This is a genomic window from Curtobacterium flaccumfaciens, assembly GCF_013359815.1.
Taxonomy (GTDB): Bacteria; Actinomycetota; Actinomycetes; order Actinomycetales; family Microbacteriaceae; genus Curtobacterium; species Curtobacterium flaccumfaciens.
The window spans coordinates 227,896-284,791 of record NZ_JABMCF010000035.1 but is presented as its reverse complement, the minus strand read 5'-3'; the positions used below and the strand labels follow the sequence as shown (position 1 = coordinate 284,791).

The 56,896-nt window shown below is 71.0% G+C and carries 52 protein-coding genes, 1 tRNA gene and 1 riboswitch (2 of these 54 running past the window's edge); of the genes, 25 read left to right on the top strand and 28 right to left on the bottom strand.

Going from position 1 to position 56,896, the window contains the following annotated elements:
• A protein-coding gene (locus tag HP445_RS07485; protein ID WP_128780533.1) for a hypothetical protein crosses the window boundary here: on the bottom strand, positions 1-1,985 show its 5' portion. Its footprint begins 772 nt before the window's first position; 1,985 of the gene's 2,757 nt are visible here — the first part of the coding sequence; its start codon is at positions 1,983-1,985; its stop codon lies off the left edge, out of view.
• Positions 1,986-2,238: 253 nt separating this feature from the next.
• Between HP445_RS07485 and HP445_RS07480 the strand changes: the two genes are divergently transcribed.
• Positions 2,239-2,832 carry a hypothetical protein gene (locus tag HP445_RS07480; protein WP_128780532.1) on the top strand — a complete coding sequence of 198 codons (594 nt, stop codon included), beginning with the start codon at positions 2,239-2,241 and terminating at the stop codon, positions 2,830-2,832.
• 33 nt (positions 2,833-2,865) lie between these two features.
• On the opposite strand, the gene HP445_RS07475 is transcribed toward HP445_RS07480, so the two are convergent.
• The 4 genes from HP445_RS07475 to HP445_RS07460 all read right to left on the bottom strand — a co-directional run bounded on the left by HP445_RS07475 (position 2,866) and on the right by HP445_RS07460 (position 9,931).
• Positions 2,866-3,255, bottom strand: coding sequence for a hypothetical protein (locus tag HP445_RS07475; RefSeq protein WP_128780531.1), 390 nt, complete (start codon positions 3,253-3,255; stop codon positions 2,866-2,868).
• 91 nt (positions 3,256-3,346) lie between these two features.
• Entirely contained in the window at positions 3,347-3,589 is a 243-nt protein-coding gene (locus HP445_RS07470; protein WP_111024129.1) for a hypothetical protein, read from the bottom strand.
• A gap of 538 nt (positions 3,590-4,127) precedes the next feature.
• Positions 4,128-9,542: a DUF6531 domain-containing protein gene (locus HP445_RS07465; protein ID WP_128780529.1), complete on the bottom strand. Its 5,415-nt coding sequence runs from the start codon at positions 9,540-9,542 to the stop codon at positions 4,128-4,130.
• Positions 9,543-9,649: 107 nt separating this feature from the next.
• Positions 9,650-9,931: a hypothetical protein gene (locus HP445_RS07460; protein ID WP_017888088.1), complete on the bottom strand. Its 282-nt coding sequence runs from the start codon at positions 9,929-9,931 to the stop codon at positions 9,650-9,652.
• 207 nt (positions 9,932-10,138) lie between these two features.
• Here HP445_RS07460 and HP445_RS07455 point away from each other — a divergent pair, with 207 nt between their 5' ends.
• From HP445_RS07455 to pstB, 6 genes are all read left to right on the top strand, one after another.
• A complete protein-coding gene (locus HP445_RS07455; RefSeq protein WP_027466626.1) occupies positions 10,139-12,304 on the top strand; it encodes an RNA degradosome polyphosphate kinase in 2,166 nt (721 codons plus the stop codon).
• On the top strand, positions 12,301-13,248 hold the full coding sequence (locus tag HP445_RS18905; RefSeq protein ID WP_071404718.1) for an NUDIX hydrolase: 948 nt from the start codon (positions 12,301-12,303) through the stop codon (positions 13,246-13,248). The genes HP445_RS07455 and HP445_RS18905 overlap by 4 nt, the downstream gene beginning before the upstream one ends.
• A gap of 287 nt (positions 13,249-13,535) precedes the next feature.
• Positions 13,536-14,642 carry a phosphate ABC transporter substrate-binding protein PstS gene (gene pstS, locus HP445_RS07445; protein ID WP_071404717.1) on the top strand — a complete coding sequence of 369 codons (1,107 nt, stop codon included), beginning with the start codon at positions 13,536-13,538 and terminating at the stop codon, positions 14,640-14,642.
• 139 nt (positions 14,643-14,781) lie between these two features.
• Positions 14,782-15,732, top strand: coding sequence for a phosphate ABC transporter permease subunit PstC (pstC, locus tag HP445_RS07440; protein WP_071404716.1), 951 nt, complete (start codon positions 14,782-14,784; stop codon positions 15,730-15,732).
• Between the two features lie 13 nt (positions 15,733-15,745).
• Positions 15,746-16,831, top strand: a complete 1,086-nt coding sequence (gene pstA / locus HP445_RS07435; RefSeq protein ID WP_111024123.1) for a phosphate ABC transporter permease PstA — start codon at positions 15,746-15,748, stop codon at positions 16,829-16,831.
• A gap of 49 nt (positions 16,832-16,880) precedes the next feature.
• Entirely contained in the window at positions 16,881-17,660 is a 780-nt protein-coding gene (pstB, locus tag HP445_RS07430; protein ID WP_027466631.1) for a phosphate ABC transporter ATP-binding protein PstB, read from the top strand.
• Positions 17,661-17,844: 184 nt separating this feature from the next.
• Here the strand turns inward: pstB and HP445_RS07425 are convergent, their stop codons facing one another.
• The 3 genes from HP445_RS07425 to HP445_RS07415 all read right to left on the bottom strand — a co-directional run bounded on the left by HP445_RS07425 (position 17,845) and on the right by HP445_RS07415 (position 20,523).
• Positions 17,845-18,720: an anti-sigma factor gene (locus HP445_RS07425; protein WP_128780528.1), complete on the bottom strand. Its 876-nt coding sequence runs from the start codon at positions 18,718-18,720 to the stop codon at positions 17,845-17,847.
• Positions 18,717-19,316: an ECF RNA polymerase sigma factor SigK gene (gene sigK / locus HP445_RS07420; RefSeq protein ID WP_111039031.1), complete on the bottom strand. Its 600-nt coding sequence runs from the start codon at positions 19,314-19,316 to the stop codon at positions 18,717-18,719. The genes HP445_RS07425 and sigK overlap by 4 nt, the downstream gene beginning before the upstream one ends.
• Before the next feature lie 577 nt (positions 19,317-19,893).
• Positions 19,894-20,523, bottom strand: coding sequence for a hypothetical protein (locus HP445_RS07415; RefSeq protein ID WP_027466634.1), 630 nt, complete (start codon positions 20,521-20,523; stop codon positions 19,894-19,896).
• A 127-nt stretch (positions 20,524-20,650) separates the two neighbouring features.
• On the opposite strand from HP445_RS07415, the gene HP445_RS07410 reads away from it, so the two are divergent.
• The 4 genes from HP445_RS07410 to HP445_RS07395 all read left to right on the top strand — a co-directional run bounded on the left by HP445_RS07410 (position 20,651) and on the right by HP445_RS07395 (position 22,313).
• On the top strand, positions 20,651-20,812 hold the full coding sequence (locus HP445_RS07410; protein WP_164941167.1) for a DUF2207 domain-containing protein: 162 nt from the start codon (positions 20,651-20,653) through the stop codon (positions 20,810-20,812).
• 53 nt (positions 20,813-20,865) lie between these two features.
• Positions 20,866-20,938 (top strand) — tRNA-Lys (locus HP445_RS07405).
• Positions 20,939-20,979: 41 nt separating this feature from the next.
• On the top strand, positions 20,980-21,816 hold the full coding sequence (locus HP445_RS07400) for an SGNH/GDSL hydrolase family protein (protein ID WP_164941166.1): 837 nt from the start codon (positions 20,980-20,982) through the stop codon (positions 21,814-21,816).
• A gap of 176 nt (positions 21,817-21,992) precedes the next feature.
• Entirely contained in the window at positions 21,993-22,313 is a 321-nt protein-coding gene (locus HP445_RS07395) for a hypothetical protein (protein WP_027466636.1), read from the top strand.
• A gap of 88 nt (positions 22,314-22,401) precedes the next feature.
• Here HP445_RS07395 and HP445_RS07390 read toward each other — a convergent pair whose 3' ends face one another.
• Both HP445_RS07390 and HP445_RS07385 read right to left on the bottom strand, forming a co-directional pair.
• Positions 22,402-23,334 carry an aldose 1-epimerase family protein gene (locus tag HP445_RS07390; protein WP_128780526.1) on the bottom strand — a complete coding sequence of 311 codons (933 nt, stop codon included), beginning with the start codon at positions 23,332-23,334 and terminating at the stop codon, positions 22,402-22,404.
• Entirely contained in the window at positions 23,331-24,185 is an 855-nt protein-coding gene (locus HP445_RS07385; protein ID WP_128780525.1) for a DeoR/GlpR family DNA-binding transcription regulator, read from the bottom strand. Before HP445_RS07385 ends, HP445_RS07390 begins: the two co-directional genes overlap by 4 nt.
• Before the next feature lie 64 nt (positions 24,186-24,249).
• Between HP445_RS07385 and galT the strand changes: the two genes are divergently transcribed.
• Positions 24,250-25,347 (top strand): galactose-1-phosphate uridylyltransferase, encoded by a 1,098-nt coding sequence (galT, locus tag HP445_RS07380; RefSeq protein WP_128780524.1) that lies wholly within the window; start codon positions 24,250-24,252, stop codon positions 25,345-25,347.
• Positions 25,344-26,483: a galactokinase gene (galK, locus tag HP445_RS07375; RefSeq protein ID WP_128780523.1), complete on the top strand. Its 1,140-nt coding sequence runs from the start codon at positions 25,344-25,346 to the stop codon at positions 26,481-26,483. Before galT ends, galK begins: the two co-directional genes overlap by 4 nt.
• Before the next feature lie 148 nt (positions 26,484-26,631).
• Here the strand turns inward: galK and HP445_RS07370 are convergent, their stop codons facing one another.
• The 3 genes from HP445_RS07370 to glyA form a co-directional block, all read right to left on the bottom strand.
• Positions 26,632-27,081, bottom strand: a complete 450-nt coding sequence (locus HP445_RS07370; protein ID WP_128780522.1) for a hypothetical protein — start codon at positions 27,079-27,081, stop codon at positions 26,632-26,634.
• A gap of 104 nt (positions 27,082-27,185) precedes the next feature.
• Entirely contained in the window at positions 27,186-28,121 is a 936-nt protein-coding gene (locus HP445_RS07365) for a tetrahydrofolate dehydrogenase/cyclohydrolase catalytic domain-containing protein (protein ID WP_128780521.1), read from the bottom strand.
• Positions 28,118-29,395 carry a serine hydroxymethyltransferase gene (gene glyA / locus HP445_RS07360; protein ID WP_111039038.1) on the bottom strand — a complete coding sequence of 426 codons (1,278 nt, stop codon included), beginning with the start codon at positions 29,393-29,395 and terminating at the stop codon, positions 28,118-28,120. Before glyA ends, HP445_RS07365 begins: the two co-directional genes overlap by 4 nt.
• Positions 29,396-29,491: 96 nt before the next feature.
• Positions 29,492-29,576, bottom strand: a riboswitch (ZMP/ZTP riboswitch).
• 38 nt (positions 29,577-29,614) lie between these two features.
• Between glyA and clpS the strand changes: the two genes are divergently transcribed.
• Both clpS and HP445_RS07350 read left to right on the top strand, forming a co-directional pair.
• Positions 29,615-29,920, top strand: coding sequence for an ATP-dependent Clp protease adapter ClpS (clpS, locus tag HP445_RS07355; protein WP_071404706.1), 306 nt, complete (start codon positions 29,615-29,617; stop codon positions 29,918-29,920).
• Positions 29,917-30,390: a DUF2017 family protein gene (locus HP445_RS07350; RefSeq protein WP_128780520.1), complete on the top strand. Its 474-nt coding sequence runs from the start codon at positions 29,917-29,919 to the stop codon at positions 30,388-30,390. The genes clpS and HP445_RS07350 overlap by 4 nt, the downstream gene beginning before the upstream one ends.
• Positions 30,391-30,432: 42 nt before the next feature.
• Here the strand turns inward: HP445_RS07350 and HP445_RS07345 are convergent, their stop codons facing one another.
• Positions 30,433-31,305 carry an NAD(P)H-binding protein gene (locus HP445_RS07345; protein ID WP_128780519.1) on the bottom strand — a complete coding sequence of 291 codons (873 nt, stop codon included), beginning with the start codon at positions 31,303-31,305 and terminating at the stop codon, positions 30,433-30,435.
• A gap of 75 nt (positions 31,306-31,380) precedes the next feature.
• Between HP445_RS07345 and HP445_RS07340 the strand changes: the two genes are divergently transcribed.
• From HP445_RS07340 to nagA, 6 genes are all read left to right on the top strand, one after another.
• Positions 31,381-31,836, top strand: a complete 456-nt coding sequence (locus HP445_RS07340) for a MarR family winged helix-turn-helix transcriptional regulator (protein WP_111032312.1) — start codon at positions 31,381-31,383, stop codon at positions 31,834-31,836.
• 55 nt (positions 31,837-31,891) lie between these two features.
• Positions 31,892-32,326 (top strand): MarR family winged helix-turn-helix transcriptional regulator, encoded by a 435-nt coding sequence (locus HP445_RS07335; protein WP_206647604.1) that lies wholly within the window; start codon positions 31,892-31,894, stop codon positions 32,324-32,326.
• Positions 32,327-32,435: 109 nt separating this feature from the next.
• The gene (locus HP445_RS07330; RefSeq protein ID WP_206647603.1) at positions 32,436-33,797 is read left to right on the top strand and encodes an MFS transporter; all 1,362 of its coding nucleotides are present in this window, start codon (positions 32,436-32,438) and stop codon (positions 33,795-33,797) included.
• 81 nt (positions 33,798-33,878) lie between these two features.
• Positions 33,879-34,739, top strand: a complete 861-nt coding sequence (gene purU / locus HP445_RS07325) for a formyltetrahydrofolate deformylase (protein WP_110861849.1) — start codon at positions 33,879-33,881, stop codon at positions 34,737-34,739.
• 8 nt (positions 34,740-34,747) lie between these two features.
• Entirely contained in the window at positions 34,748-35,155 is a 408-nt protein-coding gene (locus tag HP445_RS07320; protein ID WP_128780518.1) for a YrdB family protein, read from the top strand.
• Positions 35,152-36,318 (top strand): N-acetylglucosamine-6-phosphate deacetylase, encoded by a 1,167-nt coding sequence (gene nagA / locus HP445_RS07315; protein ID WP_128780517.1) that lies wholly within the window; start codon positions 35,152-35,154, stop codon positions 36,316-36,318. The genes HP445_RS07320 and nagA overlap by 4 nt, the downstream gene beginning before the upstream one ends.
• A 24-nt stretch (positions 36,319-36,342) precedes the next feature.
• On the opposite strand, the gene HP445_RS07310 is transcribed toward nagA, so the two are convergent.
• The 5 genes from HP445_RS07310 to HP445_RS07290 form a co-directional block, all read right to left on the bottom strand.
• The gene (locus HP445_RS07310; protein ID WP_241660402.1) at positions 36,343-36,906 is read right to left on the bottom strand and encodes a hypothetical protein; all 564 of its coding nucleotides are present in this window, start codon (positions 36,904-36,906) and stop codon (positions 36,343-36,345) included.
• Positions 36,890-38,761, bottom strand: coding sequence for an alpha/beta hydrolase (locus tag HP445_RS19140; protein WP_128780516.1), 1,872 nt, complete (start codon positions 38,759-38,761; stop codon positions 36,890-36,892). The genes HP445_RS07310 and HP445_RS19140 overlap by 17 nt, the downstream gene beginning before the upstream one ends.
• A complete protein-coding gene (locus HP445_RS07300; RefSeq protein WP_111029039.1) occupies positions 38,758-39,036 on the bottom strand; it encodes a hypothetical protein in 279 nt (92 codons plus the stop codon). The genes HP445_RS19140 and HP445_RS07300 overlap by 4 nt, the downstream gene beginning before the upstream one ends.
• A 67-nt stretch (positions 39,037-39,103) precedes the next feature.
• On the bottom strand, positions 39,104-41,551 hold the full coding sequence (locus HP445_RS07295) for a GH92 family glycosyl hydrolase (RefSeq protein ID WP_241660401.1): 2,448 nt from the start codon (positions 41,549-41,551) through the stop codon (positions 39,104-39,106).
• 101 nt (positions 41,552-41,652) lie between these two features.
• Positions 41,653-42,543: an SDR family NAD(P)-dependent oxidoreductase gene (locus HP445_RS07290; protein WP_128780515.1), complete on the bottom strand. Its 891-nt coding sequence runs from the start codon at positions 42,541-42,543 to the stop codon at positions 41,653-41,655.
• Positions 42,544-42,620: 77 nt separating this feature from the next.
• Between HP445_RS07290 and HP445_RS07285 the strand changes: the two genes are divergently transcribed.
• Entirely contained in the window at positions 42,621-43,193 is a 573-nt protein-coding gene (locus HP445_RS07285; protein WP_128780514.1) for a TetR/AcrR family transcriptional regulator, read from the top strand.
• Between the two features lie 44 nt (positions 43,194-43,237).
• The gene (locus HP445_RS07280; protein WP_128780513.1) at positions 43,238-44,413 is read left to right on the top strand and encodes a MalY/PatB family protein; all 1,176 of its coding nucleotides are present in this window, start codon (positions 43,238-43,240) and stop codon (positions 44,411-44,413) included.
• A gap of 158 nt (positions 44,414-44,571) precedes the next feature.
• On the opposite strand, the gene nagB is transcribed toward HP445_RS07280, so the two are convergent.
• Positions 44,572-45,357 carry a glucosamine-6-phosphate deaminase gene (gene nagB / locus HP445_RS07275; RefSeq protein ID WP_128780512.1) on the bottom strand — a complete coding sequence of 262 codons (786 nt, stop codon included), beginning with the start codon at positions 45,355-45,357 and terminating at the stop codon, positions 44,572-44,574.
• 59 nt (positions 45,358-45,416) lie between these two features.
• On the opposite strand from nagB, the gene HP445_RS07270 reads away from it, so the two are divergent.
• Complete coding sequence (locus tag HP445_RS07270; RefSeq protein ID WP_017888122.1) at positions 45,417-45,896, top strand: NUDIX hydrolase; 480 nt, start codon at positions 45,417-45,419, stop codon at positions 45,894-45,896.
• Positions 45,897-46,067: 171 nt separating this feature from the next.
• Here the strand turns inward: HP445_RS07270 and HP445_RS07265 are convergent, their stop codons facing one another.
• Genes HP445_RS07265 through HP445_RS07250 form a run of 4 tightly spaced genes read right to left on the bottom strand, consistent with a single transcriptional unit; the run spans position 46,068 to position 50,198 of the window.
• The gene (locus tag HP445_RS07265; RefSeq protein ID WP_071404693.1) at positions 46,068-47,138 is read right to left on the bottom strand and encodes an ABC transporter ATP-binding protein; all 1,071 of its coding nucleotides are present in this window, start codon (positions 47,136-47,138) and stop codon (positions 46,068-46,070) included.
• Positions 47,135-48,049 carry an ABC transporter permease gene (locus tag HP445_RS07260; RefSeq protein ID WP_128780511.1) on the bottom strand — a complete coding sequence of 305 codons (915 nt, stop codon included), beginning with the start codon at positions 48,047-48,049 and terminating at the stop codon, positions 47,135-47,137. The genes HP445_RS07265 and HP445_RS07260 overlap by 4 nt, the downstream gene beginning before the upstream one ends.
• Entirely contained in the window at positions 48,046-49,050 is a 1,005-nt protein-coding gene (locus HP445_RS07255) for an ABC transporter permease (protein ID WP_217499763.1), read from the bottom strand. The genes HP445_RS07260 and HP445_RS07255 overlap by 4 nt, the downstream gene beginning before the upstream one ends.
• 5 nt (positions 49,051-49,055) lie before the next feature.
• Positions 49,056-50,198 (bottom strand): ABC transporter substrate-binding protein, encoded by a 1,143-nt coding sequence (locus HP445_RS07250; protein WP_111029030.1) that lies wholly within the window; start codon positions 50,196-50,198, stop codon positions 49,056-49,058.
• A gap of 184 nt (positions 50,199-50,382) precedes the next feature.
• Between HP445_RS07250 and HP445_RS07245 the strand changes: the two genes are divergently transcribed.
• Positions 50,383-50,820: a YdeI/OmpD-associated family protein gene (locus HP445_RS07245; RefSeq protein WP_128780509.1), complete on the top strand. Its 438-nt coding sequence runs from the start codon at positions 50,383-50,385 to the stop codon at positions 50,818-50,820.
• 163 nt (positions 50,821-50,983) lie between these two features.
• Here the strand turns inward: HP445_RS07245 and HP445_RS07240 are convergent, their stop codons facing one another.
• The 4 genes from HP445_RS07240 to HP445_RS07225 form a co-directional block, all read right to left on the bottom strand.
• Complete coding sequence (locus HP445_RS07240) at positions 50,984-51,847, bottom strand: NAD(P)H-hydrate dehydratase (protein ID WP_128780508.1); 864 nt, start codon at positions 51,845-51,847, stop codon at positions 50,984-50,986.
• A complete protein-coding gene (locus HP445_RS07235; RefSeq protein ID WP_128780507.1) occupies positions 51,837-52,577 on the bottom strand; it encodes a histidine phosphatase family protein in 741 nt (246 codons plus the stop codon). The genes HP445_RS07240 and HP445_RS07235 overlap by 11 nt, the downstream gene beginning before the upstream one ends.
• Positions 52,578-52,696: 119 nt before the next feature.
• Positions 52,697-53,656, bottom strand: a complete 960-nt coding sequence (locus HP445_RS07230) for a hypothetical protein (protein ID WP_128780506.1) — start codon at positions 53,654-53,656, stop codon at positions 52,697-52,699.
• Between the two features lie 306 nt (positions 53,657-53,962).
• Positions 53,963-56,896 carry the 3' portion of an alpha-mannosidase gene (locus HP445_RS07225; protein WP_128780505.1) on the bottom strand. 114 nt of this gene lie beyond the right edge of the window, so 2,934 of the gene's 3,048 nt are visible here — the last part of the coding sequence; the start codon falls outside the window, past its right edge; it ends in the stop codon at positions 53,963-53,965.

The window sequence follows — 56,896 nt, the reverse complement described above, 5'->3', positions numbered from 1 at the left end:
TCGCGCACCGCCCGGCGGACCTCGGCGATGCCGTCGTCGAGCGCGTCGACGTCGTCGGACAGCGTCGTGACCGCGGCACCGATGCCGGTCTCGGAGCGGAGATCGGTCGCCGCGACGACCGCGTCCCACTGCTTCGCCTGGTCCGTGAGGCGTTCGTCCATCGGGGTACTAAAGCGTCCACCGGGCCGCAACGTCGTGCCCTCTTCGGCACCGGGGCACGGCGTGGCGGTCAGGTACCCGCGAAGCGCATCGGCCTGCTCGGCGTCGAGCTGGTCCGTCGCCGCGAGGGCGCAGAGCTGGTCGGCGACCTCGAGGTTCTGCGCCTGCATCGAGGTGCTGAACAGACCGTCGCCGGCGTTGCCCACCAGCCCGCGCGCGGCGACTGCCTGCCGGTTCACGGTCGTGACGGCATCACGCACGGGGCCGAGGTCGTCGGCGGTCTGGTCGCGGAGGTCCTGCAACGCCTGCAGGGTGCGCGCGACCTCGCCGGTGCCGTCGGCGCCGAGGGCCTGTACGGCGGTGTCGATCTCGCCGAGCTTGGCGCGCAGCGCGTCCGACTGCTCGATCGCCGTGTCCGCCAGCTTGGGGTCGAGCTGGTCGGCGAGCTGCTGCCCGGTGCTGACCAGACCGATCAGCGAGGTGCTCACCGCACGCGACGAATCCCAGAGCGCGCAGGTCAACGATCCACGGGCCTCCTGGGGGGCGCACGTCGCTGCGTCCGGCGATGCCGGGCCGACGGCGCCCGCCAGCTGCGCACTCACCTGCTGCTTGCACGCTTCGCTCGCATCGGCGTAGCCGGTGAGCTGCGCCGAGACGCGGAGGAGGTTGCCGTAGACGCTGCCGCCTGCTGACGGGGTCTTCGGCGTCGCCGCACAGCCGTTGCCGTCGAGCACCGTGGTGGGGGCGGTCGCCGAAGTGTCACCGAGCAGGCCATCGAGGCTCGTCGTCGTCTGCTGGAGCTGCTGCAACACCGTCGACTGCGTGGCCTTGACCGTCGCACCGAGGTCGCTGTTGAGCGAGCCGAGCTGTCCGGACAGGGACTGCATCGTGCTGGCCAGGGAGGAGCTGCTCTCCTTGAGGCGCTCGGCCGTGCTGACGCCGAGGGTCTCCGACGTCGTCTCGAGGTTCGACCGGACCTCGGTGATGGTGCCACCGGCACGCGCCAGCACCTCGTTCACCTGCGAGATCAGGTCGATCGTGCGGCGCTGGAGCGCGAGTTCGGAGTCACTGTCGGACCCGAAGGCCGCGTTGACGACGCCCGTGGAGGACAGGTCCGTGGACAGCCCGGGCTGCGCGGCGACGTCGATGGTCGGCGCGGCGAAGTCCTCGACGTCGGCGACGAGGTGCAGCGTGCTGCTCGCGCCGGAGGTCGGCGGGGCGAGCAACCGGCCCCACTGGACGACCGCGTCGCCGTCCTCGTTGGTGCTCACGACGCCGTCGGTCGACGAGCCGGAGTCGGCCGAGTCCGTGACGACGCGGTCGGCGGCGGTCCCCGCCAGCACGGTCGACGCCGCGATGCTGAAGGGCGCGCCCACGAGTGCCGGGGTCGAACGCGACGTGCCGGCGACGTCGTAGGTCAGGTTCTTCGAGGTGACCGTCAGGTTCTCGATCGTCAGGTCGATCGACACCCGACCCGAGTACCCGTCGAGGTCGGCCAGGTCCGTGCCGGTCTTCTTCTTGGTCGAGTACTGCGTCGTGATGCGCAGTGGCAGGTCACTCGCGGCCTTCGCGGGGTCGTGCTCCGTCGTCGCGGACGAGGAGTCCTTGCCTGCGACGGAGATCGCAGTGTCCGAGATCGAGGTGATCGAGCCGTCCGCGGCGAGGCGCGTGTCGACGGTCTGCAGGACCCGCGAGGGGTCGGCAACAGGCTTGTCGTCGGAGGTGCAGCCGGCGAGCACCAGCGCAGCGATCCCCGTGACGGCGACCGTCCCCGCGATCCGTCGTCCGGTCCGTCGTGCTCCGGTGTTCCCGGCACGCTGGTTCATCACGGTCTTCCCCCCAAGAGAATCGTCGAGCACATCGATGCTAGTTGCTGAACGGCGCCAGATCCGGGCTGTTCTCCCCCGGGAGCCACCCCCGTTCGGGCCACAGCTCGCTACTGAAATCCAACATAGAGCATCCGTGAGCGCGCTCGGACCTGTCCACAGGGCACTGATACTCTGCACGCATGATCCAGGGGGACCAGGGCGTCACGCCCTTCCAACGTCGGCGCACGAACGCACGACCGGGGGCGGACCGGTGAACATCAACCTGTCGCCGGTGCTCATCGCGCTGATCGCCATGATCGCAATCCCGGCCGCCGTCAGCGCGCTCGTCCGTCAGAACGACCGGAAGCGGCCACCGTCCACCGTCGTGGGCGACGAGGCGCACGGCGTGCTCTTCACCGTCCGTGCGCGCCGGTTCAGCTACCTGCTGCTCCGGATCATCGGGATCGTCGTCATCGTCGTCGGCGGGTTCTTCTTCCTGGTCACGCTCAGCCTGCTCGACGACCCCGACGCGATCGGCATGCTCATCGCCGGCGTCGGCATGGTGCTGTTCGGGATCCTGTTCGTCTACCTCGGCGTCGGGCAGAAGCGCCGTCGCGTCGAGGCGTACGAATCGCAGCTGGTCGTGACGCCGATGTTCCGTGCCGCGCGGACCGTCGACCCGGCGGCGATCAAGCGCATCCGACCCACCACCAACCGGTTCGGCGGGCTCGACATCAAAGTGAACGGTCAACGCGGCGTGATCAGCGTCCTGTCGATCGACGCTGCCTATCCCGAGCTCTGCGCATGGCTCGAGCAGCGGGCGCCGGCACAGTGGGGTGAGTTCGTCGGGACCTTCGGGCGCTGAGCGGCGCGCTGCTGCTGCGCTGGGCCGACGGACCTACCGTGTTCGCACGGGCTCGAAGCTCTTCACGTACACGGCCTGACGGATCGTGTTCAGGAACTCCCGCATCGTGAAGGAACCCTCGCCGACGTCGAACCGGTAGCGCTCCCCCTCGATGACGCCCCGCGCCAGTTCGTCCTCGTTGTCGCGGTTCACACCCCAGGTCTGAACGAGCGTTCCGCAGTCGGACGTCTCGAACACGACCTGCGACGTCGACGAGCCCACGCCCTTCAGGGAGCGAGACGAGTCCGCACTGCTGTGCGCGGAGCTGACGGTGCAGACGACGTGCACCCGGTGTCCTGCGTCGTAGACCTTCAACGTGATCGGCCCGACGAAGAAGCCCAGCAAGGGAACGAGCACGACGAAGGCGAAGACGATCGAAGCCATGATCTTGTCTCGCCGTACGCGTCTTCGCCGTGCGAGTCGTTCAGCCCCGGAGTCTCTCAACTGCCACCCCGATGTCCGTCGCCCGGTGCGGTCAAACTTCACGTCGCACCGCTTCGGAAAAGGCCAACACCAGCGCCCCCAGCTCGCTCTCGTAGGGCCAGCTGTCGGCAACAAGGCGGGCTGTGCCCTGTATCCCCCTGCGGTACGCCGGATGGTCGGGCCGCTGCTCGAACGCGGCGACGAGAGCGGATCGTACGGCGGCTATCTGCACAGCCGACGCGGCATCCTCGACTGCGCGATCGTCGAGTTGCTTGAGCAATTCCGACAATGTCATGTTCTGCCGACGCCGTGCTTGAACGTGGACATCGTCCGTGTCGCTTGCGCTCGAATGCAATCAGCGCTCCAGAACGGAGCCTCAGCAAGGGCTCCGAGCGCTAAGAGATTCCGACGCTGGTAAATCCCCGCGTAGCGAATCTCGCTAGCGAATGCACTATCAACGTTCACTCCCCGCGCGTCATCCCGTAAAAGTCCGGACCCAATCAGCGAACCTCGAATGCCGAGTGAGATCGTATAAGCGTGACAGATCGTCGTGAAACCGTGCGGTCGCCGCCGAATCTGCCCGACCATTTGCGGCGACTATCACCACGCCTCGGGGTCCACCTGCACCGCCGCGCACGGCCCGATGGATCTCCGCAGTCAGGTCAGCTGCATCTTCCGGGGAAGCACTCCCGAGCGCCTCGGCAACATCGGTGAACCATCGCGCCGTCTGCAGATCGTGAGCGAGGCTCAGTGAGTCCGCTACGCTTCTGCACAACTCGATTATTTCCTGCTCAGATGCACGCTTCAACGAAATCGTCCCTTCCGCTCGAACGTCACGGCGTGAGCGACCAGTAGCCCTTGATGTCGACCGCATCATACGCGCGGGGTACGAAGGTCTGGTTCGTCCCTCCCCGGTAGAAGTCGCCGTTGAGCCCTGTCTGCGGTGCCGTTAGCCCCTTGTACGCGGGCATCTTCTGCGTGAACTCACCTGCGAAGCCCGCGTTCTGAATCGATTCCTTGCCGCCGTTGGCCCAGCGAATCGGCAACGCCTTGTCCTCACGCACCTGAGCGATGCTGCGCGGCAGATCCGACGACCAGAATTCTCCGCTGTGGAAGCCATTGACGTCTCCGGAACGGAACATCGTCGTCCCTTCATGGACGTAGGTCGATCGATAGAGGCCCCACTTGAAGGTGCTCGCGTTCTCGCTCGACAGCCACTTCGGCCGGTACGCCGTGAGACCGCTGGACGCGGCGCCGACAACGGCTTGGCTTCCGGTCGCTTGCAGGAACCCGTTGACGGTGTGCGGCCCTGGAGCCGTCGCGTAGTTCAGGGCCCCAGTGCCGCCGCCTTCGACCGCACCGCTGGCGACACCGGTTGCCGCGCGGGCCGCCAGCCCTGTTCCCATCTTGGCTGCCAGAGCAGCTCCAGTCCCAGCGCCCAGTGCACCCGTGGCGGTCCCGATCAGCGCGTCCTTGCCGACTGTGCCCCAGTCGACCGTGCCCTTCTCCGCCTTCTGCGTCGCCACGGAAATCCCACCACTCATCAATCCGCCCGCCAACGCCATCACTGCGATTCCGGCAGGGCCGCCGACGCCGGTCGCCATGAGTGCGACCCCGGCCACGATCGCCGCCCCCGCGACGACGTACTCCCAGTTGTCGTTCCACCAGTTCCCGACGGCAGCGATCGCCCCCTGGTGCGCATCCCGGTACGCCTGCAAGTCCTTGTCCGTCGCTGGCCGCAACCCGAGCGGGTCGACAGCCTGCAACGGATCGTTGCCCGCGTACGAGTACGGGTTCCCAGACCACGCCGCACCCAGGATCGGAGCGAGCGGATCAACCGACAGGAAGCCCCGCGCCGCAGGGTCGTACACACGGGCCCCGAGCCACTCCAGCCCTGCGACGGACACCCCACCCGAGCCGGTCAGGGACACCCCCGCGGGCAGCCCGACGTCGGTGACGGCAGCGAGCGCAGCCCACGGATCCGCAGCATCGGTCGCGCGAGCACTGCGCCAAGCGGGCTGCGTCACGGCAGCGCCGATCGCGGTGACGCCCCCCGGCAGGTCGAGCAGCGACGTGTCGGCAATGCTGATGAGTGACGGCACGACCGCGGCGGAGTCCCACCACGCGGCGACCCCACCCACTTCGGCGAGCTCACCGAGCGCGTCGACCCAGACGTCGAGCCGACCGGTCTCGGCGTACGAGGCGTCGCGGTCGACGACGGCAGCGAGGTACCCCAGGTCGGACCATGCGTACTCGGTGGTCGAACCGTCGGCGGCGGTCCGCCGGGTGCGGCGGCCGAGACCGTCGTGGACGTACTCGGTGCGGCCGGCCTCGGTGGTCGTCGCGACCAGCTGTCCGGCAGCGTCGTACTCGTGGCGTGTCTCGACACCGCCGACGGTCTCGGCGACGAGTCGCCCACCGTCGTCGTAAGCCCACGTCGAGTCCGCGGCGCGCACGAGCTGCCCGGCGGCGTCGTACTCGTACGGCACCGCCCCGGACGGTCCGTCGACCGCGGTGATCCGCGCGTCGGCATCGCGCTTGATGCGTGTGCTGGTGGCACCGTCGAGCGTGGTCGAGGTGTGCGCGACGAGGGCACCTCCCTGGTACGACCACGACTGCACCAGGTCGCCCGTGGCTGCCTGGACGATACGACCCGAGGCGTCGTAGGAGAACGTTCCGGCAGCGGTGCCGTCACGGTCCACCCCGACGACCCGGCCGACGGCGTCGCGACGGTAGGTGGTGCGGGTGCCGTTCGGGTCGACCCGAGCGGTGCGGTTGCCGTCGGCGTCGTACTCCCACGCGACGGACTGGTCGCCGCGGGCTCGGCGGACGAGCAGGCCACGGCGGTCGTGCTGGAGCTCGTGCTCGATCGTCCGGCCTGCACCACGGGTGTGGTCCGACACGACGACAGTTCGGTGGACGGTGTCGCGGGTGATCTCCGACTGCACCGCACCGTCGACGAGCACGGCCCGCTGGTGGCCGGCTGCGTCGTACGTCCACTCGGTGGTGCGGCCGTCGGGATCCGTCTGGCGGATCTGGCGCCCGGCCGGGTCGTAGGCCGCCGTGGTCGTCCGTCCGAGCGGATCGGTGACGGCGACCACGTGGTCGGCGGCGTCGTACTCCCGTCGAGTGGTCCCGCCGGCAGGGTCGGTGATCGTCACCAGGCGCCCGCGCTCGTCGTACTCGAACGAGGTGACCCCGTCGAGACCGTTGACGACCTGGATCAGCTGCCCGGCGGGGTCGTAGCGGAACCGACGACGGCCGAAGCGTGCGTCGTGGCTGGAGACGAGCCTCCCGGCCAGGTCGTAGCGGAACCGCGCGGTGCCGGAACCCGGAGTCGTCTGCGTGACCACGCGCCCGACGGCGTCGTACGTGATCTCCTCGACCTCGCCGGTGGGCAGGGTCCGGGCCACGACACGGGAGTCCGCGTCGTAGGTGAGCGTCGTCCGCGCCCCCGAGGCGTCGGTGGCTGCGGCGGGACGCCCGCAGGCGTCGTACTCGTACGTGGAGCGCGCGCCCGAGGGGGCGACCAACGCGACGACGCGACCGGCGAGGTCGCGCTCGAGTCGGGTCAGTCCGCCTTCGCCGTCGACGAGTTCGACGGGGCGACCGGCGGCGTCGTAGGTGATGAGTTCGGAACCGGTCTCGTCAGACGTGGACTCGACGGGTCGGCCGTACTCGTCGAACCGGACGGTCGCGGTGTCGAAGGCGTCGCGCAGGGTCGCGACGCCGGTCGCGACGTCGTCCGAGATCTCCCGGCGGACGCCCGTCGGGTCGACGGTCGCCGTCAGCTCGCCGACGACGTCGTACTCGCGACGCCAGGTCGCGCCGGCGGGGTCGGTGATGGCCTGGAGGCGCGACAAGGCGTCGTGCGCGAACGTCCAGACCGCGTCGCCCGGCAATGCGAGCTCCGCCAGGTTCCCCTGGTCGTCGAACGTCCGTGAGACGCGGCGACCCAGCGGGTCGGTCGTGGTCGCGAGCTCGCCGTCCGGGGCGTACTCGAGCGTCGTCCGTGCTCCGAGCGGGTCCGTGATCGCAGCGATCCGCGCTCCGGCGGCGTACTCGAAACGCCAGACGGCTCCGTCGGCGTCACGTCGTTCGACGAGGAGCCCGGCGGCGTCGTAGCGGTACTCGCTCCGTGCGCCGGAGGGGCTGATCGCGGCGACCGGGTGACCGGCGGCGTCGCGCTCGATCCGAGCGGTGTCGGCGACGGCGTTGGTGGTCGAGACGAGCTCACCGAACGCGTCGTAGGAAAGCGTCAGGACCACGCCGGTCGGGTCGACGACGTGGGTGAGGGAGCCGTCCTGCCAGGTCAGCTCCGTCCGACCGCCGACCGGGTCGACGATGACCGACGGGTCGCGGTCGTCGCCCACGTACTCGTAGCTCACGACGGCACCGGCCTCGGTGACGACCGTCGTCACGCGGTCCTGGTCGTCGTACCCGTAGGTCAGGTCGCCGCCGGACGGCGTGACGGTCCGGGTCTTCCGGCCTCGGTCGTCGTACGCGTGGACGGTCACCGATCCGTCGCGCTCGGTCGCCGACACCAGGTTGCCGTGCCGGTCGTAGCTCATCGACTGGCGTCGGTCGTCGGAGTCGATGATCCCGACGAGACGCCCCTTGGCATCGGCGATGTAGGAGTTCGACCGCGAGCCGTCGTGGTCGGACACCACCGTGACTCGGCCGGGCAGGTACGCGAAGCGCACCGTGCGGCCGTGGGGGCTGATCTGTTCGACCACGCGACGTTGTGCGTCGTAGGTGTTGTCGACCTCGACGACACCGGCCGCACTCGTGACCGTCGTGATGAGGTCGTCGTCGTTCCAGCCGTAGGTCCGGGTGCCCACGGCATCGGTGACCGAGACGAGTCGGCCGCGATCGTCGTACCCGTACTCGACCCGGCGGCCGTCAGAGGCTCGGAGCACCGCCACTCGACCGTCGACGTGGTCGACGTCGATCGAGCGACCGCGCTCGTGCACTAGGCGCACGACGACGTCGTCGGCGTCCCGCTCGACGCGGACCGCGGTGCCGGCACCGCCGCGCTGTCCGAGCCACAGCCCGGACAGCGCGAAGTCGATGCGCTCGCGCTGGTTGTCGCGGACGACGAGCCGGTCGCCCTCGGCCGCGAGCCAGCGGTTCTCGCCGACGCCGCGAGCCCACCCCTCGCCGTCGCGCGGGAACCGGACCTGGCGGCCGTCGGCCCCGACGAACGACGCGCCTTCGTCGTCGAGGAGCAGGCGGGTCTCGAGGATCGACGCCCACCCCGGACCGAAGAGCCCGACGTGCTGGTCGAGGGAGTTGTACATGCGGGTCACCTGCAGCGCCGCAGATGCACCGGTGAAAGCGAGGTCGAGCTCCGGCTCGAGGAAGTTGCCCGTCGTGGTGTTCACCGGGTCCATCGAGTAACCGGTCGTTGGTTGGGCGCCGTAGGCCGTCGGCGGCTCGAACTGCAGGTCGGTGCGGGTCTGCGAGACTCCGGCGGCGGCCAGGGCTGCGGCGAGCGCGGCGTCCGAGACGGTGGACACGGTGCCTTCTCCCCCGGCTGCCGCGAAGGCGTCGGCGATCGTGTTCGCCCACTTGACGTCTTGGTCGTTGGCCTCGAGCCACTTGTCGAACGCCGTCACGAGACCGTCGGCGTTGATCTTCCCCCACGAGCACTTCGTCGCGAAGTCGTCGAGATTGCCGCGCAAGCCGGCCGGCTTCCCGGAGAGGGCGCTGTTGAGGGACGTCGACCCGGTTGCGAACGAGCGGAGGTCCTCCGGCTTGGCCGAGGATGTCCCGCCGCCACCGCCGCCACCACCAGGGTTCGGGGTCTGCCGTGTCGTCGACTTCGCACTCGCGGGTTCGAAGGTCGGTGCGTCCTCGTGCTTGACCTCGGGCGGGTTGTCGTTGCCGCTGGCCCAGTCGACCGCGACCTCGATCAGGTTGCGATTCTCATGGTGCTCGTACCAGTCACGGGCGGTCTTGCGACGGGCGTTCTCGCGCTCGGCGGCCGCCTTCATCTGGTCGACCCAGCCCGCCACGGTGCGCAGGTTCTTCGCGATGTCCTCGGCGTCGGCCTTCGCGTTCGACGCGTTGTCGGTGAACAGCTGCGAGAAGTGGCCGCGGAACTCCTGCGACGCGGTGTTGACGTAGGACTGCCGCGAGCCGGCCTGACCCTCGATCGACTCAGCCGCGCCGTTCAGCGCCGTGCTGAGTGCGTCGGCCGTGCCGTTGTCGAACTTGACTGGCTCATTGCCGTGCAGGTCAACCATGGTTCATCCCCCGAAGTCGTGCTGATCGTGCTGGTGAAGCGGCCCCACCGACCGCGAACGCCCGGACCGCCGCGAGTGCGACGGTCCGGGCGGGAACAGGCTGGTGCTTACGCGCCGCCACCTGCGGTGAAGATGTCCTGCGAGATCTTGTCGAGCTGCGTGCGGAGCTGCTCGAGCTCGGTCTTCGCCTTGTCGAGGGCGGCCTTGGTCTCCGGCCAGGTCGACCCACGGAACGTCGCCGCGAGCGGGCCGTCCCACACGTTCGAGTCGGAGAGGATCCGGCCCTGGGCGTCGAGCTGGGAGATCTGGTCGGTGAAACCACCGTTGACGATCGACTGGACCTGACGGATGGCGGTCTTGGCCTGCTCGGTCGAAAGGACACGCGACATGATGAACCTCTTTCATTCGTAGCTGCACCCCCGCGCAGTGGAATCCCCCCGGAGGCTCTGACACGGCCCACCATACCCACACTCCCGGGCAGATGTCACCGTCGGTATTTCGTGACCGTTCCTCCACACACCGACGGTTCACCGGCGGTTTCCACAGCGTCCACCGAGGCCCCTCCGGTGGCAGGGGCCGGGTGGCAGGATGTGGGGATGGACACCGAACCGCAGCTCGACGGCGAATCCGTCGCACCCGACCTTGACGACTTCGACGAAGTCATCGAGATCGAGCACGAGTCACTGCCGACGGACCGCTACTTCGACCGTGAGCTCAGCTGGCTCCGGTTCAACCAGCGCGTGCTCGAGCTGGGTGAAGACCGCACGCAGCCCCTGCTCGAGCGGGCGAACTTCCTGGCGATCTTCGCGTCCAACCTCGACGAGTTCTTCATGGTCCGTGTCGCCGGCCTGAAGCGCCGCATCGACACCGGCATCGCCGTCCCGACCAACGTCGGCCGTGCCCCCAGCGACGTCCTGCGCGACATCGCGAAGAAGGCCCACGAGCTGCAGGACCGGCACGCCCAGGCCTTCATCGGGTCGCTCAAGCCCGACCTCGACGCCGCGGGCATCCACATCGAGCACTGGTCCGACCTCGACGAAGCCGACCGGCAGCGGATGCGGGAGTACTTCAACGAGCAGATCTTCCCGGTGCTCATGCCGCTGGCCGTCGACCCGGCGCACCCGTTCCCTTACATCTCCGGGCTCTCGCTCAACCTGGCGGTGCGGGTCCGCAACCCGAAGTCGCAGCGCCAGGAGTTCGCGCGCCTCAAGGTGCCGCAGAACTTCTCCCGTTTCATCAAGCTCCCCGACGACAACTCCGGCCGGATGCGCTTCATCCCGCTCGAAGACCTCATCGCGAACCACCTCGACGACCTGTTCCCGGGGATGGAGGTCCTCGAGCACCACGTGTTCCGGGTCACCCGCAACGAGGACGTCGAGATCGAGGAGGACGAGGCCGAGAACCTCATCCAGGCCCTCGAGCGCGAGCTCCTGCGCCGCCGGTTCGGTCCGCCGATCCGCCTCGAGATCACCGAGGACATGGACCCGGTGACGCTCGACCTGCTCGTGCGTGAACTCGACATCACCGAGGAAGAGGTCTTCCGGCTGCCGTCGCCGCTCGACCTCGGCGGACTGTTCGAGATCTCCAAGATCAACCGTCCGGACCTGCACTACCCGAAGCACGTGCCGACCACCCCGGTGCAGTTCCAGCCGGGTGAGCCGAACACGAAGCCCGACCTGTTCCGCGCGATCAAGGCGAACGACGTCCTGGTCCACCACCCCTACGAGTCCTTCGCCACGAGCGTGCAGGCGTTCCTCGAGCAGGCCGCGGCCGACCCGAACGTGCTGGCGATCAAGCAGACCCTGTACCGCACCTCCGGCGACAGCCCCATCGTCGAAGCGCTCATCGACGCCGCGGCCGCCGGCAAGCAGGTCCTCGCCCTGGTCGAGATCAAGGCACGCTTCGACGAGCAGAACAACATCACCTGGGCCCGGAAGCTCGAGAAGGCCGGCGTGCACGTCGTCTACGGCCTGGTCGGGCTGAAGACGCACTCGAAGCTGGTGCTCGTCATCCGGCAAGAGGGCGGGACGCTCAAGCACTACAGCCACATCGGCACGGGCAACTACAACCCGAAGACCTCGCGCATCTACGAGGACATGGGGCTCTTCACCTCGGACGACACCGTGGGCAAGGACCTCACCCGCCTGTTCAACGAGCTGTCCGGCTACGCCATCGAGAAGAAGTTCAAGCGCTTGCTCGTGGCACCGCTGCACCTGCGGAAGGGCCTGCTCAAGCGCATCCAGACCGAGGCCGCCAACGCCCGCGCCGGCAAGCCCTCGGGCATCCGGATCAAGGTCAACTCGATGGTCGACGAGCAGATCATCGACGCGCTGTACCTGGCGAGCCAGGCCGGGGTGCCGATCGACGTGTGGGTGCGCGGCATCTGCTCGCTCAAGCCGGGCATGGAAGGCGTCAGCGACACCATCCGCGTGCGGAGCATCGTCGGGCGCTACCTCGAGCACTCCCGCGCGTTCGCGTTCCACAACGACGGCGACCCGGCGGTGTTCATCGGCAGCGCCGACATGATGCACCGCAACCTCGACCGTCGCGTCGAGGCCCTCGTGCGGCTGGTCGCCCCGGACCACATCAACGAGGTGCAGGAGATGTTCGACCTGGCGATGGCCGACACCGCCAGCTCGTGGCACCTGGAGTCCGACGGCGAGTGGACGCGGCACTCCACCGACGATGCGGGCCGTCCGCTCGAGGACGTGCAGAATGTGACCATGCGGAAGATCTCGGCCCGGAAGCGCTCGACTCGGTGAGCGGCGGTCCCTCGGGCCCCGTCGTCGCTGCGGGTGCGGTCGTCTGGCGCGAACAGGACGGCACACCCCTCGTGCTGCTCATCCACCGCGACCACCACAAGGACGTCTCCTTACCCAAGGGCAAGGTGGACCCGGGCGAGGCCGTCCCGACGACCGCCGTGCGCGAGATCGACGAGGAGACCGGGTACCGCGTCCACCTCGGCGCACCACTCGGCACCGCCGAGTACGTGCTGCCGAACGGCCGCGACAAGGTCGTGCACTACTGGGCAGCTCGGGTCTCGGCCAAGGAGTACGCCCGCGCCGGTGCCTTCGTGCCGAACCACGAGGTCGCGGCGCTCGAGTGGGTCACCATCGACGACGCCCGCAACCGCCTGACGTACGAGCGGGACGTCGCGATCCTCGACCGGTTCGCCGAACGCGCCGCCGCCGGACAGCACCGCACGTTCGCCCTGATCACCCTGCGCCACGCGAAGACGGTGCCCGGCTCGGACTGGGACGGCCCCGACGCCACCCGTCCGCTGCTGCCCGTCGGCCGTTCGCAGGCCAAGGCAGCCGCGGCACCGGTCGCGGCGTTCGGCCCGAAGAAGATCGTGAGCAGCACGGCGGCGCGGTGCCTCGCGACCGTCGAGCCGCTCTCCGCCGCGACGAAGCTCGGGGTCTCGAGCACCGCCGACATCAGCCAGGACGCCCACGACCGCGGCGCCGCCGACGTCAAGGGCGTCGTCCGGCGCCGGCTCGACAAGGGCAAGACCGCCGTGTTGTGCTCGCACGGTCCGGTGCTGCCCGACATCATCGCCAGGATCGCCACCGCGACCGCCGACGACTCCGGCCGCTTCGACCTGCGCCGCGCCGCGATGCTGTCGGTCGGGGACTTCTCCGTCATGCACATCGCGGGGGACACCCTCGTCGCGGTCGAGACGCACCGCAACACGATCCCGGCGTAACCGGCCACGCGACGGGGCCGCGCCGCGCCCGGGAACGCGATCCGGGCCTCCCGACCGCTCGTCCGCGACCATGCGTGCGCATCTTCCGAACGAGCGCACAATGCCCCCGATCCTGCTCCCTGCGCGGGAGCGGCGCACGCCGCCCCGACGTCGACAACCCCTCGTTCACCTTCCGTTCACCAGCGGGGGTGATTGCGGTCACCTCGCGTCCCTACAGTCGCTCCCGGGTCGGCACCGGCCCAGGGACCGCAGTGGTCCCACTGCATTCCATTCCCGAAGGGACCCCTGTGAACATCAAGCGAATCGGTTCGATCGCAGCAATCGCGATCGCCGGCGCAGTCGTGCTCTCCTCGTGCGCGGCGAACGAGGACGCGGGCAGCACCGAGTCCTCCTCCACCAGCGGCAGCGACTACTCGAAGCTCTCCGGCACCCTGACCGGCTCCGGCTCGTCGGCACAGCAGACCGCGCAGGCCACCTGGGCCGCCGGTTTCCAGAACGAGGCCTCGGGCGTCACCGTGAACTACACCCCGGACGGCTCCGGCGCAGGCCGCGAGAACTTCATGTCGGGTGCCGCGGACTTCGCCGGCTCCGACGCCGCGCTGAAGGACGAGGAGCTCTCGGGCAAGTTCGAGTCCTGCAAGGCGGACACCAAGGGCATCGACATCCCCGTCTACATCTCCCCGATCGCCATCGCGTACAAGGTCGACGGCGTCAGCGACCTGACGCTCGACGCGAAGACCATCGCGGGCATCTTCTCGGGCAAGATCACCAAGTGGGACGACTCCGAGATCGCCGACCTGAACAAGGACGCGAAGCTGCCGGACGCCGACATCACGGTCGTCCACCGCTCGGACGACTCGGGCACCACGCAGAACTTCTCGGAGTACGTCTCCGCGAACGCTTCTGACGTCTGGACCGAAGAGCCCAGCCAGACCTTCCCGTACTCGGTCGGTGACAGCGCGAAGGGCACCTCCGGTGTCGCCTCCGCGATGGGCAACGCCACCAACGCCATCACCTACATCGACGACTCCGGTGCGGGCGACCTCGACCGCGCGAAGCTGATGGTCGGCGACAAGGCGACCGAGATCTCGGCCGACGGCGCCGCGCAGGTCGTCGCCGACTCGAAGATCGCGACCGGCCGTGAGGACAACGACCTCGCGATCGACATCGACCGCAAGGACACCGCTGACGGCGCCTGGCCGCTGGTCCTCGTCTCCTACGCCATCGCGTGCCAGGAGTACAAGGACGCCGACAAGGCCGAGCTCGTGAAGGGCTACCTCGACTACGTCGTCTCGAGCGCCGCTCAGGACGCCGCTGCCAAGGAGGCCAAGTCGGCCGCCCTCTCCTCCGACCTCGCGTCGAAGGCCAAGGACGCGGTCGCTTCCATCAAGTAAGGCCCCCTGAGCGCCCGGACGCCGGTCCCACCCACTCGACCGGCGTCCGGGCACTCAGCCGTCCAGGACCCCACCCGGACGCGCACCACCACCCCAGAACCCGTCGCCTCCCCCGGCGTTCCTCCGACAGGAGTACCCCATGACGACCGCACCGGCCCAGCCAGGGGCCACCGTCACCCCGACCAAGCCGAAGCCCGTCGTCCGTGTCGGCGACCGCGTCTTCTCCGCCGCCTCGGTCATCGCCGGCGGCCTCATCCTCTTCGTGCTCGTGCTCGTCGCCGCGTTCCTCGTCTGGCAGAGCATCCCGGCCTTCTCCGCCAAGGTCGGCGAGCTGCCGGGCAAGGCCACGAACTTCTGGGACTTCGTCGGCCCCCTGGTCTTCGGCACCGTCTGGTCCGCGCTCATCGCGCTCGTGATCGCCGTGCCGCTGTCCCTCGGGATCGCCCTCTTCATCTCGCACTTCGCGCCGCGTCGACTCGCGCCGGTCCTCGGCTACGTGATCGACCTGCTGGCCGCGGTGCCGTCGGTCGTCTACGGCCTCTGGGGCATCGCCGTGCTGGCGCCCCTGGTGAAGCCGTTCTACGTCTTCCTGAACGAGTACATCGGCTGGTTCCCGCTGTTCTCCGGCCAGGTGTCCGGCACCGGTCGCACGATCCTGACCGCGTCGATCGTCCTCGCCGTCATGGCGATCCCGATCATGACCGCGGTCATGCGTGAGATCTTCCTGCAGGCGCCGACCCTCAACGAGGAAGCGGCACTGGCCCTCGGCGCGACCCGCTGGGAGATGATCCGCCTGTCGGTCCTGCCGTTCGCGAAGTCCGGCATCGTCTCCGCGATCATGCTCGGCCTCGGTCGTGCACTCGGCGAGACGATGGCGATCGCGCTGGTGCTGTCGGTCTCGACGAACGTCACGTTCCAGATGCTGACGTCGCAGAACCCCTCGACGATCGCCGCGAACATCGCCCTGCAGTTCGCCGAGGCATCCGGTACGGCCCTGAACGCGCTCATCGCCTCGGGTCTGATCCTCTTCGTCATCACCCTGGTCATCAACATGCTCGCGCGGTACATCGTCCGCAGCCGAGTCAGCTGAGAGGTCGCACCCGATGTCCCTCGCGCTCCGTCAGACCGGCACCGCCGGCAACGTCTACGCCAACGGCAAGCTGCACGCCTCGGTCCCGTGGCTGCTGCTCGTCGGCAGCTGGGTCGCCCTCGTCCTGGTCTTCGCCCTGCTCAACGCGGGCGGCGCCGTCAAGGACTTCAACGTCGTCGCCGCGATCTTCCTCGGCACGGTCCTGTTCGACGTCCTCATCGTCGTCATCTCGCGCATCGTCGAGGGTGGCCGCAAGGCGGTCGACCGCCTGGTCACCTCGCTCGTCATCACGGCGTTCGTCATCGCGGTCCTGCCGCTGGTGTCGCTGCTCTGGACGGTCATCGCCAAGGGCGTCGCCCGCTTCGACGCGAACTTCTTCTCGTACTCGATGCGCGGGGTCATCTCCGAGGGCGGCGGCGCGGTCCACGCCCTGATCGGCACGCTCGAGATCACGCTGTTCGCGGCGCTCATCTCGGTCCCGATCGGCCTGCTCACCTCGATCTACCTGGTCGAGTACGGTCGCGGCGCACTGGCGAAGGGCATCACGTTCTTCGTCGACGTCATGACGGGCATCCCGTCGATCGTCGCCGGTCTGTTCGCCTACGCGCTCTTCGCGCTGTTCCTCGGCCCGGGTGCCCGCTTCGGCCTGGTCGGCTCCGTCGCCCTGTCGGTGCTGATGATCCCGATCGTCGTGCGCTCCACCGAAGAGGTGCTGAAGATCGTCCCGATGGAACTCCGCGAGGCCTCGTACGCCCTCGGGGTGCCGAAGTACCTCACGATCCTCAAGGTCGTGCTCCCCACCAGCCTCGCCGGCATCACCACCGGCGTGATGCTCTCGATCGCCCGCGTCATCGGTGAGACCGCCCCGCTGCTCGTCACGGCCGGCTTCACCGCGAGCATGAACTACAACCTGTTCCGTGACCCGATGATGACCCTGCCGGTGTACGCGTACACGCAGTACTCGCAGCAGGGCGCCAACCCGGTGCCGTTCGTCGACCGGGCCTGGACCGCGGCTCTGGTGCTCATCCTGATCGTGATGCTGCTCAACCTGCTCGCCCGGTTCATCACCCGTCTCTTCGCCCCCAAGCTCAGCCGCTGACCCTCCGCCCCCGCGGAACCAGCGACACCACCCACCCAGAAGGATCAACGTGTCCAAGCGCATCGAGGTCGACGGCCTCAACGTCTACTACTCGAAGTTCAAGGCGGTCGAGGGTGTCGACATCACCATCGAGCCCCGCACCGTCACGGCCTTCATCGGCCCGTCGGGCTGCGGCAAGTCCACCTTCCTCCGCACCCTGAACCGCATGCACGAGGTCATCCCCGGCGCATGGGTCGAGGGCTCGGTCAAGATCGACGGCGACGACCTGTACGGCGCCGGCGTCGACCCCGTGCTCGTCCGTCGTCAGGTCGGCATGGTCTTCCAGCGTCCGAACCCGTTCCCCACGATGTCGATCCGCGACAACGTGCTGGCGGGCGTGAAGCTCAACAACAAGCGTGTCTCCCGCTCCGAGGCCGACGACATCGTCGAGCGCTCGCTGCAGGGTGCGAACCTGTGGAACGAGGTCAAGGACCGCCTCGACAAGCCCGGCATGGGTCTGTCCGGTGGGCAGCAGCAGCGTCTCTGCATCGCCCGCGCGATCGCGGTCGAGCCGGACGTGCTCCTGATGGACGAGCCCTGCTCGGCCCTCGACCCGATCTCGACCCTCGCCATCGAGGACCTGATCGAGGAGCTCAAGAAGGAGTTCACGATTGTGATCGTGACCCACAACATGCAGCAGGCGTCGCGCGTCAGCGACAAGACGGCGTTCTTCAACATCGCCGGTACCGGCGCCCCCGGCAAGCTCATCGAGTTCGACGACACCGCGACGATGTTCTCGAACCCGTCCGTGCAGGCCACCGAGGACTACGTCTCGGGCCGCTTCGGTTGATCGGCATCCGTCCGTCGCACTGACGGACGGCCTGGAGGCCCGGTGCACGTCCGCCACGGACGCGCACCGGGCCTTCGTGGTTGCGCCGGAAAGCCGTGCGGACGCAGAACGACGAAGCCGCTGTCGTGGGACAGCGGCTTCGTCGTTCTACGTCGGTGACGGTCCAGCAGGACCGCCCGAGGCATCAGGCCCTGGTGGTGGGGACCGCCATGATCGGCGAGGTGGTCGGCTGCTCGGAACCGCCCTCGGGCTCGACCGTCATGCCGATCGTCGCACCCTCGGACATCGCGCCCTTGAGCACGGCGGAGTGCACGCCGTCGGCCGCACCGTCGACCAGGCCGGCCGACTTGATGGTGCCGCCCTGCTCCTCGGAGCCGATGTACCAGAGCTCGTACGTCTTGCCCTTCGGTGCCTGCTCGACACCGTCGAGGATCACCGCGGACTTGCCGAGGTCGTTCGACCACACGACCGTCGCCGAACCGCCGCCCGCGACCTTGGTCGTGGTGCGCTGGAAGTCGGACGCGGCGTAGATGCGGTCGAGGCCGCTCGAGGCCTGCGTGGTGCCGGTGCCGGAGCCGTTCGGGTCGAAGATCGACCCGACGCCGAGTCCGCCGAAGAAGACCGCGGCGACGGCGGCTGCGGCCGTCAGCATGACCGCCGGACGCTGGAACCAGCGGCGGCGAGCCTCGGAGGAAGCCCGGCCACCGGCGGTGGGGCCGTCGGCGACCGAGGCGACGTGCCTGGCGGGCTCGGGACGGGCCTCCTGGACGGAGGTGGTCTCGGCGACCGGGGCCTGGTCGACCGTCGTGTCGGCGAGGGGCGCGGCCTGGGGGGTCGTCGCGATCCGGGCCAGCAGCGACGCCTTGAGCGACGCGGGGGGCTCGATCGGTGCGACGGCGTAGGCGAGCTGCAGCGCGGTCTCGCGCAGGGAGTCGTTCTCGGCCTGCAGCTCGGGGGACGTCCGGAGGGCGTCCTCGAGGAGCGCGCGCTCGTCGTCGGACAGCGCGTCGAGTGCGTGGGAACCCGTCATCAGTGCGGGGTCGTCGTGGCGTTCGGTCATGAGGTCACCCCCATCTCGTCTCGGAGTCGGATCATCCCGTCACGGAGACGGGTCTTGACGGTGCCGATGGGGACACCGAGGTGTTCGGCCATCTCGCTGTGCGAGTAGCCGCCGTAGTACGCGAGTTGCACGGCCTGCCGCTGGAACTCGGTGAGCTTCGCCAGCGCTCGGCCGACGCGCTCGTGCTCGATGCGGATCTCCACGGACTCGGAGACCTGGTCGAAACCGGCCTCGAGGTCGCGGATGCCGATCTTGGTGTCGCGGTCGTGCGACGACTGCGAGGCTCGGACCCGGTCGACCGCTCGGCGGTGGGCCATTGTGAGGACCCAGCTGGCGGCCGTCCCACGCTTCCGGTCGAAGCGGGTGGCCTGCTGCCAGACCTCCAGGAAGACCTCCTGTGTGACCTCTTCCGACTGCGCGCGGTCCCGGAGGAGGCGCGTGATCAGACCGAGGACCCGACCGGAGAGTGCGTCGTAGAGGTCCGCGAAGGCGGCTTGGTCACCGGCGGCGACCTGGGCGAGGAGGTCGTCCGGCGATGCCTGAGCTGGCTCTGACGAGCTCCAGCGTTCGGTGTCGCTATCCACGAGGGCAAGCATTGCAGGTTTCCCTCCTCTCGGTTGCTTTCGTTGACCAGGCGGGTAGCACGAAGCCTCCGCATGGGCGGTCGAGACGAGGGGCCGGCGTGACCCACAGGGAATTGACCGGCGGTGCCGGTCCGGGTCACACCGGGCCTCTCGCTTCGTGACGGGCATTCCGTCCGTCACGCAGATGATTCGGTGCGGTCCCCGCTGTGGATTGGATGGGGGTCGGGATTTCTCGGCGGGATGGGCGCGGCGGGCCTGCACAGGGGTGCGCGCGGGCACGCCCGGGGCCGGTTCTGTCCACCATGAGTGAACAGGGTCGAGTGATCAGCCGACGTCTCGTAGACTGGGTCTCGCCGGGCCGCAGCAAGCCCCGGGCTCCAAAATTCGCCGCTTCGAGCGGCCTCGCGCCGAGAGGCGCTTCTGCGGCCCGGTCTTTTTGTGCCCGGACGCGGTCGCGTCCGGGTTTTCTGCTGCGCGGCCCTTGGCCTGGCGCGTCATCGCGCTGCTGCGCGGTCCTGGCCGTGCGCGGCATCGCGTTGCTGCGCGATCCTGGCCTGGAGGCCCGGTGCGGGTCCGTCCCGCCGCTCGCTCAGTCCAGGCTGTCGCGGCGCCAGAGCGCCGCCGCCTCGGTCAGGTCGGCCGCCAGCTCCGTCAGGCGGAGTGCCCGCGTCGTGAGTTCGCTCGCGCGCTCGGACGCCACCAGGTCGGACTCGTCCGCCACGGCGGTCGCGCCGGCGGCGGTCAGTCGGCAGAACGACGCCCCGCGGTCGAGCGCCACCGCGAGGTCGCCCGTGTACAGGCCGTGCAGGATGCGGTCGGCGAGCGTGAGGATCTCCGCCGGGCCCGTCGGTTCCTCGGCACCCGCGACCGCCTGGTCGATCGTGCCGATCTGCGCCGTGCCCCGCTCGAACAGGTACGCGATCTCCTCCGGGTTCTGCCGGATGACGATGCGCACCAGGTACACCCGCCAGAGCGCCCCCGGCAGGGTGTGCGCACCGACCCGCGCCCACAGCTCCGCGATGGCGTCGATGCCGTGCACGTCGGTGTAGGTGACGAGCCGCTCGACCACGGCCGGGTCCGGGTCCTCGCGCACGCGGTGCAGCAGGGCGTTCGCGGTCTCGTGCGCGACACGGTTCACGAGCGCCGGGTCCTCACCGCCCTGGATGGCGGCGAACTCGGCGTCGGTGAAGTGGACGGGACGGTGGTGATCGCGAGGCACCGCAGCAGTGTAGGCGCGGCCGGTGACACGCCCGCGTCCGGTTCGCCCAGAACGCAACCGCTGCGCCACGCGTACCGTGTTGCGGCAGGGAGGCGCTCCTCCCTGCACGTGAAGGAGAGGATCTTCCATGAACGCCCTGCTCATCATCCTGGCTGTGATCGCAGTCATCCTGCTGTTCGTCGGCGGTTTCGCTGCGAGCCTCAAGTTCCTGCTCTGGGTCGGCATCGTGCTGCTGATCATCGCGGTCATCGCGTGGCTGCTGCGGACGCTCACCGGACGCCGGGGCTGACCCGGTCAGACGGTTCCGTCCCGGAGGCCCTCACCCGCTAGCCTTGCGGGTGAGGGCCTCTAGCTCAGTTGGTAGAGCACCGGACTTTTAATCCGAGGGTCGTGGGTTCGAGCCCCACGGGGCCCACCTCCCAGTCTCGCTCCGCACTCTTGTCTAGAATGCGACGGATGGGCCGACGATCGCAGCGCGAGCGGCCGGGCACCCCCACCGGCCCGGCGACGATGCGCCGACGCCGCCGGAAGCTGGTGCCGGCACTCGCCCTCGGCGCGATGGCACTCGGGGTCTCCGGACTCCTGCTGATCCTGCCGAGCGTCTCGAGTGCCTGCCAGCCGGTGTCCTCGTCGACCTCCGCCTCGGCCGTCGCTGCCCCCGGCGTCTCGGCAGATCGCGTCGCCGCGGCGATCGAGCCCGGGTCACGCGTCCTGATCGTGGGTGACTCGTACACCTCGGGTCGGGGCTCGGCCAGCGGACTCCGCGGTTGGGCGCAGGACCTCAGCGAGGACCGTGGGTGGACGGCCAAGATCGACGGGTACCCGGGCACGGGCTACGTCGACACCGGTCGGACCGGCTCGTCGCACTACACGTACGGGCCACGCCTCGAGCGGCACGCTGCGTTCGACCCCCAGCTCGTGATCGTGCAGGGAAGCCAGAACGATTGGCTCGTCGACTCGGACACCCTCCGCGCCACGGTGGAGCGGACCCTCCGCACGGCGCAGCAGACCTGGCCGGACGCCGTCGTCGTCGCGCTCGGCCCGTCAGCACCGCTCCCCTGGGCGAACTCGACCGTCGGTGTCGCCGCATCGGTCTCCGCGGGTGCCGCCGCCGCCGGTGTCCCGCACATCGACGCCCTCGCCGGCAGGTGGTTCACGTCGAGCAACAGCCCGGGGTACTCCGCCGTCGACGGCGGCCACCCGAACGACGCCGGCTACCAGTACCTGGCGGACCGCGTCAGCGAGTCCCTCGACGCCCTCGGCGCACCCGTCGGCAGCGCCCGCTGCGTCTGAGCGACGCCATCTGCTCCTGAACGGGGTACAACCCGTCCCCAGCCGGCTCATGGGAGATCCCCTGCCCACCACAGCCCGCCCTCAGCGGATTGTTGGGCTGCCGCCGATAGTGTCATTCCCGGATCCGATCACCGGATCCTGCAGCACAGCACCACCACGAACGAACGGGGTACACCGTGATCGAGCCCATCGAAGCCACGCAGACCAGCACCACCGGTGACGCGCGCCGCATCGTCGAGCTCGCAGCAGCGACGAACACGACGATGAGCAACGAGCTCCTGCTCGACACGCTCCGCCGCAACGCACAGGTCACGACCCGCCACATCCGCAAGGACTTCATCGAGGTCGCGACGGCCACCGCCGTGCTCGGCTACGTCTGCCGGCAGCGCAAGGACTTCATCGCGCTCCGTGGCGACGACCCGGCGTGGGCGCACGAGGTCGGCCGGTACGCGACCGAGTCCCTCGCGGTCGAGGCACTCCGGATGCGCCGCGGCTGACGCCCGGCGTCCGACACGAACACAGAAGGCCCCGCCGGACACCCGGCGGGGCCTTCCTCGTGTCGGCGGTGCACGCCGACCGGAGTCCTCAGGACCAGACGCGACGGATCCCCCACGAACCGGTCCAGGTCTCGTCCGGCTCGAGCCAGCGCAGGCCCTCGCCCGAGTTCAGGGCGTTCGCGGGCGCCGTCATCGGTTCGACCGCGACGGCGAGGCCCTTCCCGTCGCCCCGCGGGTACTCGCGCGAGGTGAAGACCTGCACGTAGGGGAACGAGGCGTCCTGCCAGAGCTCCACACCGTCGCCCTCGGGGCCGTGCATCGTCGTGCGGCGGATCCCGTCGGCGTCAGGGGTGACGTCCGTGTAGGCGGTGTCGAGGTCCGAGTCCCCGGCACGTCGCCCCTGGCGCAGGTCGTACGGCGTGCCCTCGACCGGCCCCGAACCGTTCGGGACCTTCTGCTCGTCGACGGTGAAGGCGGTCGCGGCGTCGAGCGTGACGACCAGGTCGTCGGCGGGGGTGTCACCGGCACGCAGGTACGGGTGCGCGCCGACGGCGAAGGGTGTGCGGACGCCCGAGCGGTTCGTGACCTCGTGCGTGACACGGATGCCGTCGTCGACGAGTTCGTGCAGCACGCGCGTCTCGAGGGTGAAGGGCCACCCGTGCTGCGGGTGGATCGTCGCTTCCTGCTGGATCGACGTCTCGGTCTGCGACACCACCCGGTACGGGGCGAACCGGAGCAGTCCGTGCGACGCGTTCCCGTACTTGGGCTCCGAGACGTCGAGCTGCTGCCGCTTCCCGTCGAGCTCCCACACACCACCGGCCACGCGGTTCGGCCAGGGCGCCAGGACGATGCCGTTCGCCCCCGGCGGCTGCTCGGTCACGGGGAACGGCTCGGTGATGTCGAAGCCGGCGACGCGGAGTTCGCGGATGCCCGCGGCGACCTCGGTGACCACGGCTTCGACGACCCCGTCGGGTCCGGCGTGGTGGAGGCGGTACTGGCCACCCGTGGGTGCTGCGGTCATGGGGTGTTCTTCCTTCCGGCTGGTTCGGTGTGCTGCTCGCCGTCGGCGACGATCACCTGGGTCCCGGCCGCCCGGATCGTGGCGACCGCGGCGGCGTCGGCCTCGGCGGTGACGACGACGTCGATGTCCTCGAGCGCGCGGACGACCCCGATGTGGGCCCGGCCGAACTTCGAACCGTCCGCGACCACGACCGTACGCTGGGCCGTCGCCGCGAGCATCCGCTTGGCCTCGGTCTCGGGCAGGTTCACGTTCGTCAGACCGTGGTCGACGTCGAGTCCGGTCCCGCCGAGGAACACGAGGTCCGCGGCGATCATCGGCAGGACCGCCCCGTTGAAGGGGGCGACGAGCGAGTGCTGCAGGGGCCGGAGAGTGCCTCCGGTGACGATCACGGTGAAGCGCGGGACAGCACGCTCGAGCGCGAGCGCCGTGGTGAGGGAGTTCGTGACGACCGTGACGCCGGTGAGCTCGGTGCGCGCCACGAGGGCCTCGGCGACGGCGGCCGGCGTGGTGCCGACGTCGAGGACGACGCACTCCCCCGGGCGGACCAGCGCAGCGGCCGCACGGCCGATGGCGGCCTTGGCCACCTGGTGCTCGACGGCGGTCTCCTCGAAGGGGCGCTCGGTGGACCCGGCCCCGAGGCGGACCGCGCCTCCGTGCACCCGCCGGATCCGGGCCTCCTGGTCGAGGACGGCAAGGTCCTGGCGGACCGTCACCTCGCTGGTGCCGAGGGACGCGGCCAACGCGGCCGTCCGGACCATGCCGGGGGCGCCGTCGACGATCGCGACGATGCGGTCCTGCCGGAGGGGCGCGGGCAGCGCGCCGGCGAGGAAGGAGAGGTCGGCGTCCGTCATGTGCACAGTTTCGCTTGCTTCCGATGTCTTTCGCAACGCTTCGGATGGGCGCTAGGCTGTTCCGGTGATCACCAAGCGCGTGACGAAGCTCGCGGACGGCCGCGACCTCTTCTACTTCGACGACGCCGACTCGACGCTGCCCCAAGAACGCAGCATCGACGAGCGCGTGCTCGACCCGCGGCCCGAGACGGCGCGGATGCGGCAGGACGTCCTGACGGGCGAGTGGGTGTCGATCGCGGCGTCCCGACAGAACCGGGTGTTCCTGCCGCCGGCCGACCAGGACCCGCTCGCGCCCCAGAGCCCGGCCAACCCGTCCGAGATCCCGAGCCGCTACGACGTCGCCGTGTTCGAGAACCGCTCGCCGTCGTTCGGCCCGCTGCTCGAAGCCGACGACGCCCCCGAGTCGCTCGAGTCCCTGAGCGACGTGGGCCTGAACCGCCAGCTCCGCTCGGTCGGCCGGTGCGAGGTCGTGTGCTTCTCGCCCGAGACGTCCGGGTCCTTCGCCTCCATCTCCGAGTCGCGTGCCCGCACCGTCGTCGAGGCCTGGGCCGACCGCACCGCCGCACTCTCCGCGATGCCGGGCATCCAGCAGGTGTTCCCCTTCGAGAACCGGGGCGAGGCGATCGGCGTCACGCTGCACCACCCGCACGGGCAGATCTACTCGTACCCGTACATCACGCCGCGCACCCAGCGCCTGCTCGCGAGCATCGAACGGTTCGGCCCGGACCTGTTCGAGCAGCACCTCGCGAACGAGCGGGGGTCCGAGCGGGTCGTCCTCGCTGGCGAGCACTTCACCGCCTTCGTCCCGTTCGCCGCGCGTTGGCCCATCGAGATCCACATGCTGCCGCACCGCCACGTCCCCGACTTCGCCGGCCTGACCGACGCCGAGAAGGACGAGCTTGCCCACATGCACCTCCGGCTCACCCGCGGGCTCGACGCGCTCTACGGCGATCCGACGCCGTACATCGCCGCGTGGCACCAGGCGCCGGTGCACACCGCCCGCGACACCGTGCGGCTGATGCTGCAGATCACCTCGCCGCGACGTGCGGCGGACAAGTTGAAGTTCCTGGCCGGCAGCGAAGCCGCCATGGGCGCCTGGATCGGGGACCTCGTGCCCGAGAAGGCGGCCGAGTTCATCCGACAGGGAGTCGAGCGCGCATGACGTTCCAGCAGGTCTACGGGTACGAGCCGACGGTGCGGTACTCCGCCCCGGGTCGCGTCAACCTGATCGGTGAGCACACCGACTACAACGACGGCTACGTGCTGCCCTTCGCGATCGACCGTCGCACCACCGCCTCCATCGCGCAGCGTGACGACCGGACGATCCGCGTCGCCTCCGCCTTCGACGCCTCGAGCGAGCCGATGGCGCTGTCCCTCGACGACCTGTCGCCCGAGGCCATGGACGGTTGGTCGGCCTACGTCTTCGGGATCGCCTGGGCCCTGCGCGAGCAGGCCGGTGCCGATCTGGACGACAAGACCGGGTTCGACGTCTTCATCGAGTCCGACGTGCCCGTCGGTGCGGGCCTGTCGTCCAGTGCGGCGATCGAGTGCGGTGTCGCGCTGGCCTTCAACGACCTGTGGGAACTCGGCCTCGACCGGAAGACCCTGGCGCGGGTCGGGCAGTACTCGGAGAACCACGCCGTCGGTGCCCCCACCGGGATCATGGACCAGTCCGCCTCGCTGCTCGGCGAGCAGGACGCCGTCGTGTTCCTCGACTGCCGCACGCTCGACACCGCCGTCGTCGACCTGGCGCTCGAGGCGAACGGGCTCGAGGTCCTGGTGATCGACACACGCGTCGAGCACGCCCACGCGACCGGTGGCTACGCGGCTCGTCGGGCCTCGTGCGAGCAGGGTGCGCGGGTGCTCGGTGTCGAGGCCCTGCGTGACGTCAGCGTCGAGGACCTGCCTCGTGCGCAGGAGCTCCTGGACGACGAGACCTTCCGCCGCGTACGGCACATCGTGACCGAGGACCAGCGCGTCCTCGACACCGTCCGCACGCTGCGCGAACAGGGTCCCCGGGCGATCGGTTCCCTGCTCGTCGCGTCGCACGAGTCGATGCGCGACGACTTCGAGATCTCCGTGCCGGAGCTCGACCTGGCCGTCGCGACCGCCGTCGAGCACGGTGCCGTCGGTGCGCGCATGACCGGTGGTGGGTTCGGCGGTGCGGCGATCGCGCTGGTCGACCGGGAGTCACGCGGGGCGATCACCGCCGCCGTCACCGCCGCCTTCGCCGACGCCGGGTTCCGCGAGCCGACCGTGTTCACGGTGCACGCCGCGCAGGGCGCTCGGCGCGACTGACCGGCGCGGCGGGCGCGGTCGCTCGGCCGCTCGGCCGCTCGACGTTTCACGCTCAGCGACAGGTCACGCGTCGATCAGCCCGTGGACTGTCGCTCAGCGCGAAAGAACGGCAGCACCCCGACAGCCCCGACCGCCGCGCCCCGCCGACTCAGCCGAGGTAGTCCGCGTACCGGACGTACTCCACCACGTTCCCGAGCACGAACGGGTGTGCCCGACCGTGCTCCACGGCCCACTCCACCCACGCGGTCTGCGCCGGCATGAGCAACCACACCAGGGCGGTGGTCCCGAGCACGGCGGCCAGGGTCAGGCCCATCACGGTGTGCTCGTCGAACCGGGCTGCACCTCGGCGGGCGATCGCGACGACGAACCCGGCGACCGCGAACCCCACCGTCGCGAGCGTCCATCCGGACCAGGGGCCCGACGTGAACGTGTACTCTTGGCCGGCGTGCACGAAGGTCGTCGCCCAGGTCGACCCGGGAGCCTGGAACAGCACGCAGATCGCCACGATGACGATCAGCCACCGGGCGTCCTTGGTCAGTTGCGACGGCTCGGGCCGGGCTCGCATCACCGGCGTCGTCTGCAGACGTTCATCCCCCATGCCGCGACCGTAGCACCGGCGGAGTGCACTTCGTGAGCAGCAGTGGTCGGGTGCGATGACGTCACCCGACCATTGCTGCACACCATCGCCACGCGACCGCCACGCTACGACAGCTGGCGCTCGGCAGCCTCGACGACGTTCTTCATGAGCATCGCGCGGGTCATCGGCCCGACGCCACCGGGGGTGGGCGACAGGAAGCCCGCGACCGACGCGACCGCGGGGTCGACGTCGCCGTGCAGCTTCGCCTTGCCGGTCTCCTCGTTGACCACGCGGGTGATCCCCACGTCGATGACGGCGGCACCGGGCTGGACCCAGTCCGGCTTGACGAGCCCGGCGACCCCGGCCGCGGCGACGACGATGTCGGCGCGACGGCACTCCGCGGCGACGTCGGCGGTCAGCGAGTGCGTCAGGGTCGCGGTCGCCTCGAGCCTCGTGAGCAGCAGGCCGAGCGGCCGTCCGACGGTCAGCCCCTGCCCGATGATCGTGACGTGTGCGCCGCGGATCGGGATCTCGTACGCGTCGAGCATCGCGACGATGCCCCGCGGCGTGCAGGGCAGCGGTGCGTCGATCGTGCCGGCACCACCGGGCACGGCGAGCACGAGCTCGCCGAGGTTCGTCGGGTGCAGGCCGTCGGCGTCCTTCGACGGGTCCATCAGCTCGAGCATCGGCGTCGGGTCGATGCCCTGCGGCAGCGGGAGCTGCACGATGAACGCGGTGACCCGGGGATCGTCGTTCATCTGCAGGATCGCGGCCCGGATGTCGGCAGCGGACGCCGTCTCGGGCAGGTCGATGCGGTGCGAGTCGAGCCCGATCGACGCCGAGTCGCGGTGCTTGCCCGCGACGTAGGACATCGAGCCGGGGTTCGAGCCGACCATGATCGTGCCGAGACCCGGACGGATGCCGTGCTCGTGCAGGCGGTCGATCCGGCCCCGGAGTTCGTCGAGCGTCCGGGCGGCGAGGGCCGTGCCGTCGATGCGGACGGCACTCCTTTCACCGGCCCAGAGCTCGCGCGGGAGCGCCGCGCTGACCGAACCGCTCACGCGTAGAGCGGGAACGCGTCGGTCAGGACCTTCACGCGGGCCGAGAGCGCTGCGACGTCCGGGTTCGGCATGAGGGTCAGCGCGATGATGTCGGCCACCTCGGTGAACTCGGCGTCGCCGAAGCCGCGGGTCGCCAGCGCCGAGGTGCCGATGCGGACACCCGAGGTGACCATCGGCGGGCGCGGGTCGAACGGCACGGAGTTGCGGTTCACGGTGATGCCCACCTCGTGCAGCAGGTCTTCGGCCTGCTTGCCGTCGACCTCGGACGCGCGCAGGTCGACGAGCACCAGGTGCACGTCGGTACCGCCGGTGAGCACGTCGATGCCCGCGGCCTTGGCGTCGTCGGCGGTCAGACGGGCGGCGAGGGCCTGGGCGCCGCGGATCGTGCGCTCCTGACGGTCCTTGAACTCCGGGGTGCCGGCGAGCAGGAACGCGGTGGCCTTCGCGGCGATCACGTGCATGAGCGGGCCGCCCTGCTGGCCCGGGAAGACCGCGGAGTTCAGCTTCTTGAACAGGGTCTCGTCATTCGACAGGATGATGCCCGAGCGGGGGCCGCCGAGGGTCTTGTGGACCGTCGACGAGACGACGTGGGCGTGCGGGACCGGGGACGGGTGCAGCCCGGCGGCGACGAGGCCGGCGAAGTGCGCCATGTCGACCCAGAGCTTCGCGCCGACCTCGTCCGCGATCTCGCGGAACTTCGCGAAGTCGAGCTGGCGCGGGTAGGCGGACCAGCCGGCGATCAGGACCTTCGGCTGGTGCTCGATGGCCTTGGCGCGGATGTCGTCGTAGTCGACCTCGAACGTCTCGGGGTCGACGCCGTACGCCACGGCGTTGTAGATGCGGCCGGAGAAGTTGAGCTTCATGCCGTGGGTCAGGTGACCACCGTGCGCGAGCTCGAGGCCGAGGATGGTGTCGCCGGCCGAGGCGATGGCGTGCAGGACGGCCGCGTTCGCCGTCGCGCCGGAGTGCGGCTGCACGTTCGCGTACTCGGCACCGAAGAGCGCCTTGGCACGGTCGATGGCGAGCTGCTCGGCGACGTCGACGTACTCGCAGCCGCCGTAGTAGCGCTTGCCCGGGTAGCCCTCGGCGTACTTGTTGGTGAGCACGGAGCCCTGCGACTCGAGCACGGCGCGCGGCACGAAGTTCTCGGACGCGATCATCTCGAGGGTGTCGCGCTGGCGGCCGAGCTCCTGCTGCAGGACGGCGGCGATCTCGGGGTCGACCTCGGCGAGCGGGGCGTTGAAGGCGGCGCGGGCGGCGGCCTGCTCGGCCACCTCGGCAGAGTCGGAGACGAACGGGGGCAGATCGGCAATGGACACGGGACTCCTACGGTGTGCGGACGACCAGCTGGTCGCACTCGGACGGTCGGTCGGTGCAGCCCAGGCGTACGGCCGCGCACCGTGTCTTTGTCGCTCCCCGATGGTGACCCATCCAACGCCAGTCGCGACCTGACGATCGTACCGAGCCACCGCACCCTGTGTCACCCTGGATGCATGACGCTGCTCTCGCCCGACGTGGACGAACGGACCACCACGGACGAACGGACCAGTGCGCGGGCGGATACCCCGTGGGTCACGGTGGTGTGGGACGACCCGGTGAACCTGATGTCGTACGTCACCTACGTCTTCCAGCGGCACTTCGGGTTCTCTCGCGAGCAGGCCGAGCGGCTCATGCACCAGGTCAACGACGACGGCCGGGCGATCGTGGCGACGGGCCCGCGCGAGTCGATGGAGGCCCACGTGCAGTCCATGCACGGCTACGGGCTGCAGGCGACCGTCGACAAGGCCCCCGAAGCGTGATCCCGTTCGTCCGCCGCGCCGACGGCGTCCACCTCGGCCTGTCCTCCGGCGAGCGCGACCTGCTCGCCTCGCTCACCGAGCAGCTGCGGCAGGTGCTCGGTGGCGACCTGTCCACCGACCCGCTCAGCGAGCGGATGTTCCCGGACGCCTACCCCGACGACGACGAGGCGAGCGCGGAGTTCCGGAAGTACACGCAGTCCGACCTGCTCACGCAGAAGACGACGAACGCCTCGATCGTGCACGACTGGCTGACGGGCACCCGCGACGGTTCACTCGACGCCGAGGACGAGCAGGCGTGGCTCCGCACCCTCACCGACCTGCGGCTGACGATCGCCGACCGGCTGGGCATCGAGGACGCCGACGACGAGGAGCGCTCGGTCGAGGCCGACGCGGGCGTCGGCCTGCGCGACGTCTACGACTGGCTCGGCTACGTGCAGGAACACCTGGTCGTCACGCTCACGTCGCGCTGACGGCCACGGCCTGGAGGCCCGGATCACCTCCGGCGCGACGGGTCACCCCAGCAGGTCGTCGCGGTGGGCTCGCGCCCAGTCGGCCAGGCTCCGGGGTGCGGTGCCGGTGATGCGCAGGACGTCGTCGCTCATCACGTCGACGCCGTCGAGGCCACGGCGGACGACCCGGCCGAACTGCTGCCGGAGCCCCTCGGCCTGCCAGGCGGGCACCCCGCTCAGGCGCAGCACGCCGGCGTAGACCCGGCTCGGCAGGTGCAGGGCGCGCACGGGTCGGCCGAGCCCGGTGGCGAGCGCGGCGGCGACACCGCGCGCGTCGAGCAGGTCCGGCCCGGTGAGCACCGGTTCGGTGCCGTCGTGTACGTCCCCCGTCAGCACCCGGGCGGCGGTCCGAGCGATGTCCTCGGTGTCGATCCAGCCGATCACCCCGCGGCCCGTGGTGTGCGGGAACCACCCCCGTCGGATCGCCGGCGCCGAGGGCCGCACGTTCGTCATGAACGACGAGGGGTGCAGGATCGTCCACGCCAGCCCGCTCTCGCGCACCAACCGGTCGATGTGCCAGGCGGCGCTCGCCCACGACATCGGGGAGTGCTCGGCGGCGTCCCCGCCCGACAGCTGCACGATCCGGCCGATCCCTGCACGCTGCGCCGCACGGACCCCGGTGGCGCCCTGCTCGCGCTGCCGCTGGCTGACCGGCGTCACGAGGAAGGACCGGTCGACCCCGTCGAGCGCCGCGGTGAGCGCGTCCTCGTCGTCCAGGTCGGCCAGACGGCCGTCGATGCCCCGCGCCCGGAGCGCGTCGACCTGTTCGGGCCGTCGGACCACGGCACGCACCGTCACCCCGGCCGCCCGCAGCAGCTCCGCAGTCTTGCCCCCGACGTCCCCGGTCACGCCGGTGACCGCCACGATCTCGCCCATGTCTGCTCCTCGTCCCGCTGACCCGTTCTGATATCAGTTTCCTGATACCAGAACGTACGCCGGTACGATCGCCCCGTGCCCCAGGAACTCCCAGCCCCGCGCGACGACGTCGACGGCATCGTGGCGTGGACGGTGATCCGGGCCGCACGGACGCTCTCCCGCCGGCTCGCGGCCGAGCTGGCGCCGCTCGGGTTGACACCCGTGGAGTTCGGGGCGCTCATCCAGCTCGCGGCGGCGGGCGAGCTCAGCCAGGCCGACCTGGCGCGAGCGGTCGGCGTCCGACCGCAGAGCATGACGACGCTCGTCGGAGGGCTCTCGACGCGGGGACTCGTGGAGCGGGGCGCCGCACCGGGCCGGGGACGGGCCTCCCGGATGCGGCTGACCGACCAGGGCGAGGCGCTGCTGGCACGCGCCCACCCGATCGTCCGGGCGAGCAACGCGTGGTTCGGCGACGGTGCGGAACCGATCTCGGCGACCCTGCTCCCGCTGCTCGAGCCGGACGCGGGCGACGACGGGTCCGCCGTTCCCTGAGCGATATCAGAAGGCAAACTTGCAAGGCGGGCTGGTGACGGACTAGCCTCCGGGCGTGACCGACGCACCGGAGACCGACCCGACCGACCTGGCCGACGCCGTGCTGACGATGCACGGACGACTGCGGCGGTCGTTGCTGGCCTCGAAGTCGGACGACGTCACGGCGTCGCAGACCGCCGCCCTCGGACGCCTGCTGCGGCACGGGCCGGCCACCATCGCCGACCTGGCGCGAGCCGAGGGTGTCCGACCGCAGTCGATGGGCGCGACCGTCCAGGCCCTCGTCGACCTCGGCCTGGCCGAGCGGCAGGCCGACCCGACGGACGGCCGGCGGGCGATCGTCAGCGCGACGGCGGCCGGTCGGGACGCACGCCAGACCGCCTGGGCCGCGCGGAACCGCGAGCTCGCCGAGCGGCTCGCGACCCTGCCCGAGACGGACCGCCGCGTCGTCGCGCGGGCGATGGACCTGCTCGGGCCGATCGTCGATCCCTGACTCGCACCCCTCGCCCAGTCCTGCAACCGGAAGAAGCACTCTCACGTCCACCACCACGACCCCCGACACGACCACGGGCAGCGGCTTCGGCCCGAAGCTCCTCATCCCGGTGCTCGTCGGGCCCCTGCTCAACCCGATCAACACCACGATGGTGTCCGTCGCCCTCACCCCGATCTCCCGCGACCTGGGCATCGGTGCGGCGCAGGCGATCTGGCTCGTCGCGGCCCTGTACCTGGCGAGTGCGATCGCGCAGCCCACGATGGGCAAGCTCGCCGACCGGTTCGGCCCGAAGAAGGTGTTCCTGACCGGGCTCGTCATCGTCGGGATCGCCGGGGTGGTGCCCGAAGTGCTGACCGGGTTCGGCGGGGCCGTGTTCGCCCGGGTGCTCATCGGCATCGGGACGTCGTCGGCGTACCCGGCGGCGCTCACCACGCTCCGACAGCACTCCGTCCGGATCGGGAAGCCCACGCCGCCGCTCGTGCTCGGGGCGCTGTCGATCACGTCGCTCGTGTCCGCCGCCGCCGGCCCGCCGCTCGGCGGGGCGCTCATCGCAGCGTTCGGCTGGCACGCGATCTTCCTGGTGAACGTGCCGCTCGCGGTGTTCGGCATCGTCGTGGCGACGCTCTGGCTGCCGTCCGACCGGCTGCGCCCGCGGGACGACGCTGACCTGCCGGTGCTGCAGGCGCTCGACCCGCTCGGCATGGTGCTGATGACCGGGACCGTCTCGGCGCTGCTCGTCTTCCTGCTCGACCTGTCCGCCGGGCTGTGGTGGCTGCTCGCGGTGGCCGTCGTGCTGCTCGTCGCCCTGGTGGTGTGGGAGCTGCGGGCCGTGCGACCGTTCGTCGACGTGCGGCTGCTCGCCCGGAACGGCGCGTTGTCCCGGACCTACGGCCGCCTGTTCCTGACCTACCTGCTCGCCTACACGATGACCTACGGGTTCTCGCAGTGGGTGCAGGACGTCGCGGGCTACCCGAGCGACGTCGCCGGCTACATCCAGCTGCCGGCCGCGATCGTCGCCGGGGTGGCCTCGTTCGTGGTCGCACGCAAGACCGCGATCCGCGGGCCGCTCGTCGTCGCCGCGCTGGTGCCGATCCTGGGCGGTGTGCTCCTGCTCTTCCTGCACACCGGGTCGCCCGTCGTCCTGCTCGCCCTGACCCCGGCGCTGTTCGGGGTGCCGCAGGCCCTGGCGTCGGTGTCGAACCAGGCGGCGCTGTACCGGCTCGTCCCCGCGGAGTACATCGGCACCGCGGCCGGGCTGTCGCGCACCGCGGTGTACATCGGGGCGATCGCGGCATCCTCGCTCATCGGTGGCGTGTTCGGCCAGGCCCCGACGACGCCGGACCTGCACGTGCTGGCGTGGGTGATCCTCGGCGTCGCGGTGCTCTTGACGGTGCTGACCCTGGCCGACCGCCGCCTGCGGGACGCCGACGCCCGCGCCACCGCCGCTGCTCCCGACGCTGACGCTTCGTGAGCACGAATGGTCGAGTCGCCGCGGCGCACTCGACCATTCCTGCTCACGAAGCACCTCCCCCGCGGCCGGTACCCTGATCCGGTGACCGACCCGACCCCCACGCACTGGACCCTGACGCTCGTCTGCGACGACCAGCCCGGGATCGTGCACGCCGTCTCCGGAGCGATCGTCGCCGCCCAGGGCAACATCACCGAGTCGCAGCAGTTCTCCAGCGCCGACACGAACACCTTCTTCATGCGCCTCCAGGTGATGGCGCCGGTGGACCGCGCCGCCTTCGAGGCCGCGCTCGCCCCCGTCGCCGCCCGCTACGACGCCCGCGTGCAGCTCGACGTCGTCGGGCGTCCGCTGCGCACCCTCGTGCTCGTGTCGAAGGCGGGCCACTGCCTGAACGACCTGCTCTACCGGCAGCGCGGCGGACAGCTGCCGATCGAGGTCCCCCTCGTGCTGTCGAACCACGCGGACCTGTCCGAGCTCGCCGCGTTCTACTCCGTGCCGTTCGAGCACCGCCCGGTCACCGACGCCGAGTCGAAGGAGCAGATGGAGCGGCGCGTGCTGCAGGCGGTGGAGGAGCACGACATCGAGCTCGTGGTCCTCGCCCGCTACATGCAGATCCTGTCGCCCGAACTCTGCGCAGCACTCGAGGGGCGCGCCGTGAACATCCACCACTCGTTCCTGCCCGGCTTCAAGGGCGCGAACCCGTACCGGCAGGCGCATGCCCGCGGGGTGAAGCTCATCGGTGCGACCGCGCACTTCGTGACGAGCGACCTCGACGAGGGCCCGATCATCGAGCAGAACGTCGTCCGCGTCGACCACACCAAGGAACCGGCCGAGCTGGTGTCCATCGGGCAGGACGAGGAGTCCCGCACGCTCACCCAGGCGGTGCGCTGGATCGCGGAGGACCGCGTCCTGCTCGACGGCGCCCGCACCATCATCTTCAAGTAGGCAGCACCATGACCAACCCCCCGCAGTCCCCCGTCGACTGGGAATCGGTCCCCGACCCGGCAGCCGTCCGGCAGCCGCGACGGCGGTTCGAGGCCTGGATGATCCTGCGGATCGCCGTGATGGCGTTCGGCCTGCTGTCCCTGGCCTTCTGGGGCTACTGGTCGTGGCAGCTCCCGCTCCCCGGCTACCTGTTCATGGTCGGGGCTCCCCTGTTCGCCGCGGTCGTCTGGTACTTCTTCCGGTCGCCGCGCTCCCCGATCGAGACCGACATCGTCGGCAAGACCATCGTCGAGGTCGCCCTGGTCGTCGCCGCAGGCGCGACCTGGATCTCCATCGGCCACCCGGTCGTCGGCATCGTCTTCATCGTGATCGCCGCCCTGAGCGGCGTGATCGCGTTCCGCAAGGAGACCGCATGAGCACCACGGGCCTCCAGACCGGCCAGGAGGCCCAGCGCACGCTGGTCCGCGCAGCCCGCGTCGTCGACGCGGCCGGCACCACGGCCGACGGCTGGGTCCTGGTCGTCGGCGACACGATCCACGCGACCGGCTCCGGCCCCGAGGCCCCCGCGGCCGACCGGGTCGTCGACCTGGGCGACGCGGTCCTGACGCCCGGATTCGTGGACCTGCACGGACACGGTGGGGCGACCGAGGCGTACGAGGACGACTCGTTCGACCGTTCGCTCGCGATGCACCGTTCGCACGGCACGACCCGCTCCGTCCTGTCGCTCGTCGCGAACCCGGTCCCCGCGCTCGCGGCGTCGCTGGCCCACGTCCGCGCCGTGATGGCGACCGACCCGCTCGTGCTCGGTGTGCACCTGGAGGGACCGTTCCTGTCCCCGCACAACAAGGGCGCCCACAACGAGTCGTTCCTGATCGACCCGACCCCCGCCGCGGTCGACGCCCTGCTCGAAGCGGGAGAGGGCGTCATCCGCCAGGTCACGATCGCGCCCGAGCTGCCCGGAGCCCTCGACGCCGTCCGCCGCTTCGTCGACGCCGGCGTCACGGTCGCCGTCGGCCACACCGTCGGCACGTACGACCAGGCGCGGGCCGCGTTCGACGCCGGCGCGACGATCCTGACCCACGCCTGCAACGCGATGCCCGGGCTGCACCACCGCGCACCGGGGCCGATCGGCGCCGCCGTGTCGGACGACCGTGTGACGCTCGAGCTCATCCTGGACACCGTGCACGTGCACCCGGTCGTGGCGGACACGCTCTTCCGAGCGACGCCGGGTCGGGTGGCGCTGATCACCGATGCGATGGGTGCCGCCGGCGCTGCGGACGGCTCGTACCGGCTCGGGTCGCTCGACGTCACGGTGACCGACGGCGTCGCACACGTGGCGGGGACGGAGACCATCGCGGGGTCGACGCTGACGCAGGACGTGGCGCTCCGCAACGCGGTCTCGCTTGCCGGGCGGACCCTGCCCGAGGCCGTGGCGGCGCTGACGAGCGTGCCGGCCGGAGCGCTGGGGCTCGGCGACCGTCTGGGTCGGCTGGCGCCGGGGTTCGCCGCCGACATGGTGGCGCTGACGCCGTCGCTCGAGGTCGAGCGCGTCTGGGGTGGCGGGCGCGAGCTGCGCTGAGCACGCACGGCTCGCTCGGACACGTCACGGTAGGTCGGTCGGGCGGGGGTTGAGGGGCTCACCGAACCGTGGGGCCCGGCCCGGGACACAGTGCCCGTAGATGGACACGTCCGCATGGGACTCGTACGCCTGGAACAGGACGGCGAAACCGTCCCCTGCCGTCCCACCGAGGTAGCCGTTCGGGTAGCTGACGACGGTGCGCTCGGGCGTCAGCGTGTCGTCGTGCTGCACGCGGGCTCCGTCGTACCCGATCGCAGCGAGCGCCTTCGTGACGCGCTGGGCGACCTGGTCGGGCGTGCCCGGGAGCGGGAGCCTGCGTGCGGCCGAGTACGAGTACTGGGCGGCTTCCTGGTCGCCGGTGCCGCAGATGAACCACGCGGGTTCGTCGTCGCCCCAGCCGTCCTGCCCGACGACCGAGCGCACGGCGGCGAAGATGTCCAGGACGTCCTGGTGCGACTGTTCGACGTTCATCGACGTGTCCTTCTGCATCGGGGAGTGCGGGACGGGGCCGGTGCACCCGGCCAGGAGCGCGGTGACCACCAGGGCTCCGGCGAGGGCGGCGCCCCGCGGTTCAGAGCATCGGGTCACCGGTGCCCCCGGTCTGCCAGCCGTACATGAGCCAGTCGTCCTGGGTCTGCTGCCGCATCCGATCGAAGGGGCCGCCGCGCTCCGGGATCTCGTCTCCGAGTCCCATCGCCGCTCGCGCAGCGTTGTGCTGGGCGGTGGTCCCGTTGTCGAAGTAGGAGTACCGGCCGTCGTCGTCATCGCCGTCGAACGGCCCGTGGCGGGTGACGCCGTGCAGGGTGCCCGACCCACGACCCTCGGTCTCGGAGCTGAACGCGTGCGCGTCCCACGTGGACTCGGTCGGGTCACGCCGACCGGACAGGTTCTGCCCGGTGACGGCCCAGCCGTCCTTCGCGCCCTGGCTGGCGAAGACCTGCCCCTCGGGCACGTGCAGCGCGGACGCGTTCGGTACGGCGTCCGTCACACCGGCCGAGCCGAGCAGCACCACGTGGTCGGCGTGGGTCTTCGTCAGGGCGATGGTCGCCACGGTCGTGCCGTAGGAGTGCCCCATGACGGTCAGGTCGGCGTCCCGCCCGGCAGCCGCTCGTGCCGCGTGGAACCCGTCGAGGTCGGCGACGAGTCGCTCGGCGCCCGCTCGCGCTCGGTCGTCCGCCAGGACGGTCCGGAAGGACGGGTCGTCGGCCATCGGCGGGTGGTAGCCGATCCAGGACAGGACGGCCACGTCGCCCGCGCGGGCACCGGACACCCGAACCTGCGCAGCACGCATGCCGATGGCGATCGCTCCGTAGTCCTGCACCGTGCCGTCCTGGTACGTCGCGGTGTTCATGCCCGGCACGATGACGCTGACGTGCGTGGCACGGTCGAGGTCACCCGCGACGATCTGCGCGAGCGGGGGACGGTCGTCGACGAGTGCCACCAGCGAGACCGGTGTCGTGGCGAGGGTGTCCTGGATGTTCCGGTAGGCGTTGCGCTGCCGTTCCCAGACGAGCAGCTGCTCCCGTGCCGTCGCCGCTTCGGCCGGGTTCCGGGCGGCGTCGTGCCGCCCACGCCAGTGGCGGACCTGCTTCCGCGCGTGTGCGAGCCGGTCAGCCAACACCGTCGTGTTCGCCCGTGCCCGCGCCCAGGAGGCGACACCGTTCAGGTTGCCGATGACCGCCGGCATCGCCACGACGAACGCCCGCTGGACGGCGGACGGCACACCGTCGACGCCCGACATCGCCTGCCACCACCCGGCCACCTGCGCAGGGTCGAGTCCGGCGAGCCGCTCGGCGACCCGTGCGTCGTCACCGAGCGCGGCGACGGTCTCCGGGTCGAGGGTGCCGAGCCAGGTGAGGAACTGCCCGTCACTCATCGCGGACACGACCGTCGCGGAGACCAGCTTGCCGAGCACCGACCGGTCCTCGAGCGCGGAGGCCGCCGCTCGGTCGGCTGCGGCTCGGCGGGCGACGAGCTCGTCCCACTGTGCCGTCAGCCGAGCGTCCAGCGCTGCCAACCACTCGCCGCTGCGCTCCAGCTGCTGCAGGAGCGCACGGTCCGACTCGACCGCATCCGGTCCGGACGCCACCACGGTGGCATCGCGGATCGCCCGCTGGTTGGCCGCGATGTCGTCCGCGGTGTTCCGCCGGGTCGTCTGCAGGCTCGCGGCGTCGTCCTGGATCTCCCGCACCTGGCGTGCGTAGGTGGCGAGTGCGGCCGACGCCGCGTCCAGCCGCGCCGCGACGCGCTGGGCACTCGCCGGCATCGCCGCCGCCGTCACGAGGAACCGCTGTTGCGCCCGCCCCGCCCAGCCGGACGCCGCGTGCTCCGCGGCGACGAGCACGTGCCGGGCGCCGTCACGGACCGCGTCCGAGTGGTCGTCGTGCCGACGGGCGATCCGCTGGATGCCGTCCGGGTCGCCCGCGATCGGGTCCGCGCTCACCGGACCCGCCGGGCGAGGTCGGCATCCGCACGCAGGACCGCTTCGGCGGCGGCGGTCACGTACTCGCGCAGCGTGTCCGCGTCGTCACCGAGGGACCGGATCATCGCGTCGTGCGCCCTGGCCGACGCGACGAACGCGGACTCGACAGCCCCCGAGCCGAACGCGCCGCCGTCCGAACCGGACAACGGGCGCTCAGAGCGGAGGTCGGTGACCGCCTGCCCCGCCGCTCGTGCGACCGCCTGCATGGTCGGCAGGTCGACCGTCAGATCCCCCATGGTGCCCCCTCGTGTTCCCCGAGGAGGTCAACATATCACCGCTGAAGTACGGTGTGTCAAGCAGTGTTCAGCGGTCGACCGGGCGCCCCCGCTGGCCACTCGCCCACGACGTGTCCGCCGTGTCCCCGACCCGCAGGGACAACGTGCCGCCCCGCGTCACGAACGACGCCGGCACCCAGGACCACTCGTGCGTCCACCCGTTCAACCGGGCGCCCTGCACGTACGGCTCGGTCCCCGAGGACCGGATGAGGATCCGCTCGCCGCTGGAGCGCCGGATGTCGACCGTGCTGAACGTCGGGCTGCCGATGAGCATCTCCGCTCGCCCGGGCGTCTGCGGGAACAGGCCGATCGAGGCGAAGACGTACCAGGCGCTCATGGTGCCGAGGTCGTCGTTGCCCGGCAGGCCGCCTGGGCCGGTCGAGTAGGCGTCGTCCACGACCTGCCGCACGGTCTCCTGCGTCTTCCAGGGCTTGCCGAGCGCGTTGTACATCCACGGCGTGTGGATGTCGGGCTCGTTCGTCGGGTCGAACTTCGTGGCGTCGCCGCCGGTCACCGCGAACGCACCGGTGCTGTCGTGGAAGAACTCATCGAGCCGAGCGGTTGCGGCGTCGTCACCGCCGAGCGCGCTCGACAGGCCCCGCACGTCCTGCGGCACGAGCCAGGTGTACTGCGCGCTGGTGCCCTGTGCGAACCCGGTGCCGGTCGAGGGCGACCAGTCGGGCGTCCACGATCCGTCGGCCTGACGAGCAGCCTGGTAGCCGACGGCGGCGTTGAAGGTGTTCTTCCAGTAGGTCCCACGCTTCGCGAACATCCGGGCGTCCGAGCGCAGCCCGAGGGAACCCGCCCAGTGCCCGAGCGCGCTGTCGGAGATCGAGTCCTCGAGGGTCTCGGCCGCACCACCCCAGCAGGAGCAGTCGTCGTTCGCCGCGTACTGGCGCTCCAGGTACTCGTCGAGTGCGGGCCGCTGCGCCAGGCACTGCCCCGGGCACCCGATGTCGCTCTCGGCGTCCGCGTTCTCGACCGTCGCCTGGTGCTTGAGCGAGGCGTAGGCGGCCCGGACGTCGAAGTTCCGGACGCCCATGGCGTACCAGGTGGCGAGCGTCGCGGCCGAGGGGTCGCCGGTCATCACGTGCGTCGGCGCTCCGAGGTGCAGCCACCGGTCCCACACGCCGCCGTTCTGCTCGGCGAACCGCAGCATCGACTGCGCCATGTCCCCGGCGACGTCCGGCCGCAGCAAGGCCAGCAGCTGGATCTGCGCCCGGTACTGGTCCCACCCGGAGTACGTGCCGTAGACGGCCCGGTGTCCGCGGTCCATCCGGTGCACCCGCAGGTCGGGCCCGAGGTAGCGCCCGTCGCGGTCGTTCAGCGTGTTCGGCTGCATGAGTGCGTGGTAGACGGACGTGTACAGCTGGGTGGTCCGGTCCGCCGTGCCGCCACCGACGCGCAGGCGCGACAGTTCACGGTTCCAGGAGGCCCGTGTGCCGGCCGCCACGCTGGCGACGGTCGAGCGCTTGGTCACCTCACCGTCACGGTTGGCGACCGCCCCGGCCGCGCTCACGTACGAGATGCCGATCTTCGCCTGCACCGTCGCTCCGCGACGCGCATCGAACCCGACCCACGCGCCGGAGCCGCGTCCGGCGCGGTCGGCGCCGGTCAGGTAGCCCTCCCCACCGGAGGAGGACGTGCCTCCAGGCTGGACCGTGCCGTCCTTCCAGGTGCCGGTGCTCGCGAACGCCGTGTCGAAGGTCGCGGTGAAGTAGAGGCGGTAGTAGCTGCGGCGGTCCGGGTTGGTGGCGCCGCCGCCGTTCGCGCGGCGGCTGCAGAAGCCGCCGGTCAGGACGCTGCCGCTGACCGTGCGGGTGCTGGGGTCGACGCGGGTGATCGCGGCCTCGCTGCCGTTGATCGAGTTCGACGTGCGGAAGAGCAGGTTCGCGTCCTTGCCGGCCGGGAACGTGAACGCACCGACGCCGGCGCGGGTGGTCACGGCGAGGTCGGTGCGGACGCCGTTGTCGAGCGTGACGCCGTAGCGGCCGGGGCTCGCGGACTCCTGGTCGTGGGAGTACCCGGCGGCGTAGACGGCGTCCTTCGAGTCGGCGGACGGCGAGGTCGTGACCGGGGTCGTGACCGGCATGATCGGCACGTCACCGGCAGCCCCGGGAGCACACCCGGCACCGTTCAGGTGCGTCAGGCTGAAGCCGCGCAGCCGGTTCACGTCGTACGAGTAGCCGTTCGCGACCGGGGTCGACGTCTGGTCGCCCGCGGTGCCCGTGGGGCTCCACTGCATCATGCCGAACGGCGCGGTGGCCCCGGGCCAGGTGTTGCCGTTGTTGCTCGTGCCGATGAAGGGATCGACGTACCGCGCGGGATCGCTGACGGTGCGCCCGGCCTGCGTCGAGGGCGTGGCCACGGCCGGCGCGGCGACGATCGCCGTGCCCAGCAGTGCGGCGATCGTGGCCACCGCGGCGAGCGGGAGCGGACGGACGAGCGGGCGACGGTGCACGCGAGATCGGTTCACATCGGTGACGCTAGCCCCCTCGGACGGGGGACGCCGCCCGCGTCACCGAGCGCTCTCCCGCTGTTCACGTCGGGTTCGGCGACGGGCCCGGCCCCGCCCGGTCAGACGACGGTGCGGGCGGCGACCTCGTCGACGAAGGTGCGGACCCGCTGCCGGAACACCGGGTCGGTGGCGGCCCCGCGGACGGGCACGACGTGCAGCCGCCGGTCACCCCGACGCAGCGCCGGCCCGACGAACACCCCCTCGGCGACGTCCGGCGCGGTGGCCGACCAGAGCGTCGAGCGAGCGCCGTCCTCCGCGGTCCGCGCCATGCTGCGGGCGATCATGCCGCCGAGGCGCTGCGCGACGGTCTCGGCCTGGTCGTTCATCCCCGTCGCCGCGATGCCCGGGTGTGCGATGACCGAGCGGACGTCCGAGCCGGCCGCGCGGAGCCGCTCACCGAGGTCGACCGCGAGCGCCGTCGCCGCCGTCTTCGAGTCGGTGTACACGGCGAGCTGCGAGTAGTCGCCCGGATCGTCGACCCCGCCCGGTGCGGGCACGCGGCGGGTGCGCTGCGACAGGTTCGACCCGACGAGGACGACCCGGGGCGACGGTCCGCCGAGCACCGGGAGCATCGCGTCGGCGAGCACGGCCGGGCCGACGACGTTGGTGGCCCAGGTGCGCTCGATGCCCTCGTCGGTCAGCCCGAACGCGCCGAGCGTCGCGCCGGCGTTGTTGACGAGGGCGTCCACGACGATGCCGTCCGCGGCGAGCTGCCGGGCGAACGCCGTGACCGAGGCGACCGACGCGGTGTCGACGACCCGTGCCTCCAGGCCGACGGGCAGGACGCGAGCCGCCTTGTCGGGGTTGCGGACCGCCGCGATGACGCGTGCTCCGGCGGCTGCGAGTCGGGTCGCGACCACCAGACCGAGTCCGCCGGTCGCGCCGGTGACCACCACGGTCCGGCCGTGCTGGTCGGGCATCGCGGACGGTTCCCACTCGAACGTGTCCATGGTCGTCTCCTGCTCACTCGTCGTCTGGAATCGGATGATCCATCCGGAACGCTAGCACAAGCGGATAGACTGTCCGTATGACGATCGCGATGGCCCGACCCGAAGCGCTGCGCTCCGATGCGCAACGCAACCGGACCGCGCTGCTCGACGTCGCCCGGTCGTTCGTCGAGCGGGGCGAGCAGCCGCTGCTCAACGCCGTTGCACACGACGCCGGTGTGGGTGTCGGGACCGCCTACCGGCACTTCCCGTCGCAGCAGCACCTGCTCGAGGCGCTCGCGATCGACGCGCTCGAGGACATGCTCGACCTCGTTCGTGTCGCCGTCGCGCTGCCCGACGCGGCGGACGCGCTCCGGGGGGTCGTGACGGCTGCGTTCCGGAGCATGGTCGACGACGCGGCCCTCGGCGACCTCCTGACGAACGGCGGGTTCTCGTGCGCCGACACCGCGGCGCTCGCGGGCGACCTGGTCGAGTCCGTCGACGCGCTGCTCGCACGGGCACGGGCCGAGGGGCTCGTGCGTGCCGACGTCGACGCGGACGACCTGCGACGGCTGCTGTGCGGGATGCGGGTGGCTGCCGTGGCGGGTGGCTCCCGGGTGCACGACCCCGAGCGCTACGTCGAGGTGCTGCTGGCGGGCCTCCGCCCGGCCTGACCACCACCCTCGCGCCCCGCGTGCCTCGCTGTCAGGATGGGCGCATGAGCGTCATGGTGTCCGTCTTCGATGCGTACCGGTCCCGCACGAGCGAGAAGTACACGGCCTACCCGCCGGACGTGCTCCCCATGTTCGTCGCCGAGATGGACAGCATGCTCGCCGAACCGATCCGCGACGCCCTGGTCACGGCGGTGACGAACGGCGACACCGGGTACGTCGGGCACGGACGGGCCCTGCCCGAGGCGTTCGCCGACTTCGCCGAGAGCCGGTGGGCTTGGCGGGTCGACCCCGACCTGGTCCGCACCACCACGGACGTGTCGGTCGCGGCGGTCGAGGTGCTGCGCCGGGTCATCGAGCCGGGCGACCAGGTGGTCATCATGCCGCCCGTGTACCCGCCGTTCTGGGAGTACGTGTCCGAGGCCGGCGGCACCGTCACCGAGGTCCCGCTGCTCGCCCCCGCAGGCCCGGCCGACCCCTTCGACACCACGGCCGGCTGGCGGATGGACCTGGACGGCATCGCACAGGCGTTCGCCGACGGAGCCCGCACGGTGCTGCTCTGCAACCCGCACAACCCCCTCGGCCTGGTGCACGACCGCGCGTCGCTCGTGGCACTCGCGAAGCTGGCCGCCGAGTGGGGCGCCGTCGTGGTGTCCGACGAGATCCACGCGCCGCTCGTGCACGCCGACGCGGTGTTCACGCCGTTCCTGGAGTCCTGCCCCGAGGCCGCGTCGCTCGGTGTCGCCCTGACGAGTGCGAGCAAGGCCTGGAACCTCGCCGGCACGAAGTGCGCGATGATGATCGGCGCCTCGGAGCGGGCCCGCGCCTGGTTCGACGGACTGCCGACCGAGGTCGTCGAGCGCACCGGCATCCTCGGCTACACGGCGAGCGTCGCCGCCTTCAGCGAGGGCGAGCCGTGGCTGGCGTCACTGCTCACCGAGCTCGCGGCGAACCGGCGCACCCTGGCCGAACGGATCGGCGACGTGCTGCCCGGTGCCGAGTACCGGCAGCCGCAGGCGTCGTACCTGGCGTGGCTCGACCTGCGGGCGCTGCCGTGGGGCGACGACCCCGCAGCGGAGCTCGTCGACCGGGCGAAGGTGGCGCTCGGCTCCGGCCCGGCGTTCGGACGGCAGGGCCGGGGCTTCGCGCGGCTGAACTTCGGGTGCTCGGCGGAGACGCTCGACGAGGGACTCAGCCGCCTCGCCGCAGCGGCCAGGGCCTGACCACCGGACGTGGACGTGGACCTGGCCGGCAGACGCCGGCGTCCCCGTTCGACGCCGTGCAACTGTCGACACGCCCCCGAATTCGGCGGCGTGTCAGCGCTCCGGCGGCGTCGCAGCAAGACGCCGGCGTCTGACTTCAGCACGACGCCGGCGGCCGCCTACTCGAACCGCTGCCAGGCCGGCTTGTTGGCGTACGTGTAGCGGTAGTAGTCGGCGAGCTGCAGCCCGGCGGCGGCTTCCTCGTCGACGACGACGGTCGCGTGCTCGTGCAGCTGCAGGGCCGAACCGGGCACGAAGGAGCTGAGCGGCCCCTCGATCGCAGCGGCGACGGCCGCCGCCTTCGACGGGCCCTGGGCGACGAGGACGAGCTCGCGGGCCTCGAGGATGGTGCCGAGCCCCTGCGTCATGCAGTGCGTCGGGACCTGCTCGGGCGAGTCGAAGAAGCGCGCGTTGGCGTCACGGGTCGACGGCGCGAGGGTCTTGATGCGCGTACGCGAGGCGAACGACGAGGTCGGCTCGTTGAACCCGATGTGGCCGTTGGCCCCGATGCCGAGGATCTGCACGTCGATCCCGCCCGCGGCACGGATCGCGGCGTCGTACTCCTTGGCCGCGAACTCCAGGTCGGCGGCACGGCCGTCCGGCACCCGCACGCGCGAGGCGTCGAAGCCGAGCGGTGCCACGACGTCGCGGGCGATCACGGCCGCGTACGACTCGGGGTGCTCGAGCGGGATGCCGACGTACTCGTCGAGGGCGAACCCACGGGCCTCGGCGAACGAGATCTCGCCCGTCTGCACCCGGCGCTGCAGGTCGGTGTAGATGCCCTGCGGGCTGGATCCGGTGGCGAGACCGATGACGGCGGACGGCTTCTTGGCGACGACGGACGCGATCTTGGCCGCGGCGACGCGACCGACCTCGTCCGGCGTGGGCAGGATGATGATCTCCACACGGTCAGCCTACTGGTCATGACCAGTCTGCGACAGGGGTCTGTGGGTAGCGTGGACGCATGCCGACACCCGACTTCGTCCTGTCCCTGCGCGAGAAGATCGGCACGGCGCCGCTCTGGCTGTCGGGCGTGAGCGCCATCGTGACCCGCGGCTCCGGCGCCGACCGTGAACTGCTCGTGGTCCGGCGGGCCGACACGGGCGCGTACACCCCGGTCACCGGGATCGTCGACCCGGGCGAGGAACCCGCCGTCGCCGCCGAACGCGAGGTCCTCGAAGAAGCCGACGTCGTCGCCGTCGCCGAACGCCTGGCCTGGGTGCAGGTGCTGCCCGAGATGACCTACCCGAACGGCGACCGGTCGCAGTACCTCGACCTCGTCTTCGCCTGCCGGTACGTCTCCGGCACGCCGAACCCCGCCGACGGCGAGAACACCGAGGCGTTCTGGGCTCGGCTCGACGCCCTGCCCGACATGTCGGAGAACATGCGGGCACGCGTCGAGGCCGGGCTGGCCGACGAGCGCGAGGCGCGCTTCCAGCGCTGACCCCGCCGGTCTGGAGGCGCGGTGCCAGGCCGCCACGGGCCTCCCGTCCGTCATCGGTGCCGCCCACCCCGCCAAAGCGACAGAAGTCCGCGAAGCATCCGCGCCCATCTGTCGCTTTCGCGACGGTGAGCGCGGTCGCGAGCGCGATCTGTCGCTTTCGCGGGGGGGGAGCTACGCGAGCGGCGCGACCGCCACGGGTGCGCCGAGCAGGCGCACGGCGACGGGGTCGCCGGTGGCCCGGCGGTCGCCGACCTCGTGCTGGACGGTCACGACGGTGTCGTCGTCCAGGCGGACGGTGGTGCGGCGGATCGACCCGAGGAAGCTCGAGGTGACGACGGTGCCGGTGATGCCCTCGGGGGCGAAGGCGATGTCCTCCGGCCGGACGTAGGCGAGCACCGGCCCGTCCGGAGCCGAGGAGTCGAGAGCCGGCACCCGGAACCCGTACACGAAGACGTCGCCCCCGCGCAGGTCGCCCTGCAGCCGGTTCGACTGGCCGACGAAGTCCGCCGTGAACGCCGACGACGGGGTGCGGTAGAGCTCTTCTGGCGTGCCGACCTGCTCGATGTCGCCCGCCTGCATCACGGCGATCCGGTCGGAGACGGCGAGCGCCTCCTCTTGGTCGTGCGTCACGAACACCGTGGTGATGCCGAGGTCGCTCTGGATGCGGCGGATCTCGTCGCGCAGCGAGACCCGGACCTTCGCGTCGAGGGCCGACAGCGGCTCGTCGAGCAGGAGCACCCGGGGGCGGGTGACCAGGGCACGGGCCAGGGCGACGCGCTGCTGCTGCCCGCCGGAGAGCTGGTGCGGGTACCGCTCGGCGAACTCGCCGAGGCGGACCATGTCGAGGGCCTCGACCACGCGGCTCTTGCGCTCGGCGGCGGGGACCCGGCGCATCTCGAGGCCGAAGGCGACGTTCTGCCGCACCGTCATGTGCGGGAACAGCGAGTACTGCTGGAACACCATGCCGATGTCGCGCTTGTTGACCGGGGTGTCGGCGACGTCCCGGCCGTCGATGCGGATCGAGCCGGCGTCGATGGCCTCGAGTCCCGCCAGCGCGCGGAGCGCCGTCGTCTTGCCGCAACCGGACGGCCCGAGGAGCGAGACGAACTCCCCCGGCTCGACGCGGAGGGACAGTCCCGCGAGTGCTCGGTGTGCGCCGTAGTGCTTCTCGACGGCGTGGAGTTCGACGACGGCGCCGGTGGTGGCGAGGGACGCGGGGGCGGCCGGAGCGGTGACGGTCATGCGGACTCCTCGAGGCGGGGACGACGGGTGGTGCGGGTGCGGCGGACGCGGCCCGTGCGACGGGTCCCGATGCGGCCGATGAGGACGAGCAGCACGAAGCCGAACGCGAGCGCGGCGACCGAGAAGATCGCGGCGACGTACGGGTCGGTCCCCTGCACGAGCACGAGCCCGGTCTGGAACGTGCTGCGGGAGAGGAACGCGGCGAGGGTGTACTCGCCGAGGACCACGGTGATCGTGAGGAAGCACGCGGCGGTGATGCCCCGACGCAGGTTCGGCAGGAGCACGCGCCAGGTGACGGTCCACCACGAAGCGCCGAGCGACCGGGCCGCCTCGGACAGGACGATCAGGTCCGTCGCGGTGATGGCGGCGGCGATCGGGCGGAACGCGAACGGCAGCGTGATGATCCCGATCGCGAACGCCAGCGTCCAGGAGCCGGACCCGAAGACCTGCGAGACGACCTGGTACACGGGGATGAACCCGACGACGAGCACCACGACCGGCACGGTGATCGGCACGATGCAGACGAACTCCAGAACGCTCCGGAGCCTGGGGTAGCGGAGCGCGGTGATGATCTGGGCCGGCAGCAGCACGAGCAGCACGATCCCGACGGTGATCACGGCGATGAGCAGCGACGCCCCGAGCCCGTCGAACACCGGCTGGTAGGTGAACGCGTTGGCCGGGTCACCGATCGCTGCCCAGTGCGCGAAGGTGAGCCCGCCGTCGGTGCCCTGCCGGAAGGTGAACTGCAGCAGGGCGACCAGCGGCACGGCGAACAGGAGCCCGATCACGGTGAGCACGATCGTTGCCGCACTACGGGACGGGGCCGTGCCGAAGCGGCGGACGCGGGACGGGCCTCCGAGCCGAACCGGCTGCGCCGTGCGGACCGGACGGACCGGGGCAGCCGCGCTCATCGCTGCCACCGTGCGGCACGGCGCTGCAGCAGCGAGTACGCGCCCATCACGACCGCCATCACGACGACCATGCCGAAGGCGAGCACCCCGGCGACGTTCTGCAAGCCGGCGAGCGTCTCGCTGGTGAGCTGCGTGCGGATCGTCAGCGGCACGATGCCGCCCTGCGAGATGAGGGCCGCGGCGGTGGCGAACGACGAGAAGCCGTTCGCGAACAGCAGCAGGAGCGACCCCCAGAACGCCGGTGCCAGGACCGGCAACGCGATCCGGCGCCAGTACGTCAGGCGCGAGGCGCCGAAGGTCGCGGCGGCCTCGCCCCACTGGGCCTTGACGCCCTCGAGTGCGGGCATGAACGTGAGGACCATGAGCGGCACCTGGAAGTAGACGTAGGGGATCACGAGCCCGGGCACCGTGTACAGGAAGGCGCCGTCCGCGTTGAGGTCGACGTGGAAGACCGTGACCAACCACGTCGTGACGAGGCCCTGCACGCCGATCGTGGCGATGAACGCGAACGCGAGCATGACCCCGCCGAACTGGGCGAGGACGCTCGCGGCCGAGTCGATCATCGACCGGACCAGTCCGTCCGGCCGCAGTGCCGAGAGGGCCCAGCAGACGACCGCGCCGAGCACGGCACCGATGACCGCGGAGGCGGCGGACAGGCCGAACGACCCGCCGAACGCCCGCAGCACGGATGGGTCGGCGAAGGCCGCGAGGTTCGCGAACGTGAACGCTCCGGAGCCGTCGAAGAAGCCACTGCCGATCGCGATCACGGCGGGGACCGCGAGGAACAGCAGGACGTAGGCGGCAAAGGGCGTCAGCCCCAGCCAGGCGAGGCCGACGCGGCGCCGGACACGGGGTCCGGCACCGCGGCGGACGGCATCGGCGGACGCTCGTGCGGACGTCGGGCGCACGGGGCTCGTCGCGCTCGTCGCGCTCGTCGCCGGTGCGGCGTCGGTTGCGGCTGCGCCGCTCGCCGCGGGCGCGTCTGCCGATGCGGTGGCCATGCTGCTCAGGACCCCATCGTCGAGGACCACTTGGCCTTGAGCACCTTGGCGGCGTCGGCGACCTGCGCGTCGGTCAGCTCGACGTAGTCCTTCGGTGCGCCACCGGCGGCGTCGAGGGCGTCCTGGTCGACCTTGCCCGACTTCGTCAGCGCGGCGAGGGTGGAGGGGAAGGCGCCGGCCTGCAGGTACAGGTTCTGGACCTCGGGGCTGGCGATGTACTCCTCCCACAGGCGGGCGGCCGCGGGGTGCGGGGCGTCCTTGTTGATGGCCTGCGAGTAGTACGAGCCGAGCGCCTGCCCCTTCGGGACGACGGTCTTCCAGTCCTTGTTGCCACTCGCGCCCGCCGCCGGGCCCCAGGCCAGGTTGTTGTACGACCACTGGACGACGACCGGGGTCTCACCCGAGGCGACGGTGGCCTGCGTCGGCAGCACGTTCTGGAAGTTGCCGGCCTGCTTGAGCTTGCCGAAGAAGTCGACGCCCTTGGTGATGTCGTCGGCGGAGCCGCCGTTCTCCAGCGCCGCCAGGTACACCGCGGACGCGGCCTGGTTCGCCTGCGTCGGGTCGCCGCCGATCGAGACCTTGCCCTTGTACTCGGAGCCGAGCAGGTCCGTCATGTCCTTCGGGGCGTCGGAGATCTTCGACGAGTCGTACCCGATCGACATCAGGCCGGTGTAGTCGCGCGTCCAGGCGCCGTCCTCGTCCTTCAGGTTCGTGGGGATGTCGTCCCAGTTCGCGACCTTGTAGTCGGCGAACAGGTCGAGGTTCTCCTGCAGCACGGCGTTCCCGAGGTCGAGCACGTCGGGGGCGGTGGACTGGCCCTTCTGCGACTTGACCGCGGCGACCTCGTCGGCGCTCGAGCCGTTCGGGTTCGCGGAGTTGATCTTGATGCCGTACTTCTTGGTGAAGCCGTCGATGATCTTGCCGTAGTTGGCCCACGTCGGCGGGAGCGTGATGACGTTGAGCTGGCCCTCGGCCTTGGCGGCCTTGACCAGGGCGTCCATGCCGCCGGCGGACTCGGCGCTGGTGGTGGTCTTCCAGTCGGCGTCGCCCTTGCTCGTGCTGGCGGAGCTCGTCGAGGAGCATCCGGCGAGGGTGACGACTGCGGCGGCGGCCAGGGCGATGCCGGCCAGGGTGCGCTTGTGCTGCACGGGTGGGCCTTTCGGGTGGGGGAAGGTGCTGCGGGGACCGGGTGTCCGGGTTCTGCTCGATCGTGGACGCGGCCGGTTTCCGGCCCGTGCTCCGGTGGTGAACGACGGCGGAACAGCGGGTGCGGCTGTACGCTTTGCTCGTTCTGGGCGCAGGGTCGCGCCCAAACCAGGTCTGGAGGCACGGATGCGGTTCACGACGACGGTCCTGCAAGCACGGAAGACGGCGACCGGACTCCCCGTCCCGGAGTCCGTCATCGAGGCGCTCGGATCCGGCAAGCGCCCCGCGGTGGTCGTCACGATCAACCGGGGCTACACCTACCATTCCACCGTCGGGGTCATGGACGGGCAGTTCCTGGTGCCGCTGTCGGCCTCGCACCGTGAGGCAGCCGGGATCGCCGCCGGGGACACCGTCGAGGTCTCGCTCGAGGTCGACACCCTGCCCCGGACCGTCGACCTGCCGGAGGACCTGGCCGCCGCGCTGCAGGACGCCGGCGTGCGTGCGGCGTTCGACACGCTGTCGAACTCGCGGCAGCGGGCACTCGCCGACCCGGTCACGCAGGCGAAGGCCCCGGAGACCCGGGCCCGGCGGATCGAGAAGGCCGTGGAGTCCCTGCGGGGGTAGGGGTCGGGGGCGGGGGCGGGCGGGGTCGGGGCCTGGTCGAGGTCGGGCGGCCTGGTCGTTCCGGGCGTACCTGGTCGATTCGGGCGTACCTGGTCGGAAGTTCTCGGTAGGTACGCCCGGAAGCACCAGGTATCGCGGGCGTTCTGGGAAAGAACGGGCGGGCTCAGGCCCCGAGTTCGACCAGGACCCGCGGGATCTCGGTGACGAGTTCGCTCGCCAGGTACCCGAGCGGCCCGACCTGCACCGCGAGTCGGTCACCTGCGGCAGCGTGCACGTAGGACGCCCACGCCACGGCCTGTGCCGGATCGGCGCCGCGGGCGAACAGGCCGGTGACCGCGCCGGACAGCACGTCACCACTGCCGCTCGTCCCGAGACCGCCGGAGCCGGTGCCCTTGAGCCACGCCCGACCCTGCGGTGTGGCAATGGCGTCACCGAGGGCCACGACCGCTCCGAAGCGGTTCGCGATCGCCACGGCGTCGGCCACGTCGTCGTCGCTGCACTCCCGCCCGAGCAGGCGTTCGGCCTCGCCGGAGTTCGGCGTCATCACGAGCCGTCCACGCAGCGGTTCGAGGCGGTCCCGCACGTCGGCGGCCACCCCGAGGGCGAAGGCGTCGAGCACGACGGTGGTCTGCGGACCGACGACGTCGGCGAGTCCGGCCACGAGGTCACGCGAACCGTCCGGCTCGTCGAGCCCCGGCCCGACCAGCACGGCATCGGCGCTCGAGGCGCTGTCCGCGATGCCCTCGATCGCACCGACGGCGATGTGACCGTCCTGGTCCTCGTCGAGGGGTTCGACCCCGGACTCGGGCACGGCGACCGCGACCTCGTTCGCGACGCTCCGGCCGACCGCCAGGGTGAGGCGACCAGCGCCGACGCGGAGTGCGGCGAGCGCAGAGAGCATCGCGGCGCCGGGGGTCCGAGCGGCGCCGCCGATGATGAGCACCTGCCCGCGGCCGTACTTGCCGGCACCGGGTTCGGGCAGTGGCCAGTCCCGCAGGAAGTTCGGGGTGACGGGTTCAGTGGACATGTTCGTCGTCCTTCCGGCCGGTGTGCTCGGTGACCTCGTCGTCGTCCAGGTGTCCGACGGAGGAGAACTCCTCGAGCACCCACGGCGATCCGGCATCGTCACGACGGAGTCGGGTGAGGGAGGCGTTCGCGACGGCATGGGTCCGGGCGAACTCCATGAGTGCCGGCTCGTCGAGGTCGAGGCACACCGCGACGGCGAGCATCACCACGGCGTCGTGCGCGGCGATCACCAGGCGCTCGACACCGTCGACCCGCTCGAGGTCGCCCAGGAGCGACCTAAGCCGGAGCATCACGTCCGCCCACGACTCCCCGCCCGCCGGCCGGTGGTAGTACTTGCCGAGCCACTGTCGGCGGCGTTCCTCGTCCGGGTACCGGTTGCGGACGCCCTGCAGGGTCAGCAGGTCGAGGACGCCGAGTTCACGGTCGCGGAGGCGCTCGTCCACCCGCTTCTCGGGCTCGGCGATGCCGGCTGCCTCGAGCGCGATCGCGATGGTCTGCTGTGCGCGGAGGTACGGCGACACCCACAGTGCGACGGGGACGTCGTCGATCCCACGGTCGGCGAGCTCCTGGCCGAGGGCGCGAGACTGATCGGTGCCGAGCGGGCTGAGCGGGACGTCGGCGTCCCGGAACTCGACGTCGATCACGTCGTCGCCCGCGGCTTCGGCCCGAGCCGCTGCGACGTTCGCGACCGATTCGCCGTGACGGACGAGCCAGATCTCCTGCACTGCCATGCCGCCACGCTAGCCAGCGCGTGCTGTGCCGGTTCACCGGCGCCGGACGGTCACTCCGCGCGGCACCGGACGGTCACCCCGCGCGGCACCGGACGGTCACCCCGCGCGGCACCGAGCGGTCACCCCGTACGGAGCCGAGCGCTCCGGACCGGTCGGACGGCACACGGGAGCCCCGCCGCCCGGAGTCGCAGCGCCAGCGCATCGAGGTCGAACAGGTCTCGCCACTCGAGCCGGATGATCGTCCGCACACCCGGCACGGTGAGCAAGCGACCGTGCCGCCGCTTCTCGTCGAGGAACACCTCGGTCGGACTCCGGCCGCCCAGGTAGCGCTCCTGGGAGTACTTGGCCCGCCCGTCGATCTCGACGATGACCCCGTGGTCCGGGAACCAGAAGTCGACTGCGGACCGACGTCCGTCGACGACGAACTCCTGCTGCAGCAACGGGTCCGGAAGCCCGAGCTCCCGGAACACGACCCGCGCGAGCGACTCGGCCGGTGACCCGGAGCGAGCATCGGCCAGGTCGAGCACCTGCTGCGCCAGGGCTCGGGCGCGCGCCTTCGGAGGAACCGCTCGTCGGAGATCGGCGTCGTCGAACCCACGTCGCAGTGCGGCGTCCGCGATGACGACGCCCGCCCGCAGGTCGCCGGTCATCGCCACGTCGACGACGGTCCGGGGGACGGAGGTGACCGCGATCACACCGACCGTGGCCCGTTCGCCCCGGCCGACGGGTCTCGTGTGCAGGACCAGCTCGGCGCTCCGGCCCCGGTACATCGACTCGGGCACTGTCGCGTGCACCGGGACGTCCCACCCGCCGAGCGCCGGGAGACCGTGCAGGGCCGCGGCGGACAGGTGCGATGCCGTCGCCCGTGTGCCGAGCCGGCCGAGCCGCGCGAACACCCGGGTGACGTACCGCTGACGAGGCCCGGCGGCGTCCCACGCGACACCGTCGACGAAGGCGTTCGGTCCGACCCGGACCAGGCGGCCGACACCCTGGGTCCGGGTTCGGCGGCGCAGGGTGGTGGCGTCGAGGCCGGCCTCGTGCATGGCGGAGGCTCGGAGGATGGGCAGCGACTCGTTCATGCACGTGACGATGCCGGACCGACCATCCGTTCCGGAGGCCGATGTCGGGAACTGTGGACGGGCCTCCAGGCCTGGGCGGTTGTGGAGGGGAGACGTTCCTTCCCAGAACGCGCGCGATGCCAAATGGAATCGGGCATACCTGGCCAGAAGTTCCGACCAGGTACGCCCGATTCGACCAGCTACGCCCGATTCGGCCCGGCCCGCGCCCGCCCCCCCCCCCCGCACGCAACACGGCGCCGGACGGAACGCACCCGTGTCCCGTCCGGCGCCGCGGTCTCTCCCCGACCGAACGCCGGGCCCGCTGCCTCAGGCCCGACGCACGCGCAGCGTCACGATCTCGAACGGACGCAGGGTCAGCACGACCGGCTCCCCGGCCGACCACGAGCGCTCCAGCGGCCGCTCGAGCAGGTCGACCTGCGACACCGACGCAGCGTCGAACCCGCAGGCGACCCCGACGTCAGCCGCCCGGCCGCCGAGCCCCTCGTAGAGGCGCACGACGACGTCTCCGGAGCGGTCCTCGGCGAGCTTGACGGCCTCGACGAACACCTGCGGCGACGACACCGTGACGAGCGGCGCGACCTCGGCGGACCCGGGCACGCTCCGCACCGGCAGGTTCAGCCGGTACCCGGAGTCGGCGGCGTCGAGCACCGAGGCCCCGATCCGCAGCACCGTCCGGAACACGTGGTGCCCCTGGTCGGCGTTCGGGTCCGGGAACGTCGGCCCGCGCAGCAGCGACTCCCGCACGAGCGTGGTGATCCCGCCGTCCGGCCGGGTCTCGCGCGTGATGTCGTGACCGTAGGTCGAGTCGTTCGCCACCGCGACGCCGAACCCGGGCTCCGCGACGTGCACCCAACGGTGCGCCGAGGTCTCGAAGCGGGCGTGGTCCCACGAGGTGTTCTGGTGCGTCGGCCGGTCGATGTGCCCGAACTGGATCTCGCTCGAGGCCGACGATGCGAGCACGTCGATCGGGAACGCGAGCTTCAGCAGCTTCTGGTGCTCGTGCCAGTCGACCTCGGTCTCGACGGTCAGCTCCGGTTCGCCCTGCACGGCCGAGTAGCGCGTGGTGAGCGTCGACGATCCGAAGGACCGTTCCACCACGAGCTCGTCGCCCGCGATCGCGACCGACGATGCCGACAGCACCGTGCCGTTGCGCTGGTAGGCGCGGTCGATGTCCCACGCCTCCCACTGGTTCGGGGTGTCCCGGAAGACCGTGTACTCCGCCGCCGCAGCGCCTGGTGCGATCGCGTCGCGTCCGGTGGCGTGGTCGACGAACGAGACGACGTGGCCTGCAGCGTCGATGGTCGCGGTGACGACGCCGGTGTCGAAGACGAAGCGGTCGCCGCTCCGGACGGGAGGCACGGGTCGCGGCGCGTGGACGACCGAACCTGCCAGGGCGGTCACGTCCCCTGCCGCGACCGGCGAGGCGTTGAAGCGCACGACCGACGCGGTGTCGTCGGCTGCGCCGGCAGCGGCACCGATGACGGCTGCGCTCCCGCCTGCGGCGAGCGCCGTCGTCGCGCTCCCGATCAGCCCCTCGAGCACCTCGGCGACCCGGGCGTACTGCTCCTCGGCGTTCTCGTACACCCACGCGATCGAGGACCCGGGCAGGATGTCGTGGAACTGCTGCAGCAGGACGGTGTGCCAGGCGTCCTCGAGTTCGGCGTACGGGTACTCGCTGCCGAGCCGGACCGCCGCCGTCGCCGCCCAGAGCTCGGCTTCGCGCAGCAGGTGCTCGGAGCGGCGGTTGCCCTGCTTGGTGCGGATCTGCGACGTGTAGGTGCCGCGGTGGAACTCGAGGTACATCTCCCCCGACCAGACCCCGGGTGTCGGCAGCTCGGCTTCGAGCTGCTCGAACACCTGCGCCGGCGTGCCGAGTGTGACGTGGGGCGACCCGTCGAGGTCGTGCTGGCGGTGTGCGGCGCCGACCATCTCGCGAGTGGGACCGCCACCGCCGTCGCCGAAGCCGTACAGCAGCATCGAGGTGTTCGCGGTGCCGCGTTCCTTGTTGTTCCGTTCACCGCGGCGCAGGTCGGCGGGCGAGACGTCGGAGTTGTAGGTGTCGGCCGGGGGCAGGTGCGTCAGGACGCGCGAGCCGTCGATGCCCTCCCAGTGGAACGAGGTGTGCGGGATGACGTTCGTCTCGTTCCACGACGGCTTCTGGGTGACGAACCACTTCGACCCGGCGGCGCGGACGATCTGCGGCAGCGCGCCCGAGTAGCCGAACGAGTCGGGGAGCCAGGCCTCGGGGGTGTCGATGCCGAACTCCTCCAGGAAGAAGCGCTTGCCGGCGACGAACTGGCGGGCCAGGGCCTCACCGCCAGGCAGGTTGGTGTCCGACTCGACCCACATGCCGCCGACCGGGATCCACCGCCCTTCGGCGACGCGCTGCTTGATGCGGGTCCAGATGGACGGGTACTCGTCGCGGATCCAGGCGTACTGCTGGGCGGACGAGCAGGCGAAGGTGAAGTCGGGGTCGCGGTCCATCAGGTCGAGCACGTTCGAGAACGTCCGGGCGCACTTGCGCTTCGTCTCGCGCACGGGCCACAGCCAGGCGGAGTCGATGTGGGCGTGCCCGACGGCGATCGCGCGGTGAGCGGCGGGGCTGGCGGGGACGGCGAGCACGGGCGCCAGGACCTGACGGGCGTCCGCGGCGGTGCCGGCGACGTCGTCCGGGTCCAGGGCGTCGGCGGCGCGTTCGAGTGCCCGCAGGATGTCGGCGCCCCGGGTGCCGTCGGTGGGGAGCTCGGCCATCAGCCCGCGCAGCACCCAGAGGTCCTGCTGCAGTTCCCACACGGTGTCGTCCCGCTCGACGACCTCGAGGGCCTTCAGGCGGTAGATCGGGTCGTCACCGGCGGTGGAGCGCGAGCCGAGCGGCGTCGCGCCCTGGAACGAGTCACCGCCGATGTCCGGGTTCGCCCCGGCCTCGATCCAGAGCTCGAAGGACTCCCCCGGGCCGACCTCGAGCGGCACGGTGTCGTTCCGCGGCTCGATCGCCTTGATCGTGGAGCCGTCGGCGCGGAACGCGAGTCCCTCGGCCTGGAACCCGGGCTGCCGCTTGGTGAACCCCAGGTCGACGAGGAGTTCGGCGGTGGTCCCCGGCGCGGTGCCGAAGTCCGCCGGCACGGTCCCGGTCACCCGGAACCACGTCGTGCCCCACGGGCGTCCGCCCCAGTGCGACCCCACCGTGAACGGTGTGTACGTCTCGCCCACGGCGGCGTCGAACGGCACCGGCTCGCCCGG

Bases quoted from the DNA above. Each gene is read 5' to 3' on its own strand.
- HP445_RS07475 (WP_128780531.1), bottom strand. From the start codon at position 3,255: ATGGCTTCGATCGTCTTCGCCTTCGTCGTGCTCGTTCCCTTGCTGGGC.
- HP445_RS07470 (WP_111024129.1), bottom strand. From the start codon at position 3,589: ATGACATTGTCGGAATTGCTCAAGCAACTCGACGATCGCGCAGTCGAG.
- HP445_RS07465 (WP_128780529.1), bottom strand. From the start codon at position 9,542: ATGGTTGACCTGCACGGCAATGAGCCAGTCAAGTTCGACAACGGCACG.
- HP445_RS07460 (WP_017888088.1), bottom strand. From the start codon at position 9,931: ATGTCGCGTGTCCTTTCGACCGAGCAGGCCAAGACCGCCATCCGTCAG.
- HP445_RS07455 (WP_027466626.1), top strand. From the start codon at position 10,139: ATGGACACCGAACCGCAGCTCGACGGCGAATCCGTCGCACCCGACCTT.
- pstC (WP_071404716.1), top strand. From the start codon at position 14,782: ATGACGACCGCACCGGCCCAGCCAGGGGCCACCGTCACCCCGACCAAG.
- pstA (WP_111024123.1), top strand. From the start codon at position 15,746: ATGTCCCTCGCGCTCCGTCAGACCGGCACCGCCGGCAACGTCTACGCC.
- HP445_RS07425 (WP_128780528.1), bottom strand. From the start codon at position 18,720: ATGACCGAACGCCACGACGACCCCGCACTGATGACGGGTTCCCACGCA.
- sigK (WP_111039031.1), bottom strand. From the start codon at position 19,316: ATGCTTGCCCTCGTGGATAGCGACACCGAACGCTGGAGCTCGTCAGAG.
- HP445_RS07410 (WP_164941167.1), top strand. From the start codon at position 20,651: ATGAACGCCCTGCTCATCATCCTGGCTGTGATCGCAGTCATCCTGCTG.
- HP445_RS07400 (WP_164941166.1), top strand. From the start codon at position 20,980: ATGGGCCGACGATCGCAGCGCGAGCGGCCGGGCACCCCCACCGGCCCG.
- HP445_RS07390 (WP_128780526.1), bottom strand. From the start codon at position 23,334: ATGACCGCAGCACCCACGGGTGGCCAGTACCGCCTCCACCACGCCGGA.
- HP445_RS07385 (WP_128780525.1), bottom strand. From the start codon at position 24,185: ATGACGGACGCCGACCTCTCCTTCCTCGCCGGCGCGCTGCCCGCGCCC.
- galK (WP_128780523.1), top strand. From the start codon at position 25,344: ATGACGTTCCAGCAGGTCTACGGGTACGAGCCGACGGTGCGGTACTCC.
- HP445_RS07370 (WP_128780522.1), bottom strand. From the start codon at position 27,081: ATGGGGGATGAACGTCTGCAGACGACGCCGGTGATGCGAGCCCGGCCC.
- clpS (WP_071404706.1), top strand. From the start codon at position 29,615: ATGACGCTGCTCTCGCCCGACGTGGACGAACGGACCACCACGGACGAA.
- HP445_RS07345 (WP_128780519.1), bottom strand. From the start codon at position 31,305: ATGGGCGAGATCGTGGCGGTCACCGGCGTGACCGGGGACGTCGGGGGC.
- HP445_RS07320 (WP_128780518.1), top strand. From the start codon at position 34,748: ATGACCAACCCCCCGCAGTCCCCCGTCGACTGGGAATCGGTCCCCGAC.
- nagA (WP_128780517.1), top strand. From the start codon at position 35,152: ATGAGCACCACGGGCCTCCAGACCGGCCAGGAGGCCCAGCGCACGCTG.
- HP445_RS07300 (WP_111029039.1), bottom strand. From the start codon at position 39,036: ATGGGGGATCTGACGGTCGACCTGCCGACCATGCAGGCGGTCGCACGA.
- HP445_RS07290 (WP_128780515.1), bottom strand. From the start codon at position 42,543: ATGGACACGTTCGAGTGGGAACCGTCCGCGATGCCCGACCAGCACGGC.
- HP445_RS07285 (WP_128780514.1), top strand. From the start codon at position 42,621: ATGACGATCGCGATGGCCCGACCCGAAGCGCTGCGCTCCGATGCGCAA.
- HP445_RS07280 (WP_128780513.1), top strand. From the start codon at position 43,238: ATGAGCGTCATGGTGTCCGTCTTCGATGCGTACCGGTCCCGCACGAGC.
- HP445_RS07270 (WP_017888122.1), top strand. From the start codon at position 45,417: ATGCCGACACCCGACTTCGTCCTGTCCCTGCGCGAGAAGATCGGCACG.
- HP445_RS07265 (WP_071404693.1), bottom strand. From the start codon at position 47,138: ATGACCGTCACCGCTCCGGCCGCCCCCGCGTCCCTCGCCACCACCGGC.
- HP445_RS07260 (WP_128780511.1), bottom strand. From the start codon at position 48,049: ATGAGCGCGGCTGCCCCGGTCCGTCCGGTCCGCACGGCGCAGCCGGTT.
- HP445_RS07255 (WP_217499763.1), bottom strand. From the start codon at position 49,050: ATGGCCACCGCATCGGCAGACGCGCCCGCGGCGAGCGGCGCAGCCGCA.
- HP445_RS07245 (WP_128780509.1), top strand. From the start codon at position 50,383: ATGCGGTTCACGACGACGGTCCTGCAAGCACGGAAGACGGCGACCGGA.
- HP445_RS07240 (WP_128780508.1), bottom strand. From the start codon at position 51,847: ATGTCCACTGAACCCGTCACCCCGAACTTCCTGCGGGACTGGCCACTG.
- HP445_RS07235 (WP_128780507.1), bottom strand. From the start codon at position 52,577: ATGGCAGTGCAGGAGATCTGGCTCGTCCGTCACGGCGAATCGGTCGCG.
- HP445_RS07230 (WP_128780506.1), bottom strand. From the start codon at position 53,656: ATGAACGAGTCGCTGCCCATCCTCCGAGCCTCCGCCATGCACGAGGCC.